Origin of the sequence: Rhizobium lusitanum (genome assembly GCF_014189535.1) — a bacterium.
GTDB lineage: Bacteria > Pseudomonadota > Alphaproteobacteria > Rhizobiales > Rhizobiaceae > Rhizobium > Rhizobium lusitanum_C.
On the sequence record NZ_CP050307.1, the window covers coordinates 743,514 to 801,184 of the forward strand.

General features: G+C 60.5%; 47 protein-coding genes and 1 pseudogene (1 of these 48 only partly in view). 16 read left to right on the forward strand and 32 right to left on the reverse strand.

Features of this window, described 5'->3' with window-relative positions:
• The 4 genes and pseudogenes from HB780_RS06495 to HB780_RS06510 form a co-directional block, all read right to left on the reverse strand.
• Window positions 1–349, reverse strand: partial view of an ABC transporter substrate-binding protein gene (locus tag HB780_RS06495; protein ID WP_183689214.1) — the 5' portion only. The gene continues 620 nt to the left of window position 1, outside the view; the window shows 349 of its 969 coding nt (coding positions 1–349); its start codon is at window positions 347–349; its stop codon lies off the left edge, out of view.
• An 8-nt stretch (window positions 350–357) separates the two neighbouring features.
• Window positions 358–1,411, reverse strand: a pseudogene (locus HB780_RS06500) (FecCD family ABC transporter permease).
• Entirely contained in the window at window positions 1,408–2,442 is a 1,035-nt protein-coding gene (locus HB780_RS06505) for a FecCD family ABC transporter permease (protein WP_183689215.1), read from the reverse strand. The pseudogene HB780_RS06500 and the gene HB780_RS06505 overlap by 4 nt, the downstream one beginning before the upstream one ends.
• Window positions 2,439–3,284, reverse strand: a complete 846-nt coding sequence (locus tag HB780_RS06510) for an ABC transporter ATP-binding protein (RefSeq protein ID WP_183689216.1) — start codon at window positions 3,282–3,284, stop codon at window positions 2,439–2,441. The genes HB780_RS06505 and HB780_RS06510 overlap by 4 nt, the downstream gene beginning before the upstream one ends.
• 380 nt (window positions 3,285–3,664) lie before the next feature.
• Here HB780_RS06510 and HB780_RS06515 point away from each other — a divergent pair, with 380 nt between their 5' ends.
• Complete coding sequence (locus HB780_RS06515) at window positions 3,665–5,869, forward strand: TonB-dependent siderophore receptor (RefSeq protein WP_183689217.1); 2,205 nt, start codon at window positions 3,665–3,667, stop codon at window positions 5,867–5,869.
• Between the two features lie 57 nt (window positions 5,870–5,926).
• Here the strand turns inward: HB780_RS06515 and HB780_RS06520 are convergent, their stop codons facing one another.
• The gene (locus tag HB780_RS06520) at window positions 5,927–7,930 is read right to left on the reverse strand and encodes a putative bifunctional diguanylate cyclase/phosphodiesterase (protein ID WP_435693871.1); all 2,004 of its coding nucleotides are present in this window, start codon (window positions 7,928–7,930) and stop codon (window positions 5,927–5,929) included.
• A gap of 335 nt (window positions 7,931–8,265) precedes the next feature.
• On the opposite strand from HB780_RS06520, the gene HB780_RS06525 reads away from it, so the two are divergent.
• Window positions 8,266–9,309, forward strand: coding sequence for a class I SAM-dependent methyltransferase (locus HB780_RS06525; RefSeq protein WP_183689218.1), 1,044 nt, complete (start codon window positions 8,266–8,268; stop codon window positions 9,307–9,309).
• A 74-nt stretch (window positions 9,310–9,383) separates the two neighbouring features.
• On the opposite strand, the gene HB780_RS06530 is transcribed toward HB780_RS06525, so the two are convergent.
• Window positions 9,384–10,796: an ATP-binding protein gene (locus tag HB780_RS06530; protein WP_183689219.1), complete on the reverse strand. Its 1,413-nt coding sequence runs from the start codon at window positions 10,794–10,796 to the stop codon at window positions 9,384–9,386.
• A complete protein-coding gene (locus HB780_RS06535) occupies window positions 10,793–11,515 on the reverse strand; it encodes a response regulator (protein ID WP_183689220.1) in 723 nt (240 codons plus the stop codon). The genes HB780_RS06530 and HB780_RS06535 overlap by 4 nt, the downstream gene beginning before the upstream one ends.
• Window positions 11,516–11,831: 316 nt before the next feature.
• On the opposite strand from HB780_RS06535, the gene HB780_RS06540 reads away from it, so the two are divergent.
• Genes HB780_RS06540 through HB780_RS06550 form a run of 3 tightly spaced genes read left to right on the forward strand, consistent with a single transcriptional unit; the run spans window position 11,832 to window position 17,834 of the window.
• The gene (locus HB780_RS06540) at window positions 11,832–13,124 is read left to right on the forward strand and encodes an efflux RND transporter periplasmic adaptor subunit (RefSeq protein WP_435693872.1); all 1,293 of its coding nucleotides are present in this window, start codon (window positions 11,832–11,834) and stop codon (window positions 13,122–13,124) included.
• Between the two features lie 9 nt (window positions 13,125–13,133).
• Entirely contained in the window at window positions 13,134–16,268 is a 3,135-nt protein-coding gene (locus tag HB780_RS06545) for an efflux RND transporter permease subunit (RefSeq protein ID WP_183689221.1), read from the forward strand.
• A 57-nt stretch (window positions 16,269–16,325) separates the two neighbouring features.
• Window positions 16,326–17,834 (forward strand): efflux transporter outer membrane subunit, encoded by a 1,509-nt coding sequence (locus tag HB780_RS06550; RefSeq protein ID WP_183689222.1) that lies wholly within the window; start codon window positions 16,326–16,328, stop codon window positions 17,832–17,834.
• 17 nt (window positions 17,835–17,851) lie between these two features.
• On the opposite strand, the gene HB780_RS06555 is transcribed toward HB780_RS06550, so the two are convergent.
• Complete coding sequence (locus HB780_RS06555; RefSeq protein WP_183689223.1) at window positions 17,852–18,745, reverse strand: LysR family transcriptional regulator; 894 nt, start codon at window positions 18,743–18,745, stop codon at window positions 17,852–17,854.
• A gap of 180 nt (window positions 18,746–18,925) precedes the next feature.
• Between HB780_RS06555 and HB780_RS06560 the strand changes: the two genes are divergently transcribed.
• The 3 genes from HB780_RS06560 (at window position 18,926) to HB780_RS06570 (ending at window position 20,927) form a co-directional block, all read left to right on the forward strand.
• On the forward strand, window positions 18,926–19,390 hold the full coding sequence (locus HB780_RS06560; protein ID WP_183689224.1) for a DMT family transporter: 465 nt from the start codon (window positions 18,926–18,928) through the stop codon (window positions 19,388–19,390).
• Between the two features lie 3 nt (window positions 19,391–19,393).
• The gene (locus tag HB780_RS06565; RefSeq protein WP_183689225.1) at window positions 19,394–19,891 is read left to right on the forward strand and encodes a DMT family transporter; all 498 of its coding nucleotides are present in this window, start codon (window positions 19,394–19,396) and stop codon (window positions 19,889–19,891) included.
• 115 nt (window positions 19,892–20,006) lie between these two features.
• Window positions 20,007–20,927 (forward strand): alpha/beta hydrolase, encoded by a 921-nt coding sequence (locus HB780_RS06570; RefSeq protein WP_183689226.1) that lies wholly within the window; start codon window positions 20,007–20,009, stop codon window positions 20,925–20,927.
• Here the strand turns inward: HB780_RS06570 and HB780_RS06575 are convergent, their stop codons facing one another.
• The 10 genes from HB780_RS06575 to HB780_RS06620 all read right to left on the reverse strand — a co-directional run bounded on the left by HB780_RS06575 (window position 20,928) and on the right by HB780_RS06620 (window position 34,689).
• Window positions 20,928–22,931: a CocE/NonD family hydrolase gene (locus tag HB780_RS06575; protein ID WP_183689227.1), complete on the reverse strand. Its 2,004-nt coding sequence runs from the start codon at window positions 22,929–22,931 to the stop codon at window positions 20,928–20,930.
• Window positions 22,932–23,004: 73 nt separating this feature from the next.
• On the reverse strand, window positions 23,005–24,636 hold the full coding sequence (locus tag HB780_RS06580) for an ABC transporter ATP-binding protein (RefSeq protein ID WP_183689228.1): 1,632 nt from the start codon (window positions 24,634–24,636) through the stop codon (window positions 23,005–23,007).
• On the reverse strand, window positions 24,629–25,456 hold the full coding sequence (locus HB780_RS06585; RefSeq protein ID WP_183689229.1) for an ABC transporter permease: 828 nt from the start codon (window positions 25,454–25,456) through the stop codon (window positions 24,629–24,631). The genes HB780_RS06580 and HB780_RS06585 overlap by 8 nt, the downstream gene beginning before the upstream one ends.
• Window positions 25,453–26,460, reverse strand: coding sequence for an ABC transporter permease (locus HB780_RS06590; RefSeq protein WP_183689230.1), 1,008 nt, complete (start codon window positions 26,458–26,460; stop codon window positions 25,453–25,455). Before HB780_RS06590 ends, HB780_RS06585 begins: the two co-directional genes overlap by 4 nt.
• Before the next feature lie 97 nt (window positions 26,461–26,557).
• Entirely contained in the window at window positions 26,558–28,147 is a 1,590-nt protein-coding gene (locus tag HB780_RS06595) for an ABC transporter substrate-binding protein (RefSeq protein WP_183689231.1), read from the reverse strand.
• Window positions 28,148–28,276: 129 nt separating this feature from the next.
• Window positions 28,277–29,059 carry a carnitinyl-CoA dehydratase gene (locus HB780_RS06600; RefSeq protein ID WP_183689232.1) on the reverse strand — a complete coding sequence of 261 codons (783 nt, stop codon included), beginning with the start codon at window positions 29,057–29,059 and terminating at the stop codon, window positions 28,277–28,279.
• A gap of 6 nt (window positions 29,060–29,065) precedes the next feature.
• On the reverse strand, window positions 29,066–31,123 hold the full coding sequence (locus tag HB780_RS06605; protein WP_183689233.1) for an acetate--CoA ligase family protein: 2,058 nt from the start codon (window positions 31,121–31,123) through the stop codon (window positions 29,066–29,068).
• A gap of 4 nt (window positions 31,124–31,127) precedes the next feature.
• Window positions 31,128–32,276, reverse strand: coding sequence for an acyl-CoA dehydrogenase family protein (locus tag HB780_RS06610; protein WP_183689234.1), 1,149 nt, complete (start codon window positions 32,274–32,276; stop codon window positions 31,128–31,130).
• A 12-nt stretch (window positions 32,277–32,288) separates the two neighbouring features.
• Entirely contained in the window at window positions 32,289–33,779 is a 1,491-nt protein-coding gene (locus tag HB780_RS06615) for a carnitine 3-dehydrogenase (RefSeq protein WP_183689235.1), read from the reverse strand.
• 7 nt (window positions 33,780–33,786) lie between these two features.
• On the reverse strand, window positions 33,787–34,689 hold the full coding sequence (locus HB780_RS06620; protein WP_183689236.1) for a 3-dehydrocarnitine:acetyl-CoA trimethylamine transferase BcoG: 903 nt from the start codon (window positions 34,687–34,689) through the stop codon (window positions 33,787–33,789).
• A 103-nt stretch (window positions 34,690–34,792) separates the two neighbouring features.
• Here HB780_RS06620 and HB780_RS06625 point away from each other — a divergent pair, with 103 nt between their 5' ends.
• The gene (locus HB780_RS06625; RefSeq protein ID WP_183689237.1) at window positions 34,793–35,785 is read left to right on the forward strand and encodes a GlxA family transcriptional regulator; all 993 of its coding nucleotides are present in this window, start codon (window positions 34,793–34,795) and stop codon (window positions 35,783–35,785) included.
• On the opposite strand, the gene HB780_RS06630 is transcribed toward HB780_RS06625, so the two are convergent.
• On the reverse strand, window positions 35,760–36,635 hold the full coding sequence (locus tag HB780_RS06630; protein WP_183689238.1) for a LysR substrate-binding domain-containing protein: 876 nt from the start codon (window positions 36,633–36,635) through the stop codon (window positions 35,760–35,762). The two genes, HB780_RS06625 and HB780_RS06630, sit on opposite strands and share 26 nt — an antisense overlap.
• 115 nt (window positions 36,636–36,750) lie before the next feature.
• On the opposite strand from HB780_RS06630, the gene HB780_RS06635 reads away from it, so the two are divergent.
• A complete protein-coding gene (locus HB780_RS06635; protein ID WP_183689239.1) occupies window positions 36,751–37,653 on the forward strand; it encodes a DMT family transporter in 903 nt (300 codons plus the stop codon).
• Window positions 37,654–37,709: 56 nt separating this feature from the next.
• Here HB780_RS06635 and HB780_RS06640 read toward each other — a convergent pair whose 3' ends face one another.
• The gene (locus HB780_RS06640; RefSeq protein WP_183689240.1) at window positions 37,710–38,789 is read right to left on the reverse strand and encodes a LacI family DNA-binding transcriptional regulator; all 1,080 of its coding nucleotides are present in this window, start codon (window positions 38,787–38,789) and stop codon (window positions 37,710–37,712) included.
• Between the two features lie 188 nt (window positions 38,790–38,977).
• Between HB780_RS06640 and HB780_RS06645 the strand changes: the two genes are divergently transcribed.
• The 3 genes from HB780_RS06645 to HB780_RS06655 all read left to right on the forward strand — a co-directional run bounded on the left by HB780_RS06645 (window position 38,978) and on the right by HB780_RS06655 (window position 42,619).
• Window positions 38,978–39,805 carry an ABC transporter substrate-binding protein gene (locus tag HB780_RS06645; protein ID WP_435693873.1) on the forward strand — a complete coding sequence of 276 codons (828 nt, stop codon included), beginning with the start codon at window positions 38,978–38,980 and terminating at the stop codon, window positions 39,803–39,805.
• A 104-nt stretch (window positions 39,806–39,909) separates the two neighbouring features.
• Window positions 39,910–41,430 (forward strand): amino acid ABC transporter permease/ATP-binding protein, encoded by a 1,521-nt coding sequence (locus HB780_RS06650; RefSeq protein WP_183689242.1) that lies wholly within the window; start codon window positions 39,910–39,912, stop codon window positions 41,428–41,430.
• A 61-nt stretch (window positions 41,431–41,491) separates the two neighbouring features.
• Window positions 41,492–42,619: an NAD(P)/FAD-dependent oxidoreductase gene (locus HB780_RS06655; RefSeq protein ID WP_183689243.1), complete on the forward strand. Its 1,128-nt coding sequence runs from the start codon at window positions 41,492–41,494 to the stop codon at window positions 42,617–42,619.
• Window positions 42,620–42,665: 46 nt separating this feature from the next.
• Here the strand turns inward: HB780_RS06655 and HB780_RS06660 are convergent, their stop codons facing one another.
• The gene (locus HB780_RS06660) at window positions 42,666–43,058 is read right to left on the reverse strand and encodes a hypothetical protein (RefSeq protein ID WP_183689244.1); all 393 of its coding nucleotides are present in this window, start codon (window positions 43,056–43,058) and stop codon (window positions 42,666–42,668) included.
• A 208-nt stretch (window positions 43,059–43,266) separates the two neighbouring features.
• Here HB780_RS06660 and HB780_RS06665 point away from each other — a divergent pair, with 208 nt between their 5' ends.
• Together HB780_RS06665 and HB780_RS06670 are read left to right on the forward strand one after the other, a co-directional pair.
• A complete protein-coding gene (locus tag HB780_RS06665; RefSeq protein WP_183689245.1) occupies window positions 43,267–43,629 on the forward strand; it encodes a hypothetical protein in 363 nt (120 codons plus the stop codon).
• The gene (locus tag HB780_RS06670; RefSeq protein WP_183689246.1) at window positions 43,629–44,075 is read left to right on the forward strand and encodes a DoxX family protein; all 447 of its coding nucleotides are present in this window, start codon (window positions 43,629–43,631) and stop codon (window positions 44,073–44,075) included. The genes HB780_RS06665 and HB780_RS06670 overlap by 1 nt, the downstream gene beginning before the upstream one ends.
• Before the next feature lie 101 nt (window positions 44,076–44,176).
• Here HB780_RS06670 and dhaL read toward each other — a convergent pair whose 3' ends face one another.
• From dhaL to oiaX, 11 genes are all read right to left on the reverse strand, one after another.
• Window positions 44,177–44,824, reverse strand: coding sequence for a dihydroxyacetone kinase subunit DhaL (gene dhaL / locus HB780_RS06675; protein WP_183689247.1), 648 nt, complete (start codon window positions 44,822–44,824; stop codon window positions 44,177–44,179).
• Window positions 44,824–45,840 (reverse strand): dihydroxyacetone kinase subunit DhaK, encoded by a 1,017-nt coding sequence (locus tag HB780_RS06680; protein WP_183689248.1) that lies wholly within the window; start codon window positions 45,838–45,840, stop codon window positions 44,824–44,826. Before HB780_RS06680 ends, dhaL begins: the two co-directional genes overlap by 1 nt.
• A 58-nt stretch (window positions 45,841–45,898) precedes the next feature.
• Entirely contained in the window at window positions 45,899–47,782 is a 1,884-nt protein-coding gene (apnL, locus tag HB780_RS06685) for a D-apionate lactonase (protein ID WP_183689249.1), read from the reverse strand.
• Window positions 47,782–48,813, reverse strand: coding sequence for a Gfo/Idh/MocA family protein (locus tag HB780_RS06690; protein ID WP_183689250.1), 1,032 nt, complete (start codon window positions 48,811–48,813; stop codon window positions 47,782–47,784). The genes apnL and HB780_RS06690 overlap by 1 nt, the downstream gene beginning before the upstream one ends.
• Window positions 48,814–48,815: 2 nt before the next feature.
• Complete coding sequence (locus tag HB780_RS06695; protein WP_183689251.1) at window positions 48,816–49,880, reverse strand: ABC transporter permease; 1,065 nt, start codon at window positions 49,878–49,880, stop codon at window positions 48,816–48,818.
• Window positions 49,877–51,427: a sugar ABC transporter ATP-binding protein gene (locus HB780_RS06700; protein ID WP_183689252.1), complete on the reverse strand. Its 1,551-nt coding sequence runs from the start codon at window positions 51,425–51,427 to the stop codon at window positions 49,877–49,879. Before HB780_RS06700 ends, HB780_RS06695 begins: the two co-directional genes overlap by 4 nt.
• Entirely contained in the window at window positions 51,424–52,068 is a 645-nt protein-coding gene (locus HB780_RS06705; protein WP_183689253.1) for a DUF2291 family protein, read from the reverse strand. The genes HB780_RS06700 and HB780_RS06705 overlap by 4 nt, the downstream gene beginning before the upstream one ends.
• A gap of 79 nt (window positions 52,069–52,147) precedes the next feature.
• Complete coding sequence (locus tag HB780_RS06710) at window positions 52,148–53,089, reverse strand: D-ribose ABC transporter substrate-binding protein (RefSeq protein WP_183689254.1); 942 nt, start codon at window positions 53,087–53,089, stop codon at window positions 52,148–52,150.
• Window positions 53,090–53,167: 78 nt separating this feature from the next.
• Window positions 53,168–53,995 carry a phosphogluconate dehydrogenase C-terminal domain-containing protein gene (locus tag HB780_RS06715; RefSeq protein ID WP_183689255.1) on the reverse strand — a complete coding sequence of 276 codons (828 nt, stop codon included), beginning with the start codon at window positions 53,993–53,995 and terminating at the stop codon, window positions 53,168–53,170.
• Between the two features lie 95 nt (window positions 53,996–54,090).
• Complete coding sequence (locus HB780_RS06720; RefSeq protein WP_183689256.1) at window positions 54,091–55,425, reverse strand: four-carbon acid sugar kinase family protein; 1,335 nt, start codon at window positions 55,423–55,425, stop codon at window positions 54,091–54,093.
• Window positions 55,426–55,430: 5 nt separating this feature from the next.
• Complete coding sequence (oiaX, locus tag HB780_RS06725; RefSeq protein ID WP_183689257.1) at window positions 55,431–56,690, reverse strand: 3-oxo-isoapionate-4-phosphate decarboxylase OiaX; 1,260 nt, start codon at window positions 56,688–56,690, stop codon at window positions 55,431–55,433.
• A 183-nt stretch (window positions 56,691–56,873) separates the two neighbouring features.
• Between oiaX and HB780_RS06730 the strand changes: the two genes are divergently transcribed.
• Complete coding sequence (locus HB780_RS06730; RefSeq protein WP_183689258.1) at window positions 56,874–57,578, forward strand: transcriptional regulator NanR; 705 nt, start codon at window positions 56,874–56,876, stop codon at window positions 57,576–57,578.
• Window positions 57,579–57,671 lie beyond the last annotated feature (93 nt).

The window sequence follows — 57,671 nt, forward strand, 5'->3', positions numbered from 1 at the left end:
TGAGGTCGGGTTTCGCCGCGACGACGGCTTCGAGATCGACGGTGACGGCGCCGATATAACGCATGCCGGAATTGTCGAAATCGATGCCGGTCAGGATCGGGCCGGAGCGCAGATGGGCCTTGCCATCGGTGCCGGTGCGACCGTGGCTTGCGACCGGGCGCACGCCAAGCTCGATCAGGGGGATGGTGATGTCGAGATCATGCATCGAGACGATGCGTAGCGGATGGACCGGCACTTCGACTTCACGGCCAAAATCATCGGTGAAAACGCGGGTTTCGATATTCTGCGCAAGCAGCGGACCTGCGGTGAAGGCGAGCATGAGAAGTGCAGCGGCTAGAGAGCGAAACATGACGATCCTTAAAGAAGATTGCGGCGCTTCCAGAGCAGAAGCAGAAGGACGGGAACGCCGACGATCGCAAGCACGATGCCGGCGGGAAGCTGGAGTGGCGCGAAGGCTAGGCGGCCGATGCTGTCGGCGATTAGCACCAGGGCTGCGCCGAAAAGCGCGCTGCCGGCCAGAAGCGCCATCTGGCCACCGCCACGGATCGCCAGCCGCGCCATATGCGGCGCGATGAGGCCGACGAAGCCGAGGCTGCCAACGCAGGACACGCAGGCTGCGGTCAAAAGAACAGGTGCTACGAAGCGCAGGATCGAAAGCCGCCGCAGCGATACGCCAAGCCCGATCGCCATTGGATCGCCGAGCACGGCCGCGTCGGCGGCGGCTGCAGTGAGGAACAGGATCGTAGCGCCGAGAATGGCGCAGACAAGCGCGATCGGCACGATATCCCAGGAGACGGCGTTGAGGCTACCGGCAAGCCAGACCATGGCGGTCTGGACATCGCGGATATCCGAGGTGGTCAGGATCACGGACAGGGCTGCCGACATCAGCCAGGAAAAGCCGATGCCGATCAGCACGAAGCGCATGCGTGTCAGGTCACGCGCGAGCGAGGCGACGAGGAGCGCGCTGAGAAAGCCGCCTGCCATGCCGACAAGCGGTCTGAGATAAAGCCCCGCCGGCGGCACGAACAGGATCAGCGTGATCACGGAGAGGCTGGCTCCTTCCTTGACGCCGAGCAGGCCGGGATCGGCGAGGCCGTTGCGCGTCAAGGACTGCAGGGCGGCCCCCCGAAAGCCCGAGCATCGCGCCGCAAAGCACCGCCATAATGATGCGCGGCAGCCGGAAATCGCGAATGATCTGGTGGCCTTGGCCGGTCGCCTGGGCTGGATCGAAGAGCACAGTCAGGAGCTCGCGAAAGCCTGCCTCATGGCTGCCAAGCGGAGCCGTGACCAAGGCCGTTACAGCGATGGAAAGGCAAAGCAGGACAAGCACGAGGCAGCTGCGCATGTGGACACGACGCGATATCGGCCCCAGCGCGACGAGATGATAGCCGTTCTGCCGTGCGACGCTCATCGGAAATACCTCGAGGCGGCGAAAATGAAGACCGGTGCGCCGATGATAGCGGTCATGATGCCGGTTGCCAGTTCGTGCGGGCTCATGAGCATGCGCGCGGCGATATCGGCAGCCAGCAGCAGGGCAGCCCCGCCAAGCGCCGAAAGCGGCAGTGCAAATCGGAGATCACCGCCGGAAAGCTGCCGAGCCGCGTTGGGAACCATAAGGCCGATGAAGCCGATCGGGCCGGCGACGGAGACGGAAGCGCCGCAGAGAAGCGCCGTGGCGGCAAGCCCGATCAGTCGGGTGCTCTTGACCGGCACGCCGAGCCCGGTTGCTGCGGCATCGCCGAGCGCCAATGCGTTCAGGCGCGGCGCGATCATAAAGGCAAGCAGCATTCCCATGAGGATTGGTGCAAGTGCTGACCCGATCAGATCATAGCCGATGCCGGCGAGATCGCCGGCAAGCCATAGTCGCATCTCCTGCAATGTCTCTTCATCGAGGATGAGGATTGCCGAGGTGAGGGAGGAGGCAAGTGCTGAAAGCGCGATGCCGCAGAAGGTGACCTTCAGCATGGTCATTCCTGCGCGGCCTGCGGAGGCGAGCGCGATGACGGCGGCAAAGAGCAGGCCGGCGCCGAGTGCCGCCACCAGCGGGCGAGCGAAGCCACCGGCCAGAAACGGTAGGCTGCTCGTCAGCACGACGGCAAGGCTTGCTCCGGCATTGAGGCCGAGAATATGCGGTTCTCCCAGCGGATTGCGCAGCAGCGATTGCAACAGCAGCCCGGCGACACCGAGGGCGGCGCCGACGAGAAGGGCGGCGGCAAGCCGGGCGAGCCGCAGCTTCACCAGGATCTGATGCTCGAAATTATGGCTGTCGAAGGCGAAGACGGCTTTGAGCAGCGTTGTCGGCGCGACCGGCCGCGCGCCGATACCAGCATGGATCGAGGCCAGCACGACAATGATTGCCGCCAGCGCCATGAGGGCGAGAAGGCTGCGCATCGGACGAGCACGCCGTGGCGTGGAACTGGCTGAAACCGGGATTGCGCTCATTGTTCCCTCTTGGCTCCCTTGGTCGAGGGAAGGAAAAGGGGCAGGCCGGTTTCAGGATGCGCGAGACGAACCACCTTGATGTTGAAGACATCACGGATGAGCGCGGCGCTGCATTCGCCGGGATGTTCGGCGATGCCCGCAATTGCGCCGTCCTTTAGGAAGATCAGGCGGTCGGCATATTGAAGTGCGAAATTAAGATCGTGCAAAACGGCGACGATGGTGCGCCCGTGTTCGCGGGTGAGGTGCCGCAGCAAGTCAAGCACCTCCACCTGGTAGTGCAGGTCGAGGAAGGTGGTCGGTTCGTCCAGCAGGATGACGGGCGTCTCCTGGGCCAGCGCCATGGCGATCCAGCAGCGCTGGCGTTGGCCGCCGGAAAGGCTATCGACTGGCCGGCCAGCGAAGTCCAGCGTGTCAGTCACTGTCAGCGCATGTTGGACGGCCTCTTCGTCGGCTTCCGTCCATTGCCGCAGAAACCCCTGATGTGGATAGCGCCCTCGCGAGACGAGGTCGTAGACCGTCAGGCCCTCCGGCAAAAGCGGGCTCTGTGGCAGAAGACCGAGCTTGCGTGCCACCTCGCGCGTCGGCATGGCGTGCAATGCCTTGCTGTCGAGATTGACCGTCCCGCCCATCGGCTTCAGGAGCCGCGCCATGACCGACAGCAGCGTCGACTTGCCGGAGCCGTTCGGTCCCACAAGCATGGTCATGGTGGCTTCCGGAATGGACAGCGAAATGCCGTCGAGGATCAACTGCTTGCCGTAGCCCGCAGAGACGCCTTCGACGGATAGCACGGTCGAAGGCGTCCCGTCCTGTCGCTCCGAAATCTCTTCCTGTCCTTTGCGCATGCACTCTTTCGCGTGGGTTTCCGTTCGAGGGAAAGTATTCCTGAGTGTAGTAGTCAAATTTTTTGCGTTGTAAATTCCGGGGATTCCGCGCGCCCGCAGGGGGAGGACGGATGGAAAGGTCCGTCCGGCGCATATGTCCGAAATGAGGAAAGTGTCCTCATCTCGCTGAAAAAATGAGGTTTTCCGAAAAAATCGCCGGAATGAATGGACGCATTTCATTCGATCGCGCCTGAGGGAATTGCGGCCTGTCGGAAAGAATTCGCCGAATTAAAAGTTGACTACTACATTCAAGAAAAGAATAAGCCCTCAAACCCACGGTTACACGGGTCTTCACATCGAAAGTTGGAATTGGACGATATCCGCAAGGATACGGGGGCAGAATGAAGCAGGGGCAGACGGCGGTTACGGGCGCAACGATCCATCATGTGCGAACGGCCTTTTTGATATTGAGCGCCTGCGCGGCCTATCCGGCGATGGCGCAGGATGCCGTGGTGCAGCCGAAAAAATCGGAGACCGTGGCGACCCAGAAGAGTGACAGGGTTGAGGGTGACACGGTTCTGAGGCCGATTACCGTGAAGAGCGGTGGCCAGGACGGCGCGACCAAGGGGTATCAGCCGGTGTCGACCAGCACGGCGACGCGAGCCGACACGCCGCTGATCGATATCCCGCAAGCAGTCAATGTCGTCAGCCAGGACGTGCTGAAAGACCAGAAGGCGCAGTCGCTGGACGATGCGCTGTCCAATATCAGCGGTATCAGCCAGTCGAATACGCTCGGTGGCACGCAGGATTCTGTCATCCGTCGTGGCTTCGGCGATAATCGTGACGGTTCCATCCTGACCAACGGCCTGAAGACGGCGCTGCCGAGAAGCTTCAACGCCACCACCGACCGGGTTGAAGTGCTGAAGGGCCCGTCCTCGACGCTCTATGGGATTCTTGATCCGGGCGGCATGATCAACGTCGTCACCAAGAAGCCGCAACAGGTTTTCAGTGGCGAGATCTACGGGACTGCTTCCAGCTTCGGCGGCGGCTCGACCGGCCTCGACTTCACCGGACCGATCGAGGGCACGGATTTCGCCTACCGCCTGATCGGCGAATACAAGAATGTCGATTACTGGCGCAATTTCGGCAAGACGAAGGACTGGATCATTTCGCCGTCGCTCTCCTGGTATGGCGAGGACACCGAGGTCACCGTCTCCTATACGCATGAGGATTACAGTGTTCCCTTCGATCGCGGCACGATCTTCGACCTCAACACCGGTCACGCCGTCGATGTCGATCCGAAAATCCGTTTCGACGAACCCTACAATATCTCCAAGGGCAGCTCGGACATGGCGACGATCAACGTCAAGCACGAGTTGAATGAAAACTGGAAGCTAAGCCTCGATTACGGCTACAGCTATAACGAATATTCCGACAATCAGGCCCGGGTCATGGCCTATAATGCGGCGACCGGCAACGTCACGCGACGCGCCGACGCGACGCAGGGCTCGACGATCTACAATCACGCCGTCCGCGCCGATCTCAGCGGCGATGTCGAGATCGGTGGCCTGCGCAACGAATTGCTGTTCGGCACTTCCTACGACTATGCCGATACGCTGCGCACCGACCTGATCCGCTGCGGGCAATCGGTGAACTTCAACATCTACAATCCTGTCTATGGAAAAATGCCGGCTTGCACGACCGTCTCGAAGGCCGACAGCGACCAGACGGAGCAGATCTCCACGGCCTCGGCCTATATCCAGGATTCGCTCCACCTCGACGACCAATGGATCCTCGTCGGCGGCCTTCGCTATCAGTACTACGATCTGATGGCCGGCAAGGGGCGCCCCTTCATCACCAATACCGACAGCCATGGCGGCAAGTGGGTGCCGCGCGGCGGCGTCGTCTACAAGCTGACGCCGGACATCTCATTCTATGGCAATATCGCCAAGACCTTCCGTCCGCAGTCATCGATTGCCAGCTACTACGGCAATCTGGCGCCGGAGGAGGGGATCTCCTATGAAATCGGTAGCAAATTCGAGATCGCCGAGGGGCTGACGGCCAATGTCGCGCTCTATACCAGCGACAAGAAGAATGTTGCCTATTCGGAGGTGATCGATGGCGAGACCTACGTCAAGACCGCCGGGCTCGTTCGTGCCCGGGGCGTCGAAGTCGATATCGCGGGTGAGATCACCGACGAACTCAGCATGATTGCGAGCTATGGCTATACGGATGCCAAGGTTCTTGAAGACCCGACTTATGCCGGCAAACAGCTGGTCAACGTGCCGCGTCACACTGGCTCGCTGTTTTTCGCCTATGATTTCGGCGAGGTCGGCGGCAGCAATACGCTGAAGGTCGGCGCGGGCCTGCGTGGCGCCGGCAAGCGGGCGGGCATGAACACCAATGCCTATTTTCTGCCCGGCTATATCGTGGCGGATGCCTTCGCCGCCTATACGTTCCAGATGGAACGGCCGCTGACGCTGCAGCTCAATCTGAAGAACATCTTCAACAAGACCTACTATACCTCATCGATCGGAACGACCAATCTCGGCAACCAGATTGGCGAACCCTTCAGCGCGGTCCTCTCCGCAAGCGTCAAGTTCTGATCGCCGCCGAAATCAAGGACAACGAGCTTGCACCCGCTCAAGGGAGGTGGGTGCCCCTCATGCCGATGACGAGGATGGCGCGGCTGAGGGCGGGTGAACGACCTCTTCCGCGACGTCGCGGAAGGTCTGGGCCAAGGCTGGGCGTCCGACGTGATAGCCCTGTGCGTAGTCGATGTGCAGCTCCCGCAGCAAGGCGAATTGCTTCTCGGTTTCAACCCCTTCGACCAGGATCTTGGGACCACGGTTGCGGATGAGGCCGATAATGTCCTGAAGCATGGCCTTGCCCCTTGTGGTCGCACTGCCGTGGAGGAAGGAGCGGTCGATCTTTACCGTGTCGAAGTCGATAAGGCGCAGCCATGACAGCCCGGCAAAGCCCGTGCCGAAATCGTCGAGCCAGATCCGGATACCCAGCGTTTTCAGATCGTTGATGCATCTCAATATGTCGGAATGCATCTCCATTTCGAGGCCCTCTGTAATCTCGAAAGCCAGCCTGCTGCCGGAAACTCCGGTTTCGTAGAGGATCGCCGCCACGCTTGCGGCGAAGCCGGGCATCTTGAGCTGGATCGGGGAGACATTGATGCTGGCGATCTGGACGTGGTTGTCCGCCAGAAGATCGCGGCATGCCGTGCGTATCACCCAACGGCCGAGTTCGAGGATCATGCCTGTACGTTCGGCGATCGGAATGAAGAGGTTCGGAGGGATGACGCTGCCGTCAAGCGTCCTGAGGCGCATGAGCGCCTCGACCACGTCCTGACGTTTGGATGCGATATCTTCGATCGGCTGATAGACCAGTGATACCAGATTCTGATTGATAGCAATCTTCAATAGCGCCGCGATGTTTTCGCTTTCATCGCTTGTATAGGGATCGTTCGGGTCGAACAGGCGCGTGCAGTTGCGGCCGCTCGCCTTGGCGCCGTACAAGGCGCGGTCGGCCTCATGGATGATCTTTTCGAGTTTCGCGCCGCTCTGCTCCCTGGTGAAGGCAGCGCCGACGCTGACGGTCACGACCGACGTGCCGTCGCGCCGTTCCTCATGAAGAAGGCGCAGTTGCTCGACGGTGCTGCGGATCCGTTCGGCAAGATAGGCGACCCGTTCTTTCTCGCTGAACTGGGCGAGCACGATGAACTCCTCGCCACCATAGCGGCCGATCGAGCCACCAAGGGGTGCCACGGCCTCCTTGATCGATGCGGCGATATGGATAAGGCAGCGATCGCCTTCCTGATGGCCATAGAAGTCGTTGTATTTCTTGAAAAAGTCCACATCGACCAAGATCGCCGTGAAGCCACGGTTATTGGTCTGCCATTCTTTCCAATAGTTTCTCAGCCTATGGTCGACGGCGCGGCGATTTTCGAGTCCCGTCAGATAGTCGGTATTCGACATCCGCAGCAAAGCCTCGCCCCGCTCGGTGGCCTCCCTGTGCTGAAGCTGTGCTTCAAGCGCGTTCAGGAAGACGTTGTATCGCTCGTGGTTCAGCTTCCAGTTCACGTAGGAAGTGAAGACGAAACAGGAGAGATAGAACGTGCTGAAGGCCAGCGCATAGATATTCGTCGGCCAGAAGGCCGTCAAAGACAGCAGGAAAGTTGCCAGTACGGCGCTCGAGGCGATCACCGACAGCAGGAATCTGAAACTGAAGAACAGATTGGCGCCCATCATGAAGATGGCGCCGAATATCATGTAATAGGACAAGCTATCGGTATGGATGGTCCGGAGCGCCGGGAATAACCAAACGGCATATCCCAAGACCAGAGCCATGGCGCTGGTTCGGTCGAGATATGTGATGCTGACCTTCAGGTGTCTCTGGCCTTCGAAGACGGCAAGGGCAATCACGCCTACCGCCAAACGGGCCAGGATCGTATAGATTGCGACATCGGGGATCAGCAACAGATCGGTCGTCGAGAACAGCACATAGACGATGACAGCGATCCACAGGCCGTGCCGCGCCGCTTCGGTGCGGGCCATCTCATCATCTCGCCGATAGAGCTCGCGAAGCTCCGCCGGGGACGGCCTTTGCAGTCTCTTATCGAGATCGATCTCTGCCGAATTGGCAAACATGCGCTTCATGCACTGTTCCATTCGCTCGTACTACGCTTTGCAGAGAAGTTTCCGGTGCATCTTCTCTGTGGATTCAATTGACGCATTTGTTCCGCCGCTGATCCGTCCCGGATTGGGAAGATGCGCTAGATCGGCCATTTTCCCATCTAATAGACGGTCGTTTTTTATATCCCGTTAAAATCAAGTCGAAAATGCGCGGCGTTAAGCATGTTAAAGAAATCCTATGGTTAATCAAAAGTTTCACATTATGATAGAAATCATTGGAACACCGACCTGTTGAAGAAGTTCTGGGTTCCATCAACGGTAACTTATAATTTACTCATATTTAACAGAGGATAACTCGCATGAACCAACGGAAGATGGATTTCGATGGCCATAGCCTGATTACCCCGACGGCAATCGCGAACGAGCTGGAGCTACCCAAGAGCGACCATTTCGATGAGCAACTGATCGTCGGCAAGGGGCAAATCGCCCTGTTGCTCGAACTCGCCCGCCAGCAATTCGAGAAAGACCATAACCCGACCGAGATTATCGATCGCGTGACGAAGACCCTTCATGAAACCCGCCATTCGCTGCACCCACGCGTTTGGCAGGAATTGGTGCCGATCATCCAGAATCACCCGGTTGCCGCGGTTTTTCAGGAAGATCCGTTGACCAAGTGGTCCGTCGACAAGCCGAGGGGGTATTCGGGCGACGCCACGCTGCTCGACTTCATCTATCGGCATGAAAGCATCCTGGACGACGTCGCCAAGGCCACCGAACGCGGCCGGGCGCTTTTCGAATACACCAGCACCGCTCCGTCCTCGATGGCCAACTGGGACCGCCGGGATATCCTGGCGCGGCATGTGGATGAAGTCGCGGCGGCGAGGGGACCGGAAACAGAAGTCCTCAGCGTCGCCGCCGGGCATCTACGCGAGGCAGCTCATTCCGTGGCTCTGCGCGAGAAGGCGCTCAAGCGCTGGGTCGCCCTTGACCAGGACCCGATCAGCATTGGCACAATTGCTCGCGATTTTCAGGGGACCGCGGTCGAATCCATTAACGGTTCCGTCCGCGACCTGCTGACGCGGCGTTCGCGCCCCGGCCAGTTCGACCTCGTCTATGCCTCGGGTCTTTATGACTATCTGGTCGACAAGGTCGCCATCAAGCTGACGCAGCGTTGCCTGGAAATGCTGAAGCCAGGCGGCGTTTTCCTGTTTGCCAACTATTCCTATCCCATTCTGGTCGACGGCTATATCGAGACCTTCATGAACTGGGCACTGTTGCTTCGTTCGGAAGCAGATATGTGGAAGATCATCCATGAGAGCACGGACGGGCAGGACTACGAAGCGAGCGTGTTCTTCGGCAAGAACCGCAATATCGTCTACGGCGTGCTCAGGAAGCGCAGTTAAGCTGAGGAAGCGATACTAGCGTTTGCAATAGCCGACCGGGGAAAGCTCCGGTCGGCTTTTTGCCGGGCGCGCGTTCATTTCGAGGGCAGGCGCAGCTCGGCTCTGAGGCCGTGATCTTCGCGGTTCAGCAGGAACAGGGTGCCGCCGTGGGCTTTGACGATGCTGCGGGCGATCGACAGCCCGAGACCCAGGCCGCCTGTTTCCATGCTTCGTGAGGGTTCGAGGCGGACGAAGGCCTCAAAGGCGTCCTCGATCTCATCGTCCGGTATGCCAGGTCCATCGTCCTCGACCGATATGATCACTTCACCATCGGCATCTCTAAGGGTAACGGATGCGCTGCCCCCGTAACGGATGGCGTTCTCCACCAGATTTCTCAAGGCTCGTTTCAGGGCGACGGGGCGGCAGGGATAGGGAAGCGACGGCAACGCGGTCAGATGCACGTTGACTTTCGTCAGCCGAAACTCCTCCGCAACCTGCCGAATGAGGTCGGCCAGATCGACCAGAGTGGTGTCTTCCGTGCTGACCTCCGCCCGCGTGAAGGCAAGCGTGGTTTCGCAGATAGTCGTCAACTCGTCGATCGTGGCGACGATGTCGTCCCGGACTTCGTCATTATCGATGAACTCGGCCTTCAGCCGCAGTGTCGTCAATGGCGTTCGCAGATCGTGGCTGATGCTGGCAAAGAGGCGTAGCCGATCGCGAATGAACTGGCTCAATCTCAGATACATCGTGTTGAACGCCTGGATCGTTGCCGCAACTTCGGATGGGCCGCTGACCTTTAGCGGCGAGAACGTCTCTCCGCGACCAAACCGTTCGGATGCGCTTGCCAGCATACGCAGGGATTTCGTCTGTGACCGAACTGCGATTATCACAGCGACGATTGCCGCCAGCGACGACAGGAGGAGGGAGAGGAAGGCGACCGGGCTCCAGAAGGTGGGTAGGGCTATGCCATTATATACGACAAGCCAACGCCCATCGGGCAGGGGCACCTGCGTGATGACAGTAACAATCCGCGACGGATATGGGAAATCGTCACCCGCTTGCAGCTTCGGATCACGCGGTTGTCCCGAACTCTCCGGTCCCTTTGCGAGATCAAGACAGGGAGCCATGTCCTGCTCGATGGCAGTTCGAGGGGCGTCGGAATGCAGGCCCTGGAGCTGCGAGAGGAGGCGATTGGCAAGGTCCTTTTCAGTCGCGTTCATCTCACGGCTGACCGCAGGGGCCGTTTCGATCCCGGCGCACAATTGCCTCGACCGAAATGCCTCGATGATGCGACCCTGCTCGTCTGGCGGGGATGCAGCCAGAAGCTTTGCCAGGGTGGCGGTCACATTCAAGGTCTGGCCATGGACGACCCGCTCGGCAATGCCGTCCTGCTGGCTGTTCAGGATCGCGATCAAGGCGACCTGTGCGACCGCAAGAGCCGCGACAAGCGAGATGATCAGCCGCGCGGCGAAGTTTTGCGGCCATATCCGCCAGCGCAAATGCTTCACGGTGCCTCCTCGACGGTCCCGGCGAAGGTATACCCGTCTCCCCATACGGTTTTGATGAGCGTCGGCTGTTGGGGATCGTCTTCGATGCGGCGGCGCAGGCGGCTGACGAGATTGTCGATACTTCGGTCGAAAACCTGCGCGGACCTGCCGGCTGTGATGTCGAGCAATTGGTTGCGGGTGAGAACGACGCCTGGCCGCGAGACGAGGGCGAGCAGCAGACGGAACTCGGCGGTTCCCAGCGCCGCTTCGCTGCCGGATGCATCGACAAGCGATCGCTGCGAGACATCGAGCGTCCAATTTCCGAAGCGGTAACGCTTGTGTTCCGGATCCGATGTGGCGGGTGCCGTGGCATTGGCGCGGCGAAGCAGCGCGCGGATGCGCGCCAGAAGTTCGCGCGGGTTGAATGGCTTGGTGACGTAATCATCCGCGCCGAGCTCCAGGCCGATGATCCTGTCCATCTCGTCGGACACCGCCGTCAGAAGCACGATCGGCACCATGCTCGTCTGTCGCAGCGATCTGCACAGGGATAGCCCGTCTTCTCCCGGCATCATGATGTCCAGAACAACCAGGTCGATCGTAGCGGTCCGCAATTGCTGGCGCATCTCCGCCCCGCCGTTCGCCGTGCTGACGCGCAGCCCGTTCTTGGCAAGATACTTGGCCAGGAGGTCGCGGATCTCCTTGTGGTCGTCGACGACGAGGACATGGGGTGTTCGTTGCATTGCCGGTTCCTTTGTTTCCAAGGGCTTCCGCCCGAGGAACGCTCGATATGCGTCTTTGAAGTTTTCGGGACGTTTCCCGCAACAACAAAATTGTAACCAAATGTCACGGCCGCCGTACCGTGACAGGATTGATTACCGAATTGCCCGCTGTTGGCAAACTTTGATGACATCTCTCGGCGATGGTCCGCCCAACCTGATCCGGCTTTCCGGATGTCGGCGTTGGAGCCGTGTCTTCTGACATCACGCTCACTAACGACCACGTCAAAGCCGCCTGCCGGCCCTTTGCATTGTTGAATTCGTGATCGGAAGACCTTTTATGAGTACCACATTTCGCTTTAGCCACTTTTCGCATATCCCGCCGACCCGCGCTCCAGCCATTTGCGGCTGGATTCCGATGTCGACGCTGATGCTGCCCATGCTGTTGTCGATGGGCATCGCGTTGCAGTCGTGCTCCGAGCAATCAAGCACACAGAATCCCATGGGCGCGGTCAAGGTGGAGGTCAGCGCCATGACGCTGCATCCGCAATCGGTGGCCATCACGGCGGAAGTCCCCGGTCGCACGGCGGCCTCCCTGATCGCGGAGGTTCGGCCGCAGGTCGGCGGGATCATAAGGGCGCGCAATTTCAAGGAAGGTAGCGAAGTCGCCGCCGGCGACGTGCTCTACGAAATCGATCCGAGTTCCTACCAGGCTTCCTACGACAGCGCCGTAGCCTCCTTGCAGAAGGCGGAGGGTGCTGTGCCGAGTGCGCAATCGAAAGTGGATCGCTACAAGGGCCTGACGGCACAGGATGCGGTCAGCAAGCAGGATCTGGACGACGCACTGTCCACTCTGGCGCAGGCGAAGGCCGATGTGGCGTCCGCGAAGGCCACCCTCGAGACGGCACGCATCAACCTCGACTACACCAAGATCCGCGCGCCGATTTCCGGACGCATCGATGCCTCCTCGGTCACCGTGGGAGCACTGGTCACCGCCGAGCAGACGACGGCGCTCGCAACCATCAATCAACTCGATCCGATCAATGTCGATGTGACTCAATCGAGCACGAACCTCCTGGCATTCCGCCGCGCCGTTGCCGAAGGCCGGTTGAAGACCAGCGGCGACAATGTCTCGGTCAATCTCAAGCTGGAGGACGGATCGCAATATTCCGAGCCCGGGACCTTCGCATTCCTCGAGGCATCCGTGTCCGAAACCGTTGGAACCGTTACCGCTCGCGCGGTCTTCCCCAATCCGGACCGCCTGCTGCTGCCCGGCATGTATGTGCGGGCAACGATCGCTGAGGGTGTCGCCCCGAACAGCTATCTCGTGCCGCAGCGCGCCGTCTCGCGCAACACAAAGGGCGAGCCCACCGCCTTCTTCGTCGATGCCTATGGCAAGGTCCACCAGCGTGTGCTCGTTGTCCAGCGCAGCATCGGCAATAGCTGGCTGGTGAACGAGGGCCTTCAGGATGGCGACCGGGTTGTCGTCGAGGGACTGCAAAGGGTGCGTGACGGCCAGGAGGTGAAAGTCGACGACGTTACGGTCAATGACGCGACGGGGGAACTCTCACAAGCATCCTCCAGTGCGTCCGGTCAGCTCAAAGAAGCCGCCAACGCCGCAATTGTGAAGTGAGGTGGTTTGATGTCTCGTTTTTTCATCGACCGGCCGATCTTTGCCTGGGTCATTGCCATCGTGATCATGCTTGCGGGTGCACTGTCGATCCTGACGCTGTCGATCTCGCAATATCCGCAGATTGCCCCGACGACGGTGAGCATCAGCGCCACCTATTCCGGTGCTGACGCCGCAACCGTCGAGAACTCGGTGACCAAGGTCATCGAGCAGGGCATGACCGGCATCGACAATCTCGACTACATGACCTCGACCTCGACCTCGACGGGATCGGCGTCGATCTCGCTGACCTTCACCAACAAGGCCGATCCCGACGTCGCGCAGATGCAGGTGCAGAACAAGCTCCAGCTCGTCACCGCGCAATTGCCGACGACCGTCCAGACCACTGGCATCACGGTGTCGAAATCGACATCGAACTTCCTGATGGTCATCGGCTTCGTCTCGACTGATGGCAAGCTCAACTCCAACGACCTCGCCGACTACATCAACAGTACGCTGAATGACACGTTGAAACGTGTTTCCGGCGTCGGGGACACGCAGCTCTTCGGTTCTGGTTATGCCATGCGCATCTGGGTCGATCCGGACAAGCTGGCGAAATACCAGCTGATGATAGGCGACGTCACCACGGCGATCGAGGCGCAGAATTCGCAGGTCTCGGCCGGTCAGCTCGGCGCCCTGCCGCAGCGCAAGGGCCAGCAGCTGAACGCGACGGTGACGGCCAAGAGCCGTCTGCAGACGCCGGAACAGTTCGATAACATCATCCTGAAGAGCCTGTCCGACAGCTCGCTCGTACGCCTCAACGATGTCGCGACCGTCGAACTTGGGGCGGAGAGCTATAACAGCTCGAGCATCTATAACGGTCATCCCTCGGCGGGCCTTGCCATCAAACTCGCCTCTGGCGCCAACGCCATCAATACCGCCGAGGCCGTACAGTCGACGATCAGCAATCTGAAGGAGACGCTGCCGCCGAATGTCGAGGTGGTTTATCCCTATGACACGACGCCCTTCGTCAAGCTGTCGATCGAGGATGTGGTTAAGACGCTGTTCGAGGCCATCGTGCTCGTCTTCATCGTCATGTTCGTCTTCCTGCAGAGCTTGAGGGCGACGCTCATTCCGACACTCGCGGTCCCCGTCGTGCTGCTCGGCACCTTTGGTATTCTGTCGCTGTTCGGCTATTCGATCAATACGCTCACTATGTTCGGCATGGTGCTGGCGATCGGCCTGTTGGTGGACGATGCCATCGTCGTCGTCGAAAACGTCGAGCGCGTGATGGAGGAAGAAGGTCTGTCGCCGCGTGAGGCGACGATCAAGTCGATGCAGGAAATCACCGGCGCCCTGATCGGTATCGCCACGGTGCTGTCGGCCGTGTTCATCCCGATGGCCTTTTTCTCGGGCTCGGTCGGTGTGATCTACCGCCAGTTCTCGGTGACGATCGTCTCGGCAATGATCCTGTCGGTCATCGTTGCATTGATCCTGACGCCGGCGCTCTGCGCCACAATCTTGAAGAAACCCGAGCATGGTTCGAAGCAACGCGGCGCCTTTGGCTGGTTCAACCGCAATTTCGAGCGCGGTACGCGAGGCTATCAGCGCAGCGTGGGCGGCATCATCAAGCGAACGCCGCTCTTCATCATTGTCTTTGTGCTGATTGGCGGCGCCGTCGCTTACCTGTTCAATCGCTTGCCGAGCTCGTTCCTGCCGGATGAAGACCAGGGCATCCTGATCACCAGCGTCCAGCTTCCCGCCGGAGCTGCCGACGATCGTACCGAGAAGGTGTTGAAGCAGGTTACCGACTACTATCTCAATAGCGAGAAGGACTACGTCGACGGCGTTTTGGGCATTGCAGGCTTCGGCTTTGGCGGTCAGGGCCAGAATGTCGGCCTGGCCTTCATCAAGCTCAAGGATTTCGCGCTGCGCACCACGCCGCAATCGAAAGCACAGGCAATCGCCGGGCGTGCCATGGGTGCCTTCTCGAAATTCAAGGATGGCAGCGTCTTCGCGCTCTCGCCGCCAGCAATTCCCGGTTTCGGTAACAACAGCGGTTTCGACTTCTTCATCAAGGACATCAACGGTGCCGGTCATGCCAGCCTGATCGCCGCCCGCAATCAGTTGCTGGCCGCCGCTGGCAAGAGTGGGAAACTGTTCGGCACTCGCCCGAACGGCCAGGAGGACACGCCGCAATATTCGGTCAATATCGATGCTGAAAAGGCAAGTGCGCTCAACATAACGCTCTCCGACATCGATACGACATTGTCGACGGCCTGGGGCGGCACTTACGTCAACGACTTCATCGATCGTGGTCGCGTCAAGAAGGTCTATGTGCAGGGGAATGAGGGCTCCCGGATGCAGCCGGAAGATCTGGACCGCTGGTACGTGCGCAACTCCGGTGGCGACATGGTGCCGTTCTCCGCCTTCTCCAGCGGTGAATGGACCTATGGTTCACCGCGTCTGGAACGCTATAACGGCTCGTCTGCCGTCGAAATTCAGGGGGCTGCCGCTCCCGGCGTCTCCTCCGGCGATGCCATGAGCGAGATCGACCAGATCATGGCGACCCTGCCGCCCGGCTTCAGTCATGAATGGACCAGCCTGTCCGCCCAGGAAAAGCTCTCCGGCAACCAGGCAACCCAGCTCTACGCCATCTCCATCCTCGTCGTCTTCCTGGCGCTCGCCGCTCTCTACGAAAGCTGGTCGATCCCGCTCGCCGTCATGCTGTCGGTGCCGATCGGCATCTTCGGCGCGCTGCTGGCCGCCACCCTCTTCGGCCAGTCGAACGACGTCTATTTCAAGGTCGGCCTGCTGACGACCATAGGATTGGCGGCCAAGAACGCCATCCTGATCGTCGAGTTCGCCATCGAGCAGCAGAACAACGGCAAAAACCTGATCGACGCGACACTGGAGGCATCCCGCCAGCGTCTGCGGCCGATCCTGATGACGTCGCTTGCCTTCATCCTCGGCGTCATGCCGCTGGCGATCGCCAATGGCGCCGGCTCTGGCAGCCAGAATTCGATCGGCATCGGCGTCATGGGCGGCATGATCTCGGCGACCGTGCTCGGCGTCTTCTTCATCCCGCTGCTCTTCGTCTCCGTCCGACGCGTCTTCAAGGGCAAGGTGTCAGCGACAGCGGACGCGAAACTCGATCCGGAAAGCTGACCTTATCCTTCGGCTTCCCGCCTCCTTCAGCCATTACCTTTATAGAAAAGGGATTTCATGTCAGTCCTTCATTCGATGCAGCTTGCCGGCCCGGTGCACCGGACATCGAAGCTCATTCCATTGGCTGCGGCACTCTGCTGCACGTCGATCCTGACCGGCTGCGTTGTCGGACCGGACTACGAAAAGCCGAACGTCGCCTTGCCAAGTCATTGGAGCGGGAAGGCTTCGCCGCAGAATGTGTCTTCGCCCAACCTCACGGAATGGTGGAAACAGTTTCGCGACCCGACCTTGAATGCGCTGATCGAGGAGGCCGTGCAGACGAACCTCGATGTTGCGACGGCCAAGGCGAAGATACGGGAGGCGAGGGCGACCTATCGCGAGCAGAAGGGCACGCTTCTCCCGACCGTCGAAGGCACTGCCTCTGCGACGCGTAATCGGGTTGCTGCTTCCGATGGCGCTACTGCCAGTGTTTACAATGAATTCCAGCCGGGATTTGATGCGAGCTGGGAACTCGACCTGTTCGGTGGGAACAAACGCTCCGCCCAGGCCGCGCGTTATGGCGTCGATGCTGCCGAGGAGGATCTGCGCGACACGCTGGTCACGCTGGTGGGCGACGTCACCACATATTACGTGCAAGCACGCGAATATCAGGCGTTGCGGGATCTAGCCAAGAGGACGGCGGTGTCTCAGCGAAAGACGGCCGCTCTCACCCAGGAGGAATTCGCGGCGGGAACGGTGACCGGCGTGGACGCGGCCAACGCGAATGGCGAAGCGAGCAGCACGGAAGCCGATATTCCGACCTATCAAATATCCTATGCGCAGTCGGTTCATAAGCTTGCGGTTCTCCTCGGAAAACCGCCAGCGGCCCTGGACGAGCGCCTGAAGGCGACGGCTCCAATCCCGCAGCCTCCGCTTAAAGTCTCCACGGGGATACCCGCCAACATACTGACATCGCGGCCGGACGTTCGGCTCGCGGAGCGCCAGCTTGCGCAATACACCGCGAAAATCGGCGTGGCCGAAGCGAACCGCTATCCGTCGATCTCTCTCACCGGCAGCATAACGTCGTCGGCGACCGATATCGCCGATCTCGGCCGCAAATCGACAATCGGCTGGGCTTTCGGGCCGACACTGACTGTGCCGATCTTCCAGGGCGGCCAGCTGAAGGCAGCCGTCGATGTCGCCAAAGCCGAGCGCGATCAATATTACATCGCCTACCAGGCGGCTGTTCTAACCGCCATGCAGGATGTCGAGAATGCCATCGTCTCGCTGACGCAGGAGAAGATCAAGAACGCCAAACTCGCTTCTTCGGCCTCCTCCTATCGCACGGCCGCGGACCTCTCACGCCAACTCAACAAGGCCGGCGCCACGGACTTCCTCAATGTTCTCGATGCCGAACGCTCGCTCTACAGCGCGGAAAGCTCTCTTATCCAGAGCAAGGCCGCGATCGCGACGGATTACATTTCTCTCCACAAGGCGCTCGGCGGCGGATGGGATGGTGCAATTGACAGCTCTAAGCCCGCCGTGGTCGATACGGGAAGCCCAATACGGCTGCGATCATCCTCCTAGGGAGGGCAGTTTTGCCTTCAGGATTTCTGCGTGATCGCCGACTGTGCGATGAAATCGACCAGGGTTCTGATGTTGTGGGACGGGCTGCTGCTGGCCGGCCATAGAAGGCGCAGGACGCCCGCTTCCCTGACGCAGTCCTGCAACAGTGGCACCAGCCGACCGTTTGCGATCTGCGTGGAGACGGACATCGATGGAACGCAGGCAATGCCGACGCCTTGCTCCGCCAACTCTATCCTGGCCTCGACCGTGTTGACGACGGCCGTCACCGGAAGATCGAGTTCTATATCCGCACCATTCTCGGCAAGAGGCCATGTGTCGATCCTGCCGGTTTCCGGGTGCCGGCGGTGCAGGCAGAGGTGTTGCAGCAGATCCTCGGGGCGCTGCGGAATACCGCGCGCCGCGAGATAGGCGGCGGACGCCACGATCGTGTGCCGGAAGCGCCCGACCGTGCGGCTCATCAGACGGGAATCCCGCATGTCCCCTGTGCGGATCACCAGATCATAGCCTTCGTCGATGACATCGACCAATCGGTCGGTCAGGTCGAGTTCCAGCCGCGCCTGCGGATAGATCTGCATGAAGCGGGCAAAGACCGGCATGAATGTCACTGCCCATGTTGGCAGGCTGACACGCATCGTGCCGCGCACGACCATCCGGGCCTGCTGCATCTCCTGCGTGGCAAGCTCCATTTCCGCAAGGATGCGGAGGCATCGTTCGAGAAAGATCGATCCCTCCGGCGTCAGGCTGACGCTATGGGTGCTTCGGTGAAACAGGCGCACGCCAATGCGTTCTTCAAGCCGCACAATAGACTTGCCGATGGCGGAGGCGGAAAGACCAAGCTGCCGGCCGGTTTCCACGAAGCTGCGCGTTTCGGCTACCCGAACGAAGACCTTCAGTCCGCTGAAATTTTCCATGGGTCAAAACTCCGTTGCGGACAGAATAGTCCGCACGGAACGGAAAGTCAGTGCCTTTCGCTGATACGCACAAAGGCGATAATTGCTTTATGATTCAATTTATTATCCAGAGATTCTTGAGTATGCATCAAGAGATATCGCGCCGTTTTCGTCCGCTCCTTAAGCAGTGGAGCTTGCGTCATGCATAGGGCGAGCGGGTGGAATATCGCATTGGCGCTGGTCGCCGGCGCCGTGCTGGCCGTCATGATCGACTGGAACAGCTTACTGGCGCGGCACAGCTCGCCGCTTTTCGCCTCGTGGACCGCACATGGTATCGGCGTCCTGGCGAGCCTCGCTCTGGTGACACTTCTGCCTGTCCGAACGGCCGCTGCACAGGCGATACCAGAGGGCAGATGGCCGCTCTGGTCCTATCTCGGCGGTATTCCGGGTGCCTTCACCGTGTTGCTGGCGGCCATCACGGTCAACAGCGCCCTCGGGCTTGCGGGAACGTTGGCGCTCATGCTGATTGGTCAGATGGTGTTTGGCATCGCGGCGGATGCCTTCGGGATATTGGGACTGCGGCGCGTCCTGCCGGATCGCCGCGATATCTGCGCTATCGCGCTGGTGCTGTGCGGAAGCATCGTCATCATTCTGGCGCGGAGCTGAGCGATGCTTTTATTTGTCTCGCTTGCCCTGCTCAACGGCGTTCTCATCGGCACGAGCCGCGCGATCAACGGTCACCTCGGCAAGAAGGTTGGTCCCGTTAGGACATCGCTCTGGAACCATGCCGTCGGCTTCATTTTCCTCTCGCTGCTGATCGGCCTGTTCTACAGGAATGATCTTGCCGTGGGGACGGGCATGCCAGTGAACGCGTGGCTCGGAGGCGTATTGGGCGTTATCTTCGTCGCGTTGAACAGCCATATCATTCCGAGGCTGGGCGCGAGCAAGACCACCAGCCTTGTGGTGGCCGCGCAGATGCTGGCAAGCGTTGCCATCGACAGTTTCGGCAAGCCGGTTTCCAGTGCGACGGTCGTTATCCTGGCAGGTGCCGCCTTGATCATTGTTGGCGTCTGGCTGTCGGCATCTTCCACGAAGAAGAATGTGCGGCGCGAACCGGCGCAAGATGCCGTGCCGGATCATGAGGAGGCACGTCGGGCTGTTCCGTGATATCCGGACCGATCCGCCGGAAATCTATGGCGTGCTGCCTGATCCGACATTGTGATCGCTGCTCGGTTGACGTTACTGTGTGTTGCACAGTGAGCCCATTTCCCGAGGACAGTCCATGAGTTCCAGCCCTAGCCCGATGCCGACCGAAGCGGGCATTTTGCAATTCATGGAGATTTGCGATTCCTTCTATCCGCCGGATGCGGTGACTGCCTCCATAGAGCAGCAGCGAGAGTGGTATGACGCTCTTTGCCGCCAGTTCGACCGACCGCTGCCTGACGGCATGCATATCGAAGACGAGTTGATGATGGGCAGGATTCCGGTCCGGCATTATCGGCCGGGGACGGTCAGAGCCTCGACATGCCTGCTCTATCTTCATGGCGGCGGCTTCGTGGTTGGTTCTCTCGAGAGCCATCACGCCATCTGCGCCGAGATCGCCGACGATGCCGGGGCCGAACTGATATCTGTGGACTATCGGCTTGCACCGGAACATCGCTGGCCGGCGCAGACGGATGATTGTTTTGTTGTTCTGAAGCAACTGCTCGACGCGGACAGGACCGTCGTGCTGATCGGCGACAGTGCCGGCGGCAATCTGGCGGCGGGGCTGGTCGTCCGAGCAAAAGCCGAGGGCCTTTCCGGCATCGCCGGGCAGGTCCTGATCTATCCGGCGCTCGGCGGCGATCTCGCCTCCGGCTCCTATGTCGAAATGGCAAATGCGCCGGGGCTGACGACCGCGGATGTCAACTATTATCGCGAAGTGTTGCAGGCACCGGCCGGCGATCCTGTCGCCGGGGCTCTCGCGCAGTCCTCTTTCGACGGCCTGCCGCCGACATTCATCACCGTCGCCTATTTTGACCCGCTGCGTGACGACGGCCGTAACTACGCGGCAAAGCTGGCGCAGGCGGGCGTCGAAGTCTGGTTCCGCGAAGAGCCGCAGATGGTGCATGCCTGGCTGCGCGCGCGCCATATGAGCGACGGCGCGCGCACCGGCTTTCGCGCCATATGCGCCGCCGTCAGCCGGTTTGCCGGATCGAACTGATCACATCAGATCGCGTGGAATACGCTTTTCCTCGAAGACCTTCTTGAACACTTGCGTCTCGCCTTCGAAAGCGATGACGGAGGCGCTGATGACCCAATCTGTCGCTGTGCAGGAAATCTTGGATGTCGATAGCGTGCGGACGAACCATCCCGGCCGCTGCATGTCGCATGTCCAGGTCGAGGTGCCGCTCATCGACAGCGGATCATTTGGCGTGATGGACCAGACTTCGTCGCGCAACTGGCGTGTGGAAAGACCGGTGCCCGGATGTTCGAAAAGGCCGGTATCCTCGCGGATTTCATAATGGGTCTTGTTAGCGGCGAGATCGCGCAAAACCTGGCGCTTGGTCGATCCTGGCGCGTGTTCGATATATTTCGGCAGCGGGTCGGGATTATCCGGCTGCTTGATATCGATGACGTCATGTGCGCCGAGCTTCGGCAAAGCGAGGCCAAGCGAGGCGATATCGATCGTCAGGCCCGGGTCCTCCGGTGATGGTAGGACCATCGGCCAGTAGGCGGTCGACAATGATAGGCGGATGCGATGACCCTTGCGGAAACGATAGCCGCAGGCATCCAGCGTCAGCGTCACAGTGGTGCGCTCGCCCTTCTTTAAGGGCTTCGGTTCGGCATAGCCGTCGCGATGGGCAAGGTTGAGCACGCCGAAGGAGACGCGTGTCGCCGTGCCGTCCGGATGCAGGTCGATAAGCCGGGCGCAAAGATTGGCGATCTCCGCATCGCAGCGCAGCGACAGGGTGATGACCGGACGCCCGAGATAGTCATGATTGAGGGGCAGTGGCGCGGTCTGGAACGTCAGTGAGCCGGCATCGTCAAGGCGCTGATCAATCGCCATTTCGGCATCGGGCTTCAATGTGAACCATTCGCCGGAGGCCGAGCCAGTGTCGAGCGGCGAACGCAGATAGACGGGCTGTTCCGGCGCGTGCGGGATCGGCATGCCCTCCATCAGCGTGCCGAACTGCTCGACATAAAAGCATTGCATCTCCGGCTCTTGCCATTCGCGCTTGGCGATCCAGAAGCCCGGATCGAAATCGCGGCGCGGGGCGGGTTTGATAGCATCGAGAATATAGGCGCGCACCGGAGGTATGCTTTCTGCGCCGTTCTGTTCGCTGCGCAGCCAGCGGTTCCACCAGGCGATCGCCTCGCCGTGGAAATCGGTCCGGGGCTTCGGCCAGGCAAAATGCGGATATTTGTGCACCCACGGACCGATCAGCGCCTTCGCCGTGTCGCCGAGACCTTCGACTGCCTTCAGCGGCGTGTTGCGATAGCCGTCGGCCCAGCCGGCGATCACGAGGGCAGGCACATCGAAGTCGGCGAAATTCTCGCAGATCGAACCATGCCGCCAGTAATCGTCGCGGCGCTGGTGCTGGAGCCATTCTTCCATGAAGAAGGGCTCGTTTTCCAGTCGTTCCAGCCACATTTCCCGCCAGCGGTCACCGACGATCTCGGGATCGGGGGAGCGGGACTGATAGGCGAGCATCGTCGCGGCCCAGGAGAGCTGCGCCGAGAGATGGCAGCCGTTCTTGTAGTGAATGTCGTCATTGTAGCGATCGACAGTGGAGGCGATCGATATGACCGCTTTCAGCGCCGGCGGCTTCAGGGCCGCGACTTGCAGGCAGTTGAAGCCGCCCCAGGAAATGCCCATCATGCCGACCGAACCATTCGACCATGGCTGCGCCGCGATCCAGGCGATCAGCTCGCAGGCATTGGCAAGCTCAAGCTCGGTATATTCGCCGTCAATGACACCATCGGATTCGCCTGAGCCGCGAATATCGACCCGGACGCCGGCGATCCCGGCAGCGGCAAAGACCGGATAGGTGGATTCATCGCGAGGGCTTGTCCCGTCGCGCTTGCGATAGGGCAGGAATTCGAACACGGCCGGCACCGGATCGCTGTCCGCATTGTCAGGCATCCAGATGCGCGCTGCCAGCTGCGTGCCGTCCTTGAGGATGATCCATTGGTTTTCGATGGTGGTGAAGCCACGGGTGGTCATGGGGTGTCCTGGAATGTTTTCATTGTGATGCGAGAGCCGACGTCGCCGGCTCGTTCATTGTGTGATCGATAGCTCAGTTGCCGGCGCTTTCCATCTTCCTGGTCGTCAGCACCTTCTCCAGCCAGCCGATCTCCATTTCCGGGACCGACTTCAGCAGCAGATCCGTGTAGTCGTCGAAAGGCGGCGACAGCACCTTCGATTTCGGCCCGAAGCGCACGAGCTTGCCGCGATGCATGACTGCGACGCTATCGGCGATGGCACGGACGATCGCGATATCGTGGGTGATGAAGATGTAGGAGAGCTGGGCTTCCGCCTGCAATCGTAAAAGCAGATTGAGGATGCCTTCGGCGACGAGTGGGTCGAGCGCCGAGGTGGGCTCGTCGCAAAGAATGATCTCCGGCTTGGCCGCAAGGGCTCGGGCAATGGCGACGCGCTGTTTTTGGCCGCCGGATAGCTCGGCCGGATAGCGGTCGATGAAGCCTTTGCTCATCTCGATCTGCTCGAGCAATTCCTTCACCCGTGCCGTCTTCGCCGCACCTCGCAGGCCATAATAGAAGGTGAGGGGGCGGCCGATGATATCACGCACGGTCTGGCGCGGGTTCATGGCGGTATCGGCCATCTGGTAGATCAGCTGGATGCGCCGTAGTTCGTCGCGCGAACGGTTCTTCAAGGCTGGCGTCAGCGGCTTGCCGTCGAAGGAAATCCCGCCGTCGCTGGGCGGCAGCAGCCCGGTGATGACGCGGGCAAGCGTCGATTTGCCGGAGCCGGATTCTCCGACGATTGCCAGCGTCTGACCTTTTGGTACATGCAGAGAAACATCGTGCAACACCTTGAAGCCATTCGAATATTGCGCACTGACGTTCTCGACCTTCAGAAGCGTGTCGGATTGATCGGTCGCCTCTTCCCGTGCTGTCTGGCGAACATTGACGAGGGCGCGGGTATAGTCTTCGCGCGGCGCTTCGATGATTTGCTGGACAGTGTCGTACTCTACCGTCTTGCCATGCCGCAGCACCATGATGTCGTCGGAGATCTGCGCGACAACGGCAAGGTCGTGGGTAATGTAGAGCGCCGCCGTATCGGTTTCCTCGATGGCATGCTTGATGGCCGCCAACACGTCGATCTGGGTGGTCACGTCAAGTGCTGTCGTCGGCTCGTCAAAGACGATCAGCTCGGGGTTGGAGCAAAGCGCCATCGCCGTCATGGCGCGCTGAAGCTGGCCGCCAGAGACCTGGTGCGGAAAACGGTCGCCGAAGGTCTCGGGATTAGGCAGCCCGAGGACCTGGAAGAGATAGAGTGCCCGCTTCTTCGCTTCGTCCTTGGTCATCAGCCCGTGCTTGACGGAGGCTTCGATCACCTGTTCGCCGAGTTTGTGGGCCGGGTTGAAGGCGGCCGCAGCCGACTGCGCGACATAGCAGACGCGGGCGCCACGGATCTTGCGGATGCCCGATTTTCCCAAGGGGAGAATATCGACACCGTCGAGCAGCACGCTGCCGCCGGTAATTTCCGCGCCACCACGACCATACGCCAGCGCTGAGAGTCCGATGGTCGATTTTCCGGCGCCGGACTCGCCGATCAGGCCCAGTACCTTGCCCTTTTGCAGGTCGAAGGAGACACCATCGACGATGGTGACCCGCTTGGGCGGTTCGCCAGGCGGATAGCTGGTCGCTTCGATCTTGAGATCGCGAACGGAAAGTAGCTCAGGCATCGCCACGTCCTCCCTTGAGGCTGGAGGTGCGCTTCAAGAGCCAGTCGACCACCAGATTGACACAGACTGCCAGCGCCGCGATTGCGGAGCCCGGCACGAGAGCGGCGGAGATGCCGAAGATGATGCCATCCTTATTGTCCTTGACCATGCCACCCCAGTCAGCCGACGGCGGCTGGATGCCGAGCCCGAGGAAGGAGAGGGTCGACAGGAACAGGATCGAGAAGGCAAAGCGCAGGCCGAATTCCGCCAGCAAGGGTGAAAGCGTGTTCGGCAGGATTTCGCGGAAGATGATCCAGACCTTGCCTTCGCCGCGCAACTTGGCGGCTTCGACGAATTCCATCACCGCCACATCGAGCGCCACGGCACGGCCGAGGCGGTAGACGCGGGTGGAATCGAGGATCGCCATGACCAGGATCAGCACGATCAGGTTCTGCGGCAGCACCGCCAGTACCACGAGCGCGAAGATCAGGGTCGGGATAGACATCATCAGGTCGTTGAACCGCGAGAAGATCGTGTCGATCCATCCACGCGAGACGGCGGCGGTGAAGCTGAGGATGATGCCGAGCGAGAACGAGATGATCGTTGCGGCGAGCGCCACGAACAGTGTCGTGCGGGCGCCGTAGATCAGCCGCGAGAGGATATCGCGGCCGAGATTGTCGAGGCCGAAGAAATATTGCCCGTCGGCCACCTGCCAGACGTTGCCGACGACTTCTGTCTCGCCGTAGGGCGCGATCCAGGGCGCGAAGATCGCACAGATGAAGGCGAGCAGAATGCCTGCCATGCCGACCCAGGCGGTGATGGGGATGTCTCTCAATCTCATCGTGGATGCCTCAGGCGTGGGTTGGCAACGATCGCCAGGATGTCGGCGATCATGTTGAGCAGGATGTAGACGGCAGCGAAAATCAACCCGCAGGCCTGAACGACCGGCATGTCGCGGACGGTGACCGCATCGACCATGTACTGACCCATGCCGGGATAGACGAAGACGACTTCGACCACGACGACGCCGACGACGAGATAGGCAAGGTTCAGTGCCACAACGTTGATGATCGGCGCCAGCGCATTGGGTGCCGCATGTTTGACGATGGCGCGATAGGCGCTGAGGCCTTTCAGTTCCGCCGTTTCCATATAGGCCGATGACATCACCGAGAGGATCGCGGCCCGCGTCATGCGCATCATGTGAGCGAGAACGACGAGCACCAGCGTTGCCGTTGGCAGGGCGATGGCCTTCAGCCGATCGAGGAGGTCCATGCCGTCATAGACGGTCGCGGGAAAGGTCGCGATCCCGAATTTCACGCCGAAGAACAGGATGAGCAGATAGCCGATGAAGAATTCCGGCAGCGAAATCGCCGCCAGCGAGATCACGTTGATGATCTTGTCGGGTAAGCGGTTGCGGAAATGCACGGCGAGCATGCCAAGTCCGACGGCGAGCGGCACCGAAATCAGCGCTGCGAAGGCGGCAAGAAAGAGCGAATTGCCGAGACGCTTGCCGATCTGCTCGCTGACGGAATTCTTGCTGGCCCAGGAGGTGCCGAAATCCCCATGAACGGCGTTGCCGAGCCATTCGACATAGCGGGTCGTGATCGGCCGGTTGAGGCCGAGATCGGCTCGGATGTTAGCGACCGCCTGCGGGGTTGCCGACTGGCCGAGATAGGTCGTTGCGAAATCGCCCGGCAAGGCTTCAAGGCCGCCAAAGATCAGGATGGAGACGGCGAAAAGCAGGACGAGGCTGAGGACGCAGCGCTCGACAATGAGGGACAGCAGCGGGAAACGCTGTTTGAACCTCAATCCGGGCAGCACTGTGCTGGGTGGTGTATTGGACATGGCTGATGCCTCGCGCTGAAACGTCAGGAGGACCGCGGAGGGGCTCCGCGATCCCGGTTCCGTTAGAGATGAGGGCGTTTCCGCCCGGCTTCGGACATCAGGCGTCCAACCAGACGCGGGTCGCGACGTAGCCGTTCGACATGTCGTTGCCGATGTCGTGGACGTAGCCCTTCACCTGCTTGGTGGAGGCGTTCACGAAGTCGTTGAACATCGGCAGGATAACGCCGCCTTCGTCACGGACCATCATCGCCATGGAGCGATACATCTCCTTGCGCTTGGCCTCGTCGAGTTCCGAGCGGGCCTCAAGCAGAAGCTTGTCGAAGTCCGGACGCAGGAAGCGGGTGTCGTTCCAGTCGGCCTTCGAGAGATAGGCGGTGGAATACATCTGGTCCTGCGTCGGGCGGCCGCCCCAGTAAGAGGTGGAGAACGGCTGGACGTTCCAGACGTTCGTCCAGTAGCCGTCGCCCGGCTCGCGCTTGACCTCGATGTTGATCCCGGCCTTCTTGCAGCTTTCCTGGTAGAGGACGGCGGCGTCGACGGCGCCCGGGAAGGCGACTTCCGAGGTTCGCAGCAGGACGGAGCCGCTATGGCCGGACTTCTTGTAATGGAAGGAAGCCTTGTCCGGATCATAAGCGCGCTGCTCGATGCCTTCCGGGAAGAGCGCATAGGTGCTGTTGATCGGGAAGTCGTTGCCGACCTTGCCGTAGCCGCCGAGGATCTTCTTGACCATGGTTTCGCGGTCCATGGCATATTTCAGCGCCAGGCGAAGGTCGTTATTGTCGAACGGCGCGGTGTTGCAATGCATGATGAACACGTAATGGCCACGGCCGGCGGTCGCCAGGATTTCGACATTCGGCGCGCGCTTCAACAGGTCGACGGTCTTCGGGTCGACGCGATTGATGTAGTGCACCTGACCCGACGACAGCGCGGCGATACGTGCGGTCGCGTCGTTCATGCCGATGATCTCGATCGAGTCGACATAACCGCGATCCTTGCGCCAGTCGTCCTTGTTCTTCTCCAGTGTGGCGCGCACGCCGGCCTCGAAGGTGAGGAGCTTGTAGGGACCGGTGCCGATCGAGGCGAAGGGGTCGTCATTGCCGCCGTTCGGCTGGATGACGAGATGGTAATCGGTCAGGAGCAACGGCATGTCGGCGTTGCCTTCGGTGAGCGTCAGGACGAGGTTGTCGCCGTCGGCCTTGATCTCCTTGATCGACTTCATCACGCCGAGGGCGCCTGATTCCGATTTGCTGTCGGTATGGCGCTTCAGGGTGGCGACGACGTCGTCGATCGTCAGATCCTTGCCGTTGTGGAACTTCACGCCCTTGCGGATCTTGAAGGTCCAGGTGACGGCATCCTTCGACGGTTCCCAGGATTCGGCCAGCGACGGCACGGCAGCGCCGGTGAGCGGGTCGGACTCGACCAGCATGTCGCCCCAGCAACGGCCGATGCAGAACATGAACTGCGACAGGAATTTCGCCGGGTCCTTGCTGTCGGTGGCGGCACCGCCTTCAAGACCGAGTTTCAGATGGCCGCCATGCTTCGGCTCGGCTGCCATTGCGCTTTCGGTGAAAAGTGCGTCGGCAAGTGCCAATGTCATGCCAGCTGCCATGGCGCGTCCCATGAATTCGCGGCGGCTGAGACCGCCCGAGGTCACGCGGCTTGCGAGATGTTTCGTGTAATCGCTCATTCCCCAGTTCCTTCTTTTTGATGCGTTGATAGAATTCTCGGGCTGGGCTTCGAGAAGCGGTTTCCTCTTCCGCCTGAAGCTTGATTGCCCGCGATCATGCAGGAAAATCACACGGTTGCTACCGTTTTCTCATTTTCCTTTCCAGTTTGGGGCTCGCTTTTCTGCGAAAGCCTTGGCGCCTTCCAACTGGTCCTCGCTCGAATAAAGGGTGTCGACAGTCGCAAACTGCCTTTTAGTGATTTTGTTCATGGCAGTTTGAAATGTCGCTCCCTCGGCTTCGCGAACGATTTCCTTGATGGCGGCGTAGACGAGTGGTGGGCCGCTTTCGAGAAGGCGGGCAAGCTCCCATGCCCGATCCATCAGCTTGTCCGCAACGACGATCTCGTTGACGAAGCCCCAGCGATACGCCTCGGCGACATCAAGCCAGCGGCCGGTCAAAAGCATATCCATCGCGATGTGGTAGGGGATGCGCTTCGGCAATTTGATCGACGCGGCATCCGCGACCGTTCCCGAGCGGATTTCGGGAAGGGCGAAGGTTGCGTGTTCGACGGCAATGATCAGATCGGCGGAAAGGGCGATCTCCAGACCGCCGCCGCAACAGATTCCGTTGACGGCGCAGATGACGGGCTTGTTGAGATCGCGAAGTTCCTGCAGGCCACCGAAGCCGCCGACGCCATAGTCACCGTCGACTGCATCGCCGGCGGCGGCCGCCTTCAAATCCCAGCCGGCCGAAAAGAATTTCTCGCCGGCACCGGAAATGATCGCCACACGCAGCTCGGGGTCGTCACGGAAATCGCGGAAAATCAGACCCATCTCACGGCTGGTCGCAAGGTCGATAGCGTTCGCCTTCGGCCGGTCGATAATGACCTCCAGGATACCGTTGTCGCGTCGAACGCGAATGGGGCTGTGCAACTTCCGCTACCTCCTTCGCCGGATGAGGGCGTCTGCGGCAACGACGCCACGATTGTCTGGCAAAACCATCAATGGATTAATGTCTAGTTCTTCAAGCCACGCGGCGTTTTTTACGACATATTCTGCCGTTGATACGACGGCATCGACAACTAAATCGAGGTTGCCTTTCGCGCCGCCGCGATACCCCTCGATCAGTTTTTTGACTTTCAGCCGCGAAATGGCGGCGAGAACGTCCGTTCTCGTCACTGGAAGAGCCAAAATGACGGAATCTTCAAGCAATTCAACCAGGACTCCCCCCGCGCCGACCGTCAAAGCCAATCCGAGGGCGGGGTCACGCACGGCCCCGACGATCAGCTCGACGACCGGACGCTCGATCATCCGTTCGACCAGGTAACCGGAGGCGACATGCGCCATTCCTTGAGCCGCGCTCCGTACGGCTTCCATATCCTTAAGGTTGAGAATGACGGCGCCGGCCTCGGACTTGTGTTCGACGCCCAGAGCCTTCAAGGCGACGGGAAAGCCGAGATGTTCTGCCTGCTCGGCAGCCTCCCTCGGACTGGCTGCCGTCGCTCCGACGGGAACGGTAAGACCAAAGGCGGATAGTTCCGCCTTGGCTGCCGCCTCGCTCAAGGTTTCGATGTCGCCTCCGACCAAGGCAGCGTCGAGCAGCGGCAGCGGCGGTTGAGCGCGCCAGGCCGCCCCGATCTGGCTTGCAATTTCGGTTGCCGCAATGGTTTCGCTGATACCGCAAAGGGGCACAATACCATCTTCGATCAGCGACAAGGCGATCGCTTCGGGCAGATTCTCCGGCAGCGTCGCCAGGATCCCAGCGCGTTCGCCGGTCCGCTTCGCGGCCGCAGAGATGGCGGCAACCGTCGTCATCCAGTCCGCGCAGTCGCAGCGATCGTCCCGAGGGAAATCGAGGACGATCAGGTTGAGCGCATAGCCGCCTTCGAACATGGCGGTGAAGGCCTCTGTCTGGCGAGCAAGGTCGCCCCAGACGAAGGTGTGGTAATCGAGAGGGTTGGAGAGGGTGACCATTTCGCCGAGACTGCGCCGCAAGGCAGGCAGCTGCTCGGGCTTCAAAGCACGGAAATCCACAGCCCGGCCAGTCGCGGCATCGGCCATCAGTGAGGCTTCGCCACCTGAACAGCTCATCGAAGAAATTGCATCACTTGTTAGCGGGCCGGTGACATGCAGCAGTTTCAGCGTTTCGACCAGCTCCGGCAACGTGGCGACCCGGCCGATGCCGAGACGGGCGAGAACCGCATCGGCAACGGCGTCGCTGCCGGCAAGAGAGGCCGTATGGGAGACGGCGGCGCGCTGTGCCTGTTCGGATTTGCCGACTTTGAGAGCGACAACGGGCTTTCGTAATTCGCGGGCGCGCATGGCAAGCTGTTGCAGCGCCTGAACGTTGCCGAAGCCTTCGATATGCAAACCGATGGCCGTAACGCGCGGGTCCTCGAGGACGGCGAGAGCCAAATCCGACAGTCCGGTTTGCGCCTGGTTGCCCGCCGTCATCAGATAGGCGAGGGGCAGGCCGCGCTTTTGCATGCTGAGATTGATGGCGATGTTGGAGGACTGGGTGAGGATCGCGACGCCGCGCTCGACGCGCACCATTCCATGCTGGTCTGGCCAGAGCAGAGCGCCGTCCAGCCCGTTGATCACGCCATAGCAGTTCGGCCCGACGATCGGCATGTCCCCAGCCGCGTTGACCAGGGCTTGCTGCAGGGTGATACCATCGGACAGTTCCGCGACCGCTTCGCTGAAGCCCGAGGCATAGCAGACGGCACCGCCGGCGCCTCTGGCTGAAAGCGCGCGGACGATATCGACGGTCAGCAGCCGGTTGACGCCGACGAAGGCGGCATCGGGTGCTGTGGGCAGTTCCTCCACCGATCGATAGCAGCGGCGCCCGAGCACGCTTTCCAGCGTCGGATGCACCGGCCAGATATCACCGGAAAATCCCATCCGGTCGCATTGTTCGATGACCCGGCGCGCCTCGCGACCGCCGAAGACGGCGATTGTTTGCGGTCTGATCAGGCGGTCGAGTGGGCGTTGGGTCATCCGGTCAGGCTCCGAACGGCCGCAAGAGATCGCGGCTGATGATGTGCCGCTGGATTTCCGATGTTCCATCCCAGATGCGCTCGACACGCGCATCGCGCCAGAAACGGGCAAGCGGCAGATCGTCCATCAGCCCCATGCCGCCGAAGATCTGGATCGCTTCGTCGGTGACACGGGCTAGCATTTCCGAGGCATAGAGTTTAGCCGAGGCGACTTCGCGATTGGCGGAAAGACCCGCGTCGAGCCGCCAGGCGGCGGACAGTGTCAAAAGGTCGGCGGCGTCAATTTCGGTGATCATGTCGGCAAGCTTGAACGACACGCCCTGATTGGCGCCGATCGGCCGGCCGAACTGCTTGCGTTCCGCCGCATAGGGCAGGGCCATGTCGAAAACCCGGCGAGCCCGTCCGACGCAGGTGGCCGCCACCGTCAGGCGCGTGCCGTACAGCCATTCATTGGCGATATCGAAGCCGCGATGCACTTCGCCGAGCACCTGGGATTTGGGAAGGCGGCAATCCGTGAAATTCAGAACGGAGTTGTGATAGCCGCGATGGGATAGCGATTCATAACCTTTGAGGATCTCGAAGCCCGGTGTGCCGCGATCGACCAAAAAGGCCGTTATGCCCTTTGGCGTCTCTTCCTCGCCGGTGGCGGCAAAGACAATAACGAAATCAGCGACATCGGCATGAGAGATAAAGTGCTTGGTGCCGTTGAGAACGAAATCGCTACCGTCCTGCCGCGCAGCACACTTCATGCCGCGCATGTCGGAGCCGGCATCGGGTTCGGTAATGGCCAGCGCGTCGATCTTTTCACCGCGCACGGCCGGCAGCAGATATCGCTCGCGCTGCTCGCCTTCGCAGGCCATCAGAATGCCGGAAGGGCGGCCGAAGAAAACGGTGAGCGCCATCGAGCCGCGACCGAGTTCGCGCTCGACGAGGGTAAAGGTGGTGTGGTCGAGTCCTGCACCGCCGACGGACTCAGGGAAATTACAGGCATAGAAGCCGAAATCGATGCATTTGCGCCGAATCTCCTCTCCGAGCTCCGGCGGCACGATGCCGGTGCGATCGACCTCGTTCTCATGCGGATAGATTTCCGTCTCGACGAAATCCCGGACTGTCTTGACGATCATTTCCTGTTCTTCGTTGAGCCCGAAATTCATTTCCGCTTCCTCCTAGCGTTTTTGTCCGACATGACGCCCGATGCCGTCCGGCAGGGGCAGTTTTGCATGTGCCTCGGCGATTGGCCTTATTTTGCCCAGCACCTCCTTTGGTGCGGGAGCGGCTTTGCCCGCCTTGGCATCGACATGCAGCAGCATGTGTTCGGCGGTGGCGATCACGTCGCCCGTCGCCGTGTCGTGGATCGTGTGGAACACATGCAGTCGCTTCTCGTCGGCAGACAGGAGCTGGCAGGTCGAATGGATTGCCTGGCCGAGCTTGGCTTCGCCGATGTGGCGGATATGCGTTTCGACCGTATAGTAGCTGTGGCCGGCTTCGACGTAGGCGAAGTCGACGCCGATCAGGCGCAGCAGCGCATCGGAGGTATCGCCGAACACCTGCAGATAGCGATGTTCGGTCATGTGGCCGTTATAGTCGACCCATGCCGGGCTGACCTTGGTTTCGATGAGGCGCAGGGGCTGCGCCATCTCTCCAAGCGACTTGTCGCCGCCGCCCGCCGCCCAGAGGCTTTGCTCGAAATCCTTGAGCAGCTTGCCGGCGCCCCAGCCCTTGCCGCCGTGGCTGCCCTTCAATGTCTGGAGGATGCCGACGAGATTTTCGTCGCGGATGCGTTCCAGTTCGCGGATCGACAGGCCGGCGGCCTGCTCATCCGACTGCTGGCCGATCTTCTCGACCAGCGCGTCGTCGAGGTCGACGACGTCCATCAGCTTCGTCCAGTTCCATTGCAGGGCTGGGCCGAATTGCGCCAGGAAGTGCCGCATGCCAGCTTCGCCGCCGGCAATACGGTAGGTCTGGAACAGGCCCATCTGCGCCCAGCGCAGGCCGAAGGAATAGCGGATGACATCATCCAGCGTTTCGACGGTGCAGATATCGTCCTTGATCAACCAGAGCGCCTCGCGCCATAGGGCTTCCAGCAGGCGGTCGCCGACGAAGGCTTCGATCTCCTTGGCGATATGGACGCCCTTCATGCCGATCGGCGGCAGCCGATCCATGGCGGTCTTGATCGTTTCCTTCGAGGTCTTCTCGCCGCCGACGATTTCGACCAGCGGCAGTAAATAGACGGGATTATAGGGATGGGCGACGAAGAGACGTTCGGGGTGACGCATGTCGCGCTGCAGGTCGGTCGGCAGCAGGCCAGAAGTCGAGGAGCCGATCAGCGCGTTGGGCTTTGCCGCCGCATCGATCTGCGTTAGCACCCTGCGCTTGAGGTCGAGCCGCTCGGGAACGCTCTCCTGAATCCAGTCCGCGCCGGCGACCGCTTCTTCCAGCGTCTCACGGAAGGTGAGCTTGCCGCGCGCGGGAAGCGGTGCGCCGGTCAGCATCGCATAGGCCTTTTCGGCATTCGCCAAAACTTCGCCGACGATGCGGGTCGCTTCCGGGTGCGGATCGAAGACATCGACATCGATGCCGGCCAGGAGAAAGCGCGCGATCCATCCGCCGCCGATGACGCCGCCGCCAATGCAAGCTGCCTTGTTGATCTTGGTCATTTCGGCCTCAGCGCTTCGTCAGTTTCAGTTTCTTGCGGACATCTTCGGGGCCGATAATGCGTGCGCCCATGCCTTCGATGACCTGCACTGCCTTTTCGACAAGCTGGGCATTGGTCGCAAGCAGGCCCTTTCCGGCATAGAGATTGTCTTCCAGCCCGACGCGGACATTGCCGCCAGCAAGGACGGCTGCGGCGGGATAGGCCATGGCGTTACGGCCGATGGAAAAGGCCGAGAAGGTCCAGCTCGATGGAACGTTATTGACCATCGCCATAAAGGTGTTGAGGTCATCGGGCGCCCCCCAGGGGATGCCCATGCAGAGCTGGATGAGGACCGGATCCTCAATAAGACCCTCCTCGGCAAGCTGTTTGGCAAACCAGAGATGACCGGTATCGAAGGCTTCGATTTCGGGACGAACACCGAGATCGGTCATCTTCTTCGCCATGGCCCGAAGCATGGAGGGCGTGTTGGTCATGACGTAGTCGCCGAGACTGAAGTTCATCGTGCCGCAATCGAGCGTGCAGATTTCCGGCAGGCATTCGGCGACATGGCTGACGCGCTCCGTTGCGCCAGCCATGTCGGTGCCCCTGACGTTCAAGGGCAGGGGGCTTTCGACATCCCCGAAGATCAGATCTCCGCCCATGCCAGCGGTCAGGTTGAGCACGACATCGACATCGGCCGAACGGATGCGGTCGGTCACTTCTCTGTAGAGGTCGTTGCGGCGGCTGGCCGCGCCCGTCTCGGGATCGCGGACATGGCAGTGCACGACAGCGGCACCCGCCTTGGCGGCGTCGATCGCGGAGTCGGCGATCTGCTTGGGAGTGATCGGAACGTGGCTGGATTTCGAAACAGTGTCGCCGGAACCGGTGACGGCACAGGTGATGAAGACATCGCGGTTCATCGCAAGAGGCATTTTTGTTCTCCCTCGTATTGAGGGTATTACGCGGCAAGCGCCGGCTTCATGCTTTGCATTTCCGGATTGAAACGATACATTATCGGAAATAAGCGAGATGCCCATGCTCACGCCATCCGACACGCCGCTCGACATCGACCTGCTGGTACTCCCCGAAACCAACTTGATCCTGATCGCATCGGTGATCGAGCCCTTGCGCGGTGCCAACCGCATTTCCGGCAGCGAACTCTATCGCTGGCGCCTGCTTACTCTGGATGGCGCGCCGGTCGAGACGACCAGCCTGATTCCGATTCCGGCATCGGGCAGCTTCCGGCCGTCAAGCGATACTGCGCCGCTTTTCGTGCTGGCGAGCTACAATTGGCGGCGTAGCGCAACGCAGGCGCTGAAGATGCAATTGTCGCAGACGGCACGTCATCGTTCGATGATCGCCGGCATCGAATCCGGCAGTTGGCTGCTGGCCGAGGCGAGCCTTCTCGACAATGTGTCCGCGGCCGTCCATTGGGAGGATTCGGAGGATTTCGCCTTGGCTTACCCGCAGGTGCGCGCCGTCAAGGATCGTTTCGTCATCGACGGCAAGCGCATCACCACCGCCGGCTCGATGCCGACGATCGACCTGATGCTGGAAATCATCCGGCGGCGGCAGGGCTATTCGCTGGCGCTCGAAGTCAGTCGGCTTTTCATCTACGAGCCGGCGAGCGTCTATGGCGCCGTGGAGTTATCGCCATCGACAGCCGGCCTGCGCCTGCGCGATCCGCGTGTCGCCCAGGCCGTGCGGCTGATGGAGGAGCATATCGAGCAGCCGTTGGTGCTGACGCGCTTGGCGCGGCGCATCGGAGTCAGCGCCCGCCATCTCCAGGCCTTGTTTCAGGATGATTTCGGCGCACCGCCGCATGTGCATTATCTGGCGCTTCGGCTCAACGCGGCGCGGCGCAAGGTGATCGAGACCAAGGAATCCTTTGCGGAGATCGCCGCGGCGACCGGCTTCAACTCGGCCTCGGCCTTTTCCCGCAGCTATCGCGCTAGCTTCTCGGAAAGTCCTTCCGGCACGCGGCGGCGTTTGCGCGGGCGCTCTACGGCTGCAGCGGAGCCGACATAGGCTGGAAGGCTTCGCGCACCATCTCCGCCAGCTCCCGGATTGCCTCGCTGGAATGATAGGGGTTACGGCGAAGCACGACGCGGGAAGAATCGACCGGAGGAAATCCGTCTTCGCCCGTCAGTTCCCGACAGCCATGCGGAATATTGCTTCGCGAGAGCGTCGTGACGGCAAGGCCGGCGGAAACGGCATTCTTCAGGCCGGAACTTGTATCGGCGACAAAGGCAATACGATAGCGCCGCCCCTGCTGCTCCAGGGAGCGCAAGGCAAAGTCGCGGCACCATGTCGAGTCGCGATAGATCGCGATGGGCAGTGGCGTCGCCTCATGCAGCCGGTGCACCAGCGAGGTCACCCAGACCGTCGGATCGATACAGAGCACCTCGCCGGTAGTTTGATCGCTCCAGTCGAAGACGACGGCGAGATCGAGTTCGTCCTTCTCCAGTGCTGCAAGGTTGTGCGCGGTATAGTCGCAGGAAACGGTGACTTCGACGGCGGGGTGCCGGACGGCGAAGGCGGCAAGCGCCGCCGGCAGGATAGTCTGGCTGTATTCCTCCGGAATACCGATCCGGACGGGGCCGTCCAGCGGCTTGGTGCGGATGGTGGCTGCCGCCTCGGTTAGCAGGTCGATCACGCGTTGCGCATAGGGAAGTAATTGGTTCCCCGCCCGCGTCAGCGCGACCCCACGCGCGCTTCTGTCGAAGAGTGCTTCGCCGATGGTTTCCTCGAGGCGCTTGATCTGGGCGCTGACGGCCGATTGCGTGCGGCCGATGCGCTGGGCTGCGGCGGAAAAGTTCGATGTTTCAGTGATGACGAGAAAGGTCCGGAGCAGATCGCTTTCGATGGGTTCGCGCATGGCGGCTCACAAATTTTTCTGATGGCTACTATCTCTACTATTCGTTTGTCTGATGTCAAATATCGGCGCAGACAGAAGCCAATCGACCCCGCGCTTCAATCCTGAGTCCCATTAGATGACCTTCCAGTTTCCAACCCGCTCCGCCCTTGCCAGTGACTATGAGAGGGGCGTCATTCTTGTGGCTGTGGCAACGCTTGCGTGGAGTTGCAGCGGTGTCTATGCGCGGCTTCTCACGACCGACATATGGACGGCGATCGCCTGGCGGTCGCTGTTTGGCGGCATATTTCTGCTGATCCCGAGCTTCTTCCTCGAGGGTGGCTTTTCACGACGCCAATGGAATTCGATTTTTCATCCGGCGGGATTGGCGATGATTGTCTGCCAGACCATCAGTCAGGCCTGTTTTATCGGTGCGCTCTACATGACCACCGTCGCAAACGTGACCATGATCTACGCAACGGCGCCGTTCATCGCCGCCTTTCTCAGTTGGTCGATGCTAAAGGAGCGCGTGGCAAACCGGACGTTGATTGCTGGCGGCGTTTGCCTCGTTGGCGTGGCGGTTATCGTTGCCTCCTCGATCGGTGGCGGCACTGGCGTCGGCGATCTCCTTGCGCTTGGCATGACGGTCACCTTCGCCCTCATCATCGTCATCCCACGTTTCGACCGCAGTGTGCCGATCCTGCCGTCAAGCGTTGTCAGCGGCTTCCTCACATTCGTACTCTTCGTGCCCTTCGCTTCGACGGCCTCGCTTGACGCCTATAATTGGCTGTTGTTGGCCGCATTTGGGGCGACGAACTTCGCGCTCGCCTTCGTCCTTTTCCTTTTCGGGTCAAGGCGAATGCCGGCGGCTGATGCGGCCCTTATCAGCTCGTTGGAGATTGTGCTGACCCCCTTCTGGGTCTGGCTTCTCTTTTCAGAGAAGCCGCCGATGGCAACTTTCCTGGGTGGTTTGATCATCCTTGCGACGATCGTGTGGCATACCGCTGCCGATCTTAGACATGGCCGCCGTGCCCGCGCGTAGGTCTAGACCGTCGTAACCGTCCGTTTCTGTTTCCGAGACGATGACAGGCTTTCGCCTCAAGTCACAGTCGATCGTGGTGCCGCCACCGAGCCGCGCTGGATCAGGCTGGTCTTGACGATCGTGCGCTCCACCGGCGGTTCCTTGCCGTCCAACCGGGAGATAAGCCTTTCGGCTGCCTTCTTCCCCATCTCGTAGACCGGCTGATCGACAACGGTGATCGGAGGAGCGGTGACCGTCGTCCAGTCGGCATCCAGGAAAGAGATCATCGATATATCCCGAGGGGTGGACAGGCCGAGAGATTGCAGCGACCTGAATATCCTCAACCCGACCAGGCTATCCGATGCCAGCAAGGCTGTTGGCGGGGATACTTCTTCAAGGAGACGTTTCACCACGGTATCCGTCCGCTGCTGATCCGTGGCGCCGAGCCGGACATAGTGCTCCGGGCTCTTCAATCCCGCATCCGTCAGCACGCTCAGGAAACCCTCCACCCGCTCTCGCACGGCGGAGTTGGAAATCTGCTGGCTGTCTGTAAACGGATCACCACTGGTATCCATGGCGGATACATAGGCGATACGGCGATGTCCCGCCTCGAGCAGATGGCGCGTCGCGGATATGGCGGCATCGCGGTCATCCCCAGTCACCGAATCGACCCCAAGCTCCGGAATGCTTCTATCGAACAGGACGAGCGGCACACCGACGCGGCGAATGTCCTGTAAATGCTCCATCCGGTCGCATCGCGCCGGGGTGACGATCAGGCCATCGACGCGCTTGCCGATGAGCAGGTCGACGGCTGATTTCTCCGCATCGAGCTCTTCACCGGAATTGGCAATGATGACGTTGAAACCCGCCACGCGCGCAGCGTCGCTGATGCCTCGGACGGCGAGGCTGAAAAAGGCGTTCTCGATATCGCCGACGATGACGCCGATAATGCCGGATTTCCCCGTCGTCATGCTGCGGGCAAGCTCGTTTGGCCGGTATTCCAGCTCTGTTGCCGCAGCCATCACCTGGGCGCGGATCTTATCGCTGACCACGCCATAGCCGCCGAGAACACGGGCCGCCGTGGCCTTCGAGACCTTGGCCGCTTTTGCGACGTCGGCGACGGTGACGGAGCGTTTGGGAGGACTAAGGTTTTCCATGCGACGACGGTTACAAGAGTTGTTGACGGAAGGTCAATCTCAAGTTAACAAATATCCATTGAGACCGGTCTCTTTATGAATGATACCGGTCTCTTGTGCAAATCCTTCCTTTGGCGATATCAGGCAAAGGAGCGGATGATCACGTATAAAAATGCCGATAAGAGCACCCTTCAGAGCGGAGAATGAACATGAGCAAATCTGGCATATTCGCAGCCGCCATCGCTCCTTTGCGAGCTGGCGTCCTGGCCTATCTTCTTGCAGCTGGTATCGGGTCCGCATCCGCGGCCGACAATCCCTATAATCTGATCGATCCGCAGACCATCAGCGTCGGCACGATGGGCGATGCAAAACCCTACACGTTTGCCACGGCCGGCGGCCAGTTCACCGGCTTCGACATTGAATTGTTCCTGAATGTCGTATCGCGCATGGGCTTTGCGAAAGACAAGGTGACCTTCACCGGCCAGGAATTCTCGGCCTTGATGCCGTCCGTCGCCAATGAGCGTTTTGACGTGGCGGTCGCCGCGATCGGCACCACCGAGGCACGCAAGAAGACGGTCGATTTCTCCGATGGTTATATCGCCGGCTATCTCTCCGTCCTGACACCGAAAGCGGGCATCAAGGATGCCGATACGCTCAAGGGCAAGCGTCTTGGCGTGGTGCAAGGTACTCTGCAGGAAATCTACGCCACCAAGAACTTTGGTGGAGCGGATCTCGTAAAGTTTCCTGACAACAACTCGGCGGTCGCCGCGCTCGACAACGGCACGATCGATGCTCATTTCCTCGATTACGAAGCAGCCAAGCAATATGGCGAGCGCTATCCGGCGCTGAAGATCGCCGTGAATATCCCATCCTTCGATGCACCGGCGGGCTTCGTGATCAAAAAGGGAAATGATGCCTTCCGCACCGCACTGAATACTGCGCTTCATGCGGCGATGCAGGACGGTACCTGGAAGACGCTGTATGAAAAGTGGTTTCCGGGTTCACCGATGCCGGAACAATATCTACCCAAGAAGTAACGCTTCGAGCTGCCCGCGCTTGCCGGGCGGCTCCTCCACGGCATTGCCGATATTCGGCCGGACGGCTGCATACGTATGCCCTGCAAGAACTTATGGGGAATGGAATGAATTGGCTTGAAAATCTCCGCCGCAGCTTCCTGGATTGGGATGCCATGGCGGAAGTGCTGCCGAGCATGATCACCGTTGGCCTGAAGAACACGCTGATCCTGGCCGCTGCCTCGACGGTGCTTGGTGTCATCATCGGGATGGTACTGGCCGTCATGGGCATCTCGCAATCACGCTGGTTGCGTCTGCCGGCGCGGATCTACACCGATATCTTCCGGGGTTTGCCGGCGATCGTGACGATCCTGATCATCGGCCAGGGCTTTGCCCGTATCGGACGCGAACTGTTCGGCCCCTCGCCATTTCCGCTCGGCATCATCGCGCTCAGCCTGATCGCTGGCGCCTATATCGGCGAGATCTTCCGTTCCGGCATTCAAAGCGTCGAGCGCGGCCAGATGGAAGCCTGCCGTGCGCTCAGCATGAGTTACGGGCAGGGAATGCGGCTGATCGTCATACCGCAAGGCGTGCGGCGCGTCCTGCCGGCGCTCGTCAATCAGTTCATCGGCAACGTCAAGGATTCGAGTCTTGTCTATTTCCTAGGGTTGCTTGCCTCGGAACGCGAGATTTTCCGCGTCGGCCAGGATCAGGCCGTGGTGACGGGAAACCTGTCGCCCCTGCTGCTTGCCGGCGTGTTCTATCTCGTCATCACCGTGCCGCTCACCCATTTCGTCAACTATATCGACACGAGGCTGCGGCTTGGAAGACAAGGTCGTGGCTCGGGGGCCGCAAGCGGTCTCGTTGAGGTGGGCGAATTGCGGGCTGCTTCCAATACCACCATTGGCAGCGAACCACGCTTCAAGGCGGGCGCCCTCAAGGTTCGCGATCTCAGCATGGCCTATGGCGATCTCGATGTGCTGAAGGGCGTTGATCTCGATATCGCTCCGGGGACGGTGACCTGCATCATCGGCCCGTCGGGTTCCGGCAAGTCTACGCTTCTACGGTGCCTGAACCGACTGGTCGAACCAAAGCGCGGCGACATTCTGCTTGATGGCGAGAGTATTCTGACAATGAAGCCGGAGAGCCTGCGTCGGCGCGTCGGCATGGTATTCCAGCACTTCAACCTCTTTCCCGATCACACCGCGCTCGAAAACGTCATGTTGTCGCTGATGAAGATCAAGAAGATGCCCAGAGCCGAGGCGCGGCGGATCGCTGAAGCTCGCCTTGCCGAAGTCGGTCTCGCCGAACGTAAGGATCATCGGCCGGCGGGCCTGTCGGGCGGGCAGCAGCAGCGTGTCGCCATCGCCCGCGCGCTGGCAATGGATCCCGAGGTCATCCTGTTCGATGAAGTAACGAGCGCGCTCGATCCGGAGCTGGTCAAGGGCGTTCTTGACCTGATGGCGAACCTTGGACAGCAAGGCATGACGATGGCCGTCGTGACCCACGAGATGGGTTTTGCCCGCAGGGTTGCCGATCAGGTCGTGTTCATGGATGAAGGCCGTATCATTGAAGCAGGTTCGCCGCAGCAAATTTTCGACAGTCCGCAAAGCGAGCGGTTAAAGCGCTTCCTCGCGGAAGTTCTTTGATGCCGCTCGACCATCACGGATTTTCACAACCAGACAACGTCAATAGATAAGGTTATCCAACATGCATGCTTTCACTCAGCCTTCGAAGGTCATCGTCGTTGGCGGCGGGATTTTCGGGGTCTCGACAGCGCTTCATCTGGCGCGGCTCGGTGTTCGCACCATCATCATCAATGACGGTCCGCTGGCGAACGGCGCCTCCGGCCGTTCGCTCGCCTGGCTCAATTCGGCGCGTAAGCGCTCGGATGCCTATCATCGGCTGCGTTTGGCCGGTATCGACCGCTATCGGACGCTGGCCGCCAAATATCCGGATGCGCGGTGGCTGCGGTTCGACGGCGGCTTGACCTGGGATGCGGACAACGACCGCAACGAGATTGCCGAGGTCTTCGAATATGAGCGCAATCTCGGCTACCACGCTCTACTGCTCACCCCGTCGAAGATTGCGGAGACGACGCCGGGCGTCGATGCCAGCACAGTGACGCCACAGGGCGGCAAGTTCAATCCCGGCGAGGGCTGGGTCGACCTGCCGTCGCTGATCGGTGTTCTCGCCGAGGAATTCAAGGCGCTGGGCGGCGAGATCGTCACTGAAGCCGGACGCGCGACCGTCAATGTCGAAGACGGCCGGGCTCGTGGCGTGTCGACGTCGAACGGCGTCCGCTGGGACGCCGATGCCGTCCTGCTCGCAGCCGGCGGCGCGGTGCCCGCGATCGTTGCCGAGGCGGGCCAGCACATTGCCGACGGAACGCCGATTGCGCTTCTCGTCAGGACAAAGCCGATCAAGCATCCATTGAAAGCCGTTTTGAACACGCCGCGTGTTGCTGTTCGACCGACGCCCGATGGCGGCTTTGCGCTCGATTCCGCCTGGTCTGAGGAGGAAGTCGGCGTTAATGCGGACGGAAGCTACGAGATCAAGCCTTCCACGCTCGAAGGCCTGCTTCGCGAAGCGTCGCAGGTGCTCGAGGGCAACCCGGTGCTCGAACTGGCGGATTATGGCGTCGGACCGAAACCTATTCCGGGCGACGGCGACCCGGTCTTCGGAGAGTTGCAGTCCATCCCCGGCTACTTCGTCGCTTTCAGCCACAGCGGCGCGACGCTTGGTCTGATCGCCGGCGAGTTGCTCGCCGATGAGATTGCTACCGGAAAGCGCCATCCGCTGCTGGCCAATTTCCGGCCGGAGCGTTTTTCGAAGTAGTTCATATAAGGTGGTATGGACCCCGCTGTTTCGGCGGGGACTTCGCTCAGTGGATCGAGCCGAGCAGAACGGGGATCGAGGCGAGATTGTCGACGAGAACCGTCACGGCATAGCAGGCGACAAGCAAATGCGCTGAAAAGGTCAGCACCGGCCGCCAGTCCTTGGCGGCCGAAGCCCGTTTGTAGGGCGGGGCGGCGCTCCTCCCGGTTTCAATGGGGATGTTCTCGAAGGTCTTTGCTCCGAACGCCAGCAAGCAGAGAATGTTGAAAATGATGAACTGGCGAGCGCCAGCGCCGATGAGGCAAAACATCCCGTCGCAGCCAAGACAGCCCGCCCAAAGATAGATGCGCCCCTGCGTCCCGAGTTGGCGCCTAACACCCGTCAGCCCATTCAGCATGTATTCCGGATCGTTTGATCCTGCATTGCGGGTTTGTTTCACATCTGGTCTCCGTGCCCGAATCCGGGTGGACACAAGGAAACCAGCTTTTGCGCGCGACATGTGTTGCATTGTATTGCGGCGTGTTTTTTTAGTTTGCTGCGGATAAGCCGCTATGGCGCGTTCCCGCCGTAACAAAACGTAACAAGATAAAACATTGCATTACATCGGAATCGCTATGTTGGCTCGTATTCCAACAAGAGGTCCCCGGATGCTTTCTGATTCGCTTTCATCCCATCGTCGGACGGACGTCCTGATATGTCTCGACAATCCTCAGGCCGCCACGAGCATCGGCTCGGTTCTGTCCGCACGAGGACTGTCGGTCGCAGCGATCTCGATGTCGGGAATGCAGAGCGAGTTCGACCCGAATGGCTGCCGTGTCGTGATAACGCATACGGCGATGATCGGTCAGGTGCGGACCCGTTTGAAGCTGCCGATCGTCAATGTCGAGGCTTTCATCTTTGAACGGCAGGACGGTTCTGACGCTGGTTCGCCAAAGCAATTTGACGGCACCGCCTTCGTGAAGCGCGTTCTGTCGGTCATGAGCGACGCTGAAAGACGGGCACCACAATAATGAGCACCGGTCGCCAACATGCGGAAACATCCGAAGGCATTTCCGTTCAGCCCCTGGCGGAACTGAGAGTTGCTGTCGTTTGGTTTCTGGAGGCCTCCGTTGCGGTGATCTTCGGCCTGTCGGGTGTCTTGAAGATATCGAAGCCGATCGAATATCTCGGCAGTCTTGGCATGGATTCCGTGATGACGCTGCCTGAATGGGCCGTTCGTGTTATTGGCTTCGCTGAACTGCTTTCGGCTGGCGCCTTGCTGGTGCCGGCCATGCTCGGTGTGCTTGTTGCGCTTGCGCCCCTTGCCTGCGTCGCGCTTCTGGTCGTGCAGGCCCTTGCCATCATCCTTGAGCTTTCGCTTGCCCACGGCGATTACGCGCTGACCATAAACATCGTCCTGCTCGGCTGCCTGACAGTGATCTCGTGGCACCGCTTTCAGCCATCTACGAAGTCTTGAGCGCCGCTGTTCGAAACATCATTTCCATCATGGCAGCCGCATCTGAGTGATCCGTTGAGGCGCTTGGGATGCTGCTCGGCACCCTCCTTTTGAACTTCAGTTTACGGTTGCGATGAGAAGAAGCCATGGAAGCAGGCGACGATGACAGTTGCCGAGGCGGCGCCAGGATCGACGTGACCCAGGGCGCGCTCGCCGAGCCTTGAGGAGCGCCCCTTCGTGGCCACCATATCTTTCGTTGCCAGCATCCCGGCTTCCGCTGCTGCCAGTGCTGCGGAAAAGCATTCTTCGAGGGGCATACCCTGTTCCCGAGCAGCCTGGCAGGCGGCGGCAGCAGGTGTCCAGGCGTCGACCATGGTCTTCTCCCCGACCTCGGCTTTGCCGCGATCCTGAATTCCCTTGGCAATCGCCGCGAAGGCAGCGACCATGTCGTCGGCGGTGAGCGACGGTTTGCCCTTGACTGCGGCTCCCGCGCGCATCAGGCCGGTTGCGTAAAGCGGTCCTGAGGAGGCGCCGACTGCGTTCAGGAAAGCCTTGGCTGCGGTGTTGAAGACCAGGGTGGGGTCTGCCGTTGCCGGATCCAGTTCGGCTGTTGCCTTTGCGGCTGCCGAAAAGCCGAGTTCCATGGCGATCCCGTGATCGGCATCGCCGATCGCGCCATCAAGCTCGCAAAGCCGGTCCCTTTCGCGCGTCATGGCCTGCGCAATGAGGGCGATGAGAGATTTCAAATCGTCGGCCGTGATCGTCGTCATCAGAGTACCTCGCCGGAACGGAACATCGCGCAGTCGCAGGGGTGGTCGATCAGCCGCTGCAATTCATCATCCAGATGCATCAGCGTGATCGAAGCGCCGGCCATTTCCAGCGACGTACAATAGTTCCCAACCAGCGACAGGTGGATATCCACGCCCAGCGTGTCGAGCGTCATCTTGACCTTGCGCATGATGATGTAGAGTTCCATCAGCGGCGTCGATCCGAGCGAATTGATCAGTACGGCCACGCGGTCGCCTTGCTTGGGCTGCATCTCGCCGAGGATCCTGTCGAGCAGTTCTGTGGTCACCTGATCGGCGGGTTTCAGCGGGCCACGGGCAACGCCGGGCTCGCCGTGAATGCCCATGCCGATCTCCATCTCGTCGTCGCCGAGCTGGAAGTTCGGCTTCAGCGTCTGCGGCAGGGAGCAGGGCGCGAGTGCAACGCCCATCGTATAGGTGCGGTCATTCGCCCATCGCGCGACCCGCTCCACCTCGTCCAGGCTGTACATCAGATCACAGGCGGCACCGGCGGCCTTGAAGACAAAGACGTTGCCGGCGACGCCGCGCCGACGGTCCCGCTGATCGATGGGGGCGGAGGCGACGTCGTCGGTTGTCAGCACGGTGCGGACCTCGATGTCATCCATGGTGAGCATTTCGGCTGCCATGTCGAAATTCATGACATCGCCGGCATAATTGCCGTAGGCGAACAGGACGCCGGCACCATTGTTGACCGCCTTGGCGCATTCGATGATCGGGTCCGGCGGCGGCGAGGCAAACACATTTCCAACCGCTGCCGCGTCGGCGAGCCCCTTGCCGACGAAACCCAGGAAGCTCGGCTCGTGCCCGGAGCCGCCGCCGATGACGAGGCCGACCTTGCCCGCGCGCGGGCCATGCTTTGCCACGATTGATCGCGGCGATCCCTCAATGGCGCGAAGGTGGTTGGGATGAGCCGCCAGCACGCCGACCAGCATTTCGTCCGCGGCCGCCGCACCGTCATTGATAAGCTTCTTCGTCTTCACGCCAGTCCTCCCGAGCATTGCGATTCTGAAGACTAAGATGCGCGTCTCGCGGGCTAGGTCAATCCGCCAAAACGATCGAACCGACGGCGTAGGGTCCAAGAGTGAGGCCATCGCCCGGAAGCTGGACAGCGGGGCGCAAGCGGCCAAGCTCGATCAACTGCGCCACGGGCGTCACGTTCACGAGCAGCAATTGTGGCGCGCCATGCGCTGGCTTGGCAATGAAGGCGAGGACTGCGGTCGGGTCGGAAGATATGCATTCCCGCCATGGACTGCCGGCGAGGCGGGCCAGCAGGGCAACCGTGTTAAAGATCGGGCGTCTGCCGCCGGCTGGAGACGGCTCATCCCTGCCGGCGATCAACCCGAAGGGGCCTGTCAGCGCTGAAAGCGTCAGGCATTCCAGACCGGCATCGAGCACCTTGGCTGCATAGCCAAGGGCGAAAGCTTCGGCGAAACGGCCATTGTGTCGGGGATCCGTATTCGCCATCGCAATACGGCGACCGTCGCGATTGTCCATGGTCCGGCTACCATAGGGGTTTTGCCGCATGGGAATGGTGGAGGGGCCGATGCGGTAGGGCTTGTCGCCGTAGATGGCGTGTACCGAGCGTGTGATGAACGGCAGCGCTTCCAGTGTCTGCATGACGCTGAGATCGTCGGAGGCATGCACGATCGGGTTGGTGCAATGGGTGATGAGATCGAGCGGTTCGGAGGGTACGCGCTTGCGATTGAGCTCGGTGAAGTAGCTGAGCATACCGCCGCCGAGGCGAGTGCCCGGAAAGGCGGCGCGAGCTGCCGTATAGACCTCCTCAAGCGGAGGGCACGCCGGCCATTGGCTGCCCGGAGGTGTCGATTGCCTGTCCACGGAAGGGGAAATGACAATCGCGTCCGGCCAGAACCCGGCCGTCTGCATCCAGATTGCGCACTCCATCGCTTCCGCCAGCGGCGATTGCTTGCACGGCAAGGCTATCTCCAGCGTCGATGTGCCGGCATTGAGCTGGGCAATGGCGTTGAACGCCTTAAACGCATCTGCGCCATGACCGGCATTCGGATCGAAGTGAAAAAGCAATTCCTGCGGCCCGATTTCCGCCAGGACATCGCGAGCCTCAAGCGTCGCCTGCGCCTCCTCGGGCGTGATCACGAGGCCGGTCGCCGGCATTGTCCCGCGCTTCGCTCCCTCCGTGATCGTGACGGCCCGGCTGCCCGGAGAGGCGGATTCTGGAGCGTTCAGTGTCTCTCGTTTGTCCTTTATGCCGAGAACGACGCGTTGCCTAACGGACTGGCCGGCCGGTATTTGATAGGGCCAGGGCAAAGCGAGAGGGCGAACATAGGTCTTGTAGGAGGCGTCCGACCAGTTGCGCTGGTCTTCCATCTCGAAGGTATCGCCCTCCATCCGGCATTCCGCCGTGACTTGCGGCATGACGGTATGCGTGATCGCCCGCATATCCTTAAAGGGCTGCCACGGCTCGATGAGATCGGGAAAGTGGGTATCGTCGCGATGGCCATCGACATGCTCCACCGAGACCGGTGTGCCGGCCACGCCGACAATCGGATGAAGGATGCAGAAGCCGCAGCGATTGGTCTCGAAGCCGGTTTCGGAGACCGCTTCCGCATCGAAGATCACAAGACCCCCGGCTTCAGCGGAAATATGAACGCGAATTTCGAGCATGGTGCCCTCGGAGCCGATGCAATGGGCGACGTAGCTCACCAAAAAGGCATCCTCGCCCTGATTGATCGTCAGCTCCGATAGCGATGGTGCATAGGTGCCCCAATCGCGGTCGCGCACCAGATAGGAGACGCCGCGTAGTACCTCGATACCGTCATAGGTGATTATGCGGAGATTGCCGTCCTTGAAGTCGACAGCGAGCCGGCCAGCAGTCAGTCGTACCGGCGGGGTTTCGGTTTCATACGTACCATAAAGCTGAAAAGGGTCGCTCTCGGCCGTCATCACAGCATCGCTCCGATGTCGACTGTCCTCCCATCGGCCGCACTCTGATAGGCGGCTTCGACAAGGGCGAAAGTCTTCATATTATCCGCGCCGGAGGTCGAGGTTTCACCGCCTGACGCGAGACGGTCTGTCCAGTGTTGCTGGATCGCCAGCACGCTTTCCTGGATGTTGTGCCAGGGGCGGGAGGCCCAGGAGAGCAACTGCGGCGACGCATCGGAGATAGTCGTGCCGTTCGGACCAGTCACCTCGAGACGATAGCCTTGCGAGAGCCGGATCGTTCCCTGTGTTCCGTCGATCTCTATCAACGTTTCGGGAAAGAGTTCCGTGCCGAGCTTGGTCGCGTAGCTGACATCGACGATCGATGTCGCGCCGTTCTGGTGGTCCAGCAGGATGGTGGCGACATCCTCGCCTTTGATCTTGTGATTAACCCGTTTGGTGCGGGCGGCGAGTGTCGCGACGTCACCAAGAATGAAGCGGGCGATGTCGAGCGTGTGAATGCCGAGATCCTCGATGATGAAGCGTTCGCCTTCCGCGAGATAAGGCTGGCCGGAAAAGACGTCGAAGCCGGAGCGGAAGGAAAAACGGCCCCAGAAAGGCTCGCCGATGGCGCCTGATTGCAGCACGCTCTTTATCGCCTGTATCGGCGTCTGCCAGCGAAAATTCTCATGCACCATCAGAGGTATGCCAGCGTTTTCGCAAGTACGGACCATCGCTTTGGCATCGCTCAAGGATTTTGCGAAGGGCTTCTGGCAAATGGCTGGAATTTTATACGTTGCCGCCATTTCCACCAATGCGCGGTGGCTTTGGACGGTCGTTGCGATATCGACGAAATCAAATCCGCCTTCGGCGAAAAGAGCTGCCGCGTCGCTGTAACGGCGCTCGATGCCGAATTGATCGCCGACGATCTTCAGCCGCTCCGGATCGCGGTCACAGATCGCGACGATCCCGGCGCCGTTGACGTCTTTCCACGCATGCATCTGATTGACCGCAAAGAAGCCGCAGCCGATGAGCGCACCCTTGAATTCCCCCATGTTCAGCCTGCCTTTGCCATTTGCATGAGCGTCACGCGCTGTTGCAGGCGGCGCTGCGCCTGGTCGACGACTACGGCAATGATGATAACCAGTCCCTTGATGACCATCTGCCAGAAGGACGAGACGCCCATCATCACCAGCCCATCGGAGAGGATGCCGATGACGAAGGCGCCGATAATGGTGCCGCCGATCGTTCCACGCCCGCCCGACATCGAGGTGCCGCCGAGGACGGCCGCTGCGATGGCGTTGAGCTCGAAGCTCTCGCCGGTCGCGGGATGTGCGGCCATCAGTTCCGACGAAATGATGATGCCGACGATGGCCGCGCAGAGGCCTGAGAACATATAGACGAAGATCTTCACCACATCGACGCGAATGCCCGACATGCGCGCGGCGCGCTCATTGCCGCCGACGGCAAAGATATGCCGGCCGATCGGCGTCGAGCGGGAGACATAGGCGGCGATCAGCGCGAGAAAGATGAGGATCCAGATGGAGACGGGAAGACCAAGCAGCCTGCCGGCACCGAAGACGTCGAAGCCCGTCGTGTCGAATTCCGGCCTGCCAACGAGGTTCGGAAAAGTCTGTCCGTCCGAGGACAGCAGCGCCAGACCTCGGGCGACGTAGAGTGTGCCAAGCGTCGCGATGAAAGGCGCGACGTTGAGCTTGGTGATCAGCAGCCCGTTGATGAGCCCGATCAGCAGCCCGACGGTGAGGGTGATCAGGATGATCTCGTATATGTTGAAATAGACGGTGTATCCGATCGGCAATGCGACGCCGTTGAGGATGAGGGCGCCCGCCACCATGCCGCACAGGCCGACGATCGAGCCGACCGAGAGGTCGATGCCACCGGTGATGATGACGAAGGTCATGCCCATTGCCAGGAAGGCGTTGAGCGCGACGTGCTTCGACATCAGGATCATGTTGGCGGTCGATGTGAAGTTCGGCGCGAAGATGGCGAAGAAGATGATGACGGCAAAGAGCGCGATGAAGGTTCTAAGCTTCATCAGCGTCAGGAGCGCAGAGCCGTTCGACCGCTTGGCCGCAAAAGAAGTGGAAGTATCTGCCGTCATGACGCGAGTTCCCTTGTATGTCCGTGTCCCTTGGCCGAAGCGGCGATGATGGCTTCTTCCGTGGCGTCGCTCCTGTCGAAGACGGCAACGAGCTTGCCGTTGCTCAAGACGGCGATGCGGTCGGAAAGCGCCATAACCTCTTCAAGGTCCGAGGTTGAAAACAGGATTGCCAGGCCCTTGCCGGCGAGCCTGCGCATGGTGCGGAAGACATCCGCCTTGGCACCGACGTCGATGCCCCGGCTCGGTTCGTCCATCAGAAGAACCTTGGGGTCGGTCATCAGCGCCTTGCCGATAACAACCTTCTGCTGGTTGCCGCCGGACATCGATGTCACCTCGAAATCCGGATTGGGCGCCTTGATGGAGAGATCACGGATCATGTCGTGCGTGGCCTGTTTTTCGGCGCCGGCATCGATGTGAAAGAAGCGGGCGAAGCGCCCGAGGCTCGCCAGCGTCAGGTTGCTGGCGATGGACAGCACCTGCACCAGCCCCTCGCGCTGCCGATCCTCCGGTATCAACGCCAGACCGCGCCGGATCCGACGGGTGGTATCGCGTTCGCGAATCTCGACGCCGTCGATGAAGATCTTGCCGGTCGAATGCATGTGCCGGCCCATGACGCATTCGAAGAATTCGCTGCGGCCGGCGCCCATCAATCCGTAAATGCCGAGAATCTCGCCAGCGCGAACGGAGAGCGAGACATGGTCGACGGCAAGGCCGCCGGTCGAACGCGGCAGGCTGATCTCCTCGGCGCGGAAGGCTTCCTTGCCGATCGTATGGCTCTCACCCTTGGCGAAATCCTTAGCATCTGATCCGATCATCGATCGGACGATCCATTTCGTATCGATATCGCGAACCATAGCCTGGCCGGTGATCTGCCCGTCGCGCAGCACTGTGATGTAATCGCCGATCCGCATCAGCTCTTCCAGCCGGTGCGAGATATAGACGATGGCCACACCTTGCGCTTTCAGCTCGGCGATCACCTTGAAGAGAATGTCGACTTCCGCCGCAGACAGCGCCGAAGTCGGCTCATCCATGATCAGGATCCGGGCGTTGAGCGAGATGGCCTTGGCGATTTCGACAAGCTGCTGTTGCCCGATCGGTAGATCCTCGATCATGGTCTCGGCATTGATGCCCGCATCCAGTCTCTTCAGGAACTCATTGGCCTTGACGATCTGCGCCTTGTGGTCGATGCCGAAGATGCCGCGCGTAATCTCACGCGTCGCAAAAATGTTTTCGGCCACCGACATGTTGGCGAAGAGGTTGAGCTCCTGGAAGATCATGCCGATGCCGCGTGCCTGTGCATCGGCCGGGCTGTCAAAATGAACGGCTTCGCCTTCGAGAACGATGCGGCCGAGGGTCGGCCGTTCGACGCCCGCGATGATCTTCATAAGCGTCGATTTGCCGGCGCCGTTTTCACCGACCAGCACATTGACCGCGCCGCGCCGCAGCTCGAGATTGGCGCGCTTGACTGCAACGATGCCCGAATAGACCTTCGATACGTCTTCCAGGCGAAGGATGATGTCGTCCTCAGTCGTTTCGCCCATGCTCATTGCCCCAACGCCAGTGCCGACGGGGTGATCAGCGGTAATTGGCCGGATGCGGGCAGCGGATACGCACCGGTCACAGTGACCGTCTTGCCCACAAGGCCATCGCGTGGCAGGGCCGCGAGGAAGGATGTGTTTGCCTTCTCGTTGAACGCCTTGCCGAATTGCGCCCATTCGATCTGGTTTCTGAATTCATTGAAGTCGAGGAAATCCAGCGCGTCGCGCAAGGCTGTACCACGGATGGCAGGACCGATCTGTACCTTCGCGTCGGCCTTGCCGTCGCCGTCCGCGTCGACGTCGAGGGTCGCGGCGCGAGAGGCGGTATCCGCGGCGACGATCTTGCCGCTGAGCTTGACCGCATAGGTCCAGGGCGATGAAGTCTGCTTGCGCGGATTTCCGTATTTTGCGCCGGCTTCGTCCGGATTGGATGCGACCGCCTGCAACACCACCTTGAAGTCGCCCGCGCGCTTCTCAAGGTCGGGAAGCACTTGCGATTGCCAGATTGCATCGACCTTGGTCGCGGGATCGAAAGCGGTCTTTGCCGCCTCCGCCGCCTTTTCCTCAGGTGTAGGTGTTTTAATGATCTTGCAGCCGGGCAGCGCTGCGACCAGCATGACGGCCACAACCGCGCCTCTGATCCTCAACATGCAATGCACCTCTATCTCACAGGAAAACATGTCCGGAGAGCGTGGAATTTCCACGCTCTCCGGACTGCTCGGTCCGCCATCAGTTCTTCAGTGCGAAGGTCTCAAGCTTGTCGGCATTATCGGCATTGATGAGGACGCAATCCATCAATTGCTTCTCGTCCTTCGGCACCGTCTTGTTCTTGATGTAGGCGTCGGCCTGTACGACCGCGATCTGGGCCTGGGCATAGGCCGGCTGCATCACAGTCGCCTTGATGCCACCCGCCTTGATCGAGTCGCGCACGTCATTGGAGCCATCGAAGCCGACGACGATCACGTCCTTGCGGCCGGCGGCCTGAAGAGCAGCGATCGCGCCCATCGCCATGGTGTCGTTGCCCGAGATTACGCCCTTAATGTCAGGGTTTGCCTGCAGGATGGTTTCCATCTTGGCGTAGGCTTCGGTCTGGCTCCAGTTCGCCGACTGTTTGGCGACCAGCTTCAGATCCGGATAGTCGTCGATGACGTCGTGATAGCCCTGCGAACGGATACCGGCATTGGTGTCGGCTTCGCGGCCGACGAGCTCGGCATAATTGCCCTTCTCGCCCATCAGCTTGACGAATTCCTGCGCGCCGAGCTGAGCGCCCTGGTAGTTGTTGGAAACGATCTGGGCAACGGCGATACCGGTGACGTTGATTTCGCGGTCGATCAGGAAGGAGGGGATGCCGGCATCCTTGGCCTTCTTGATGGCGGCAACCGTTGCATCGGCGCCGGCATTGTCGAGAATGATCGCCTTGGCGCCGCGACCGATCGCCGTGTCGATGACTTCGGATTGCTTGTTGGCGTCGTCGTCATGCGACATGACGAGCGTTTCGTAACCCAGTTCCTTCGCCTTGGCTTCGGCACCGACGGCTTCGGCCTTGAAGAACGGGTTGTCATGAGCTGGCGTGATGATGGCAATCAGATCTGCCGAGAAGGCAGGCATTGCTGTGCCCAATGCCAGAACGCCGGCAAAGGCAGCAAGAGTCAATTTGCGTGTCAGTTTCATGGTTTCCTCCCAGTTATGAAACAGGCCCTGTTCCCAGCAGGGCAGAAAAGGGAGGGGTGAACCCTCCCAGGATTTTGGTCAGGTGATGCGCTGAATGCTGTCTGCGATCTCTTTCGGTTCGAAGACCTTTTTCCAATCGTCGCGCATCAGCGCCGGAATGCCGAATTCGATGGCCTTGTTGCAGGCATCCGAAAACACGCCGTCGACTTCCTTGAAGATGACGGCCCCGAGAACGTTCATGTGGCCGAGCAGGAAGTCGCGGGCGGCCTCTTCCGGAACGCCGCGTGCAACGCATTCATCCATCGCCTGCCGCATCACAACGAGCAGCGATGCGCAAACGGTTTCCGACAGCCCCGGCTCGAGCATGGCCATCTGTTCGACCGTAACCCGGTGCGAACGCATGACCGGCGCCCAGATGACTTTGGCAACCTCCTCGCCGAGCGCATAGGCGCTTTCCGGTCCCTGCATCAAGGCCGAAACGATATGCTGCTTGGCGAACAGGCCGCCGAAGTGATCCTTCTTCGCCTGCATATCAGTTTCGTCATTGAAAATAGGGGGATGGCAGGGATGGGTAACAAAATAGGTGAGGTCATCACGCTTCGGCAGATGGCCAGCGAAGGGGGCGGCGGCATCGAGTGCTACGACCATCGTTCCCGGCTTCAATTTGTCGACAATCCCGGCGGCAACCTTGCCGATGGCGGTGTCGGGAACGGCGAGAATAACAACATCGGCGCCGTCGAGTGCGTCATCGGCCGGCACGCAGGATAGATCGAGATCGTTCTTCAACCGCGCCTTGCCGGCGTCGCTGACCTCGACATGACGGACATCGAAGCGCGAGCCTTTCAGGTTCTTGGCGAGCCGATATCCCATTTTTCCGCCGGCGCCGAAAAGAGCAATTACAGTCATGTTTTCTACCTCGTCTATTTAAAATCGTGGTACCGCAAGTGGTATGATGAGTCAATGATCACGCCATCTATTGGGTGGCGATATCTCGCGTTTTGCTACGCTTTTCGTCCATCTCGAATTTGAGAGAAATAATCGTCGGTGCCGACCTGCCCGCCCTTCAGTGCGATCTGCAACCCGTTGGTCGGCGCATAGCCGCCATGAGCAAGGCAAAGCGGTGACCCCGGTGTCTGCGGCAGCGGCAGCAGCGTCGTCAGGGCTTCCACGCGCAGCTCCTTCAGAGCATGGCTCGACGTGTCGCCGCCGGCGATGACGGCACGGGGGAGTCTTTCTTCCTCGACGATGCGGCGCAGGATGATGCCGAGAGCTTGTCCGAGCCGATGCCGGGCGCCGGGAACGCGGTCGATATCGCCGCCACGATCGGCCGAGGGGCCGAGCGCCGTATGCAGGATGACGCTGCGCCCGGCCTTCAGGCTGGCGACGCCGGTTTTGATTGCATTTTCAATTGCGCGATCGGCGCTTTCGCCAACCAGTGCGCGGGGATCGACATCAACGCCGTCGAAGTTGTCGGCCATAGCGCGTCGTATCTGCCGTTCGGTCGTCGGGGAAACGCTGCCAGACACCACGGCGAGGCGTCCAACCTTTCCCGGCAAGGCAAAATCCGGTCGTTCGCCGATCAGACCTTTGTCGCGCCATGCATTGAGTAGCGCATATTCCACGCCGGAGGAGCCGGCAACGAAGGGGCCGTTGTCGGTTTTCAGCCGCCAGAGTTGCTTGCCCGTCTCTGCCTGTGTTTCCCGACCGTCGACGTCCATGAGCAGGATGCCGGAGGCTCTGGTGGCGAGTGCGTCAAGCTGCTGGTCGGCATTATCAGCCGTTAGCGTCACCAGATCAGCGACGCTGACGGGCAGGGAAGTCTGCTTGCCGAGATGCCGTGCAAGGTCGGCTTCGTCCATCGGCGTGACCGGATGGCGGCTCATCACCGGATGACGGTCGATGCGGAAGACCTGGCCTTGATAGGCCGCAAAAAGGTGACCGAAGGCGGTGTAACGCTTGAGTTGCGGTGCGCCCACCACGACCGGCACGAAGGGCTGTTCAAACAGCTCCTTGCCGATCTCGATCGCCTTGCCGATATTGCCGATCCTTGGGCTGGAATCGAAAGTAGAGCAAACCTTGTAATGGCATATCGCAGCGCCGAGGCCCTTCAGCCACTCGAATGTTGGCACAAGATGCTGCTGCATCCATTCCGGAGTCTCGCTGCGGCTTGTTCCGGCAATGCCGATCGCCCGGCATTCCTTGAAGCGGTCCAGCATCTCGGTGCTGGGAATGCCCAGGAAGAGTACGGTCGGAACGCCGTTCGATGCCAGGGCCTCCATCACATCGGTGGAGCCGGTGAAATCGTCGCCGTAATAGCTGAGAAGAAGATCGCCCATCGTCCCTACGCGCCCTTGCCGTCGCTAAATTTTGCGATCGAAGCGGCGAGCTCCGGATGGTCCTTGGCATAGTCTGCAAGTGGGATATCGGCGACTGCCGCTTCCCAAGCCTGCTGGACCGCGCGCACGCCGGCGGCCGGCCCGGAGGGGTGGCTGACGATACCGCCGCCGCAGAGATAAAGCAGATCCGTGGTCCTGGCGGTTCGTTGATAGGTCTCCGGCGCCTGACCGCCCCACTGGCCGGAGCCGGCAACGGGAAGGGGGCAATCGGATGCATCGAACAGCGGCGTGCTGACGGCCTTGAAGGATTCGATGAAGCTTTCGTCCGGTTCCCAATATTTGACGCGGATGCCGTTGATCTGAAACTGATCGACGCCGAGCAGCCGCCAGAATTGCTGGTAGACCTTGAAATCCATGCCCGCGCCCGGATCGCGCGTCAGAACGTCCCAGCCGTTGCGATGGGCATGTAGCACCAGGCCCGAGCGCTTGCGAAGGAAGCTCATGCCACCGAAGCCGATGGAGTTGATGTTGACGACAGCGCAATTACCGCCGGCCTTCAGGACGAGATCATGGTTGCGCATCATCTCATCGGGATCGGCGTGGGAGATGCCGAAAGCATACATGACCTTCTTACCGGTCTTCTGCTCATGATCGAGAATTTTCGGCATGATCGCCGCGATACGCTCCTTGAGCGGCGAGTAGGCCGGACTCATGAGCTTTTCGTCGTCCTTGATGAAATCGACGCCGGAGCTGATGAGTTCGCCGACCAGTTCGGCCGTCTCGCCTGGGCGAAGGCCGAGCGCGGGCTTGACGATCGTACCGATGATCGGGCGACCCTCGACCCCCGTCAGGCGCTTGCTGCCGGCAACACCGAATTGCGGGCCGGGATGCGCGCCACGAAAGGCGTCGGGCAGCTTCATGTCGACGATACGGATGCCGGTCATGCCCTTGATCGAAAAGACGCCGCCGATGGCGATCGTCATCAGCGCCGAGAGATCGGTACCGATCGCGTCGAGCGGAAAGGCGATGTCGACGTCGGCGCGGCGAAGCGGTGCGTGACCTTCGGCGACTTCTGGCCATGTCGGTCGTTTCGCATCCTCAAGCTGGCGGATTTCCAGGACCCTTGCCGCCACCCGCGACTTCAGCTCTTCCGTCTCGCCGGGAACCGGCACGAAAGTGCCCGTCGACTGGTCGCTGGCGATCTTGTCGGCCATGGCCTCGATGCTGCCCGGCGTTTCGATGCGATAGGTGATGGTTATGCTCATGAAGTGCCGGCTGCTCCTCTCGCCAACGATTTTGTCGTGGCGTCAACTTGTGATCTGGTATAATGAGTATTCCAACTTGTGCAACGATTTTTTTGTTTGGGGGCGGTCGGCCATTCTGAACGGGCTTCCTCGACTCCATTTGACGTTGCATAAGGGAGGAAAGCCTTGAGCCAGCGAGATGTCATGAGCCAACCAATCGAACAGATCGTCCGTCGGAAGCTGTCTGACGAGGTATTCGACCGGCTAGAGCGGTTGATTACATCGGGAGAACTCAAGCCCGGCGATGAAATGCCGTCCGAGCGCGTGCTGATGGAACGCTTCGGCGTCGGTCGCCCAGCGATCCGCGAGGCGATGCAGTCTCTCGCCAATATGGGATTGGTGAACATCTCGCATGGTGAACGGGCGAAGGTGCTTCAGCTCACGGCGAAATCGATTTTCCGGCAGGTGGATCTGACCGCGAAGATCATGCTGTCCCAGTCTTCGGACTCTCTCGAACAGTTGAAAAGCGCACGCATATTCTTCGAGCGCGGTATGGCCCGTGAGGCCGCTCAACGCGCCACTGAAAAAGACATCGCTGATCTCAAGGATATTATCGAACGGCAGCGCCAGTCGCTGGGGCATGCGGAAGAGTTTATTTCGGCTGACATGCAGTTTCACACGCGCATCGCGCAGATTTCCGGAAACCCGATCTTCGCTGCCGTCAGCGAGGCGATGCTGGCCTGGCTCAAGACCTATCATACGGATCTACTCATCTGGACGGGCAAGGAAAAGTTCACGCTCGTCGAACATGAGGAAATATTGGAGCGGCTTTCCACCCATGACGCCGATGGCGCCGAGGCGGCCGTGATGAAACATCTGGAAAGGTCGCGCGCGCTCTACAGCAAATAGCGGACGCTTCTCCTTTTGCGTCACGCCCTGTCCGACGCTCGTTTTTCAGCGCCGGTTCATTTTCATATCATACCTCATGAGTCCGGCTGCCCA

Bases quoted from the DNA above. Each gene is read 5' to 3' on its own strand.
- HB780_RS06535 (WP_183689220.1), bottom strand. From the start codon at position 11,515: ATGCAACGAACACCCCATGTCCTCGTCGTCGACGACCACAAGGAGATC.
- HB780_RS06625 (WP_183689237.1), top strand. From the start codon at position 34,793: ATGCTCACGCCATCCGACACGCCGCTCGACATCGACCTGCTGGTACTC.
- HB780_RS06730 (WP_183689258.1), top strand. From the start codon at position 56,874: ATGAGCCAACCAATCGAACAGATCGTCCGTCGGAAGCTGTCTGACGAG.
- HB780_RS06560 (WP_183689224.1), top strand. From the start codon at position 18,926: ATGCATAGGGCGAGCGGGTGGAATATCGCATTGGCGCTGGTCGCCGGC.
- HB780_RS06505 (WP_183689215.1), bottom strand. From the start codon at position 2,442: ATGAGCGCAATCCCGGTTTCAGCCAGTTCCACGCCACGGCGTGCTCGT.
- HB780_RS06605 (WP_183689233.1), bottom strand. From the start codon at position 31,123: ATGACCCAACGCCCACTCGACCGCCTGATCAGACCGCAAACAATCGCC.
- HB780_RS06645 (WP_435693873.1), top strand. From the start codon at position 38,978: ATGAGCAAATCTGGCATATTCGCAGCCGCCATCGCTCCTTTGCGAGCT.
- HB780_RS06615 (WP_183689235.1), bottom strand. From the start codon at position 33,779: ATGACCAAGATCAACAAGGCAGCTTGCATTGGCGGCGGCGTCATCGGC.
- HB780_RS06575 (WP_183689227.1), bottom strand. From the start codon at position 22,931: ATGACCACCCGTGGCTTCACCACCATCGAAAACCAATGGATCATCCTC.
- HB780_RS06520 (WP_435693871.1), bottom strand. From the start codon at position 7,930: ATGAAGCGCATGTTTGCCAATTCGGCAGAGATCGATCTCGATAAGAGA.
- HB780_RS06525 (WP_183689218.1), top strand. From the start codon at position 8,266: ATGAACCAACGGAAGATGGATTTCGATGGCCATAGCCTGATTACCCCG.
- HB780_RS06515 (WP_183689217.1), top strand. From the start codon at position 3,665: ATGAAGCAGGGGCAGACGGCGGTTACGGGCGCAACGATCCATCATGTG.
- dhaL (WP_183689247.1), bottom strand. From the start codon at position 44,824: ATGACGACGATCACGGCCGACGATTTGAAATCTCTCATCGCCCTCATT.
- HB780_RS06595 (WP_183689231.1), bottom strand. From the start codon at position 28,147: ATGAGCGATTACACGAAACATCTCGCAAGCCGCGTGACCTCGGGCGGT.
- HB780_RS06630 (WP_183689238.1), bottom strand. From the start codon at position 36,635: ATGCGCGAACCCATCGAAAGCGATCTGCTCCGGACCTTTCTCGTCATC.
- HB780_RS06670 (WP_183689246.1), top strand. From the start codon at position 43,629: ATGAGCACCGGTCGCCAACATGCGGAAACATCCGAAGGCATTTCCGTT.
- HB780_RS06580 (WP_183689228.1), bottom strand. From the start codon at position 24,636: ATGCCTGAGCTACTTTCCGTTCGCGATCTCAAGATCGAAGCGACCAGC.
- HB780_RS06665 (WP_183689245.1), top strand. From the start codon at position 43,267: ATGCTTTCTGATTCGCTTTCATCCCATCGTCGGACGGACGTCCTGATA.
- HB780_RS06585 (WP_183689229.1), bottom strand. From the start codon at position 25,456: ATGAGATTGAGAGACATCCCCATCACCGCCTGGGTCGGCATGGCAGGC.
- HB780_RS06545 (WP_183689221.1), top strand. From the start codon at position 13,134: ATGTCTCGTTTTTTCATCGACCGGCCGATCTTTGCCTGGGTCATTGCC.
- HB780_RS06565 (WP_183689225.1), top strand. From the start codon at position 19,394: ATGCTTTTATTTGTCTCGCTTGCCCTGCTCAACGGCGTTCTCATCGGC.
- HB780_RS06590 (WP_183689230.1), bottom strand. From the start codon at position 26,460: ATGTCCAATACACCACCCAGCACAGTGCTGCCCGGATTGAGGTTCAAA.
- oiaX (WP_183689257.1), bottom strand. From the start codon at position 56,690: ATGAGCATAACCATCACCTATCGCATCGAAACGCCGGGCAGCATCGAG.
- HB780_RS06620 (WP_183689236.1), bottom strand. From the start codon at position 34,689: ATGCCTCTTGCGATGAACCGCGATGTCTTCATCACCTGTGCCGTCACC.
- HB780_RS06610 (WP_183689234.1), bottom strand. From the start codon at position 32,276: ATGAATTTCGGGCTCAACGAAGAACAGGAAATGATCGTCAAGACAGTC.
- HB780_RS06510 (WP_183689216.1), bottom strand. From the start codon at position 3,284: ATGCGCAAAGGACAGGAAGAGATTTCGGAGCGACAGGACGGGACGCCT.
- HB780_RS06640 (WP_183689240.1), bottom strand. From the start codon at position 38,789: ATGGAAAACCTTAGTCCTCCCAAACGCTCCGTCACCGTCGCCGACGTC.
- HB780_RS06540 (WP_435693872.1), top strand. From the start codon at position 11,832: ATGAGTACCACATTTCGCTTTAGCCACTTTTCGCATATCCCGCCGACC.
- HB780_RS06715 (WP_183689255.1), bottom strand. From the start codon at position 53,995: ATGACTGTAATTGCTCTTTTCGGCGCCGGCGGAAAAATGGGATATCGG.
- HB780_RS06655 (WP_183689243.1), top strand. From the start codon at position 41,492: ATGCATGCTTTCACTCAGCCTTCGAAGGTCATCGTCGTTGGCGGCGGG.
- HB780_RS06650 (WP_183689242.1), top strand. From the start codon at position 39,910: ATGAATTGGCTTGAAAATCTCCGCCGCAGCTTCCTGGATTGGGATGCC.
- HB780_RS06720 (WP_183689256.1), bottom strand. From the start codon at position 55,425: ATGGGCGATCTTCTTCTCAGCTATTACGGCGACGATTTCACCGGCTCC.
- HB780_RS06635 (WP_183689239.1), top strand. From the start codon at position 36,751: ATGACCTTCCAGTTTCCAACCCGCTCCGCCCTTGCCAGTGACTATGAG.
- HB780_RS06570 (WP_183689226.1), top strand. From the start codon at position 20,007: ATGAGTTCCAGCCCTAGCCCGATGCCGACCGAAGCGGGCATTTTGCAA.
- HB780_RS06690 (WP_183689250.1), bottom strand. From the start codon at position 48,813: ATGGGGGAATTCAAGGGTGCGCTCATCGGCTGCGGCTTCTTTGCGGTC.
- apnL (WP_183689249.1), bottom strand. From the start codon at position 47,782: ATGACGGCCGAGAGCGACCCTTTTCAGCTTTATGGTACGTATGAAACC.
- HB780_RS06710 (WP_183689254.1), bottom strand. From the start codon at position 53,089: ATGAAACTGACACGCAAATTGACTCTTGCTGCCTTTGCCGGCGTTCTG.
- HB780_RS06695 (WP_183689251.1), bottom strand. From the start codon at position 49,880: ATGACGGCAGATACTTCCACTTCTTTTGCGGCCAAGCGGTCGAACGGC.
- HB780_RS06700 (WP_183689252.1), bottom strand. From the start codon at position 51,427: ATGAGCATGGGCGAAACGACTGAGGACGACATCATCCTTCGCCTGGAA.
- HB780_RS06550 (WP_183689222.1), top strand. From the start codon at position 16,326: ATGTCAGTCCTTCATTCGATGCAGCTTGCCGGCCCGGTGCACCGGACA.
- HB780_RS06705 (WP_183689253.1), bottom strand. From the start codon at position 52,068: ATGTTGAGGATCAGAGGCGCGGTTGTGGCCGTCATGCTGGTCGCAGCG.
- HB780_RS06555 (WP_183689223.1), bottom strand. From the start codon at position 18,745: ATGGAAAATTTCAGCGGACTGAAGGTCTTCGTTCGGGTAGCCGAAACG.